This window comes from Streptosporangium sp. NPDC049078 (genome assembly GCF_040648855.1).
Classification (GTDB): domain Bacteria; phylum Actinomycetota; class Actinomycetes; order Streptosporangiales; family Streptosporangiaceae; genus Streptosporangium.
Map to the genome: position 1 here is coordinate 10,212 of NZ_JBEZEL010000002.1, position 57,028 is coordinate 67,239.

Sequence of the window (57,028 nt, forward strand, 5' to 3'; positions counted from 1 at the left end):
ACTCCCCACCACTCTACCCCCCGGGCCCGCCGGGACACCCCGGCGGGCCGAGGGCGTACTCGGCCGATGATCACCGGGTGTGGAGGTCCCCGCCCTGGGTAAGGCGAATGATCTCGACCGGTAAGAGGGGACAGCGATGGCGATCGACTCGTTGGGCATGTGGATCGCGGTCATCGCAGTGGTGGTGGCGCTGCTCACCCTCGACTTCGTGGTGGCGGCACGCCGGCCGCACGTCGTGGGCATGCGCGAGGCGGCCGCCTGGACGATCTTCTACATCGGCGTCGCCATCGCCTTCGGCCTGGTCCTGCTGTGGCTGGCCGGGGCGGGACTCGCGACGGAGTACTTCGCCGGATGGATCGTCGAGAAGAGCCTCTCCGTCGACAACCTCTTCGTCTTCGTCATCATCATGGCGCGGTTCTCGGTGCCCGAGGAACACCAGCAGAAGGTGCTGCTCTTCGGCATCGCCACCGCGCTGGTGCTGCGGGCCATCCTCATCGCGGTCGGCGCGGCGGCCATCTCCCTCTTCTCCTTCACGTTCCTCATCTTCGGCCTGCTCCTGATCTGGACGGCGATCCAGCTCGTACGGCACCGCAACCAGGACCCCGACGTCGAGAACAACCCGCTGATCCGCCACGCGGGCAAGGTGCTGCCGGTCAGCGACGACATGCACGGCGGCAGGCTCGTCGCCCGCGAGAACGGCAGGCGGGTGGTCACGCCGCTGTTCCTGGTCTTCCTCGCCATCGGAAGCACCGACCTGCTGTTCGCCCTCGACTCCATTCCCGCCGTCTTCGGCGTCACCCGGCATCCGCTCATCGTCTTCGCCGCCAACGCCTTCGCGCTGCTGGGGCTGCGTGCCCTGTACTTCCTGATCGAAGGGCTGCTGGAGCGCCTCGTCTACCTGTCGATCGGCCTCGCGGTCATCCTCGGCTTCATCGGCCTCAAGCTCATCCTGTCGTTCCTGCACGAGGACATCTCGAAGTCCTTCCCCGAGGTCCCGACCCCGGTCTCCCTCGGAGTGATCTTCCTGGTGCTGCTCGTCACCGTCGTCGCCAGCCTGCGCAGGGTGCGCGCGCACCCGGAGGAGCGCGCCCACGCGGGCACCCTGCACCGGATGCGCCGCAAGGACAGAACCGGCAAGGGCAGCAAGGACAGCAGGGGCGGCAAGGGCGGTGAGGACAGGACCGACGACTGAGGTCCCGGCCGCGGATCACCGGCCGGACGGACGCGCAGAAAAGCGCCCGGAACCGAGGAGCGCCGGAAAGCACAGCGGAGAAGCTCAGGCCAGACAGCGCAGGGCGGCCCTGAGCCTGCGGTCGAGAGGATGGTCGACGGGGTGGCCGTCCGGCAGGCGCCCGACGGTCGCCGCCACGAACGCCGCGGGCGCCAGTTGCGCGCTCGCGTCGTAGGCGTGCACCCAGATCCCGTCGGCGGTCAGCTCGACCTCGACCTTCGCCCCCTGCTCCGCGAGCGCGAACGCGCCCACCCTCACCCGCCACCAGACCCGCTCGTCCTCCTCGCCCTCCGCCACGGGCGCGCCGACGTCGTCGGCGTGGGTGGCGTACTCCGAGTCGTAGTGGAAGGTCTGCGACCCCACCGGGTACGGCCCCGCGAGGGTCGGCAGCAGGGCGTCACGGCCGAGTTCGCGCATCCGCTCGCGCGTCTCCCCGTTCTCGCGCCGCCACTCCTGGAGCACCTCCTCGACCGGAACGTCACGGCGGCGCTCCACGCACCAGGCGTTGAAGGCGTCGAAGCCGCCCTCCACACCCTCGCTCCCGAGCATCGCGGCGAACCCGTCGACGTCGTCGTCCAGACAGGCGTGGTTGTACAGCTCCTCCCCCGCCAGGTGCCCGAGCACGTCGCGCACCGACCAGCCCGGCAGCCGTGAGGGGCGCAGCCAGCCCTCCGCGTCGAGCCCGGAGAAGAAACGGTCGAGGCGGCGGGCCTCGGTGTCGAATATGTCGAACGGGTTGAGATCCGCCAGCGGATCCTTCGATTCAGCGGTCATACCTCAGCGGTACCCGGAAACGACGGACATCCCCGTGCTCCCTGCACCTGCAGATATTCAAGATCGCGAGGTTTCGCCCGCGCCGGTCTTTCCCGTCGGCGAACCGTCGTCACGGCACCCGGCCGGACAGTGGCGCACCGGTCCGGCAGCCGGTAGCGCCGGAGACCGTCTCACCCGGACACGGGAAGGAGCGGCCGAGGCGATCTCGACCACGTACCGGCGGCCTAGTCCTCGTTCTCGGGGTCGTCATCGTTCTCGTCGTCACTGTCGCCGCCGCGATGACGTGGCCCCGGCTCCCGGCCCTCCTCCTGGAAGGCGAACCCGGATTTGCGCAGGAAGTCGTAGAGCGGTCCGTCGGAGGCGAGCCTGCCCTTCCTGCGCGCCTCGGACAGGTCCCGGCCGAACTTGCGCAGTTCGTCGCGCGCCTTACGCTCATCGCCCTTCCACAGGGCCTCGCCCGCTTTGGTGACCCTCTTACGGATCTCGCGGGCCGTCCTGGGGTCGATCTTCCCCTGGAGCTCCTGTTCGGTGATCGCCCGGTGAAGGATCGGCAGCTGCACCTGCCATCCGGTCCCCGCCGGCGGTGACAGGACCGGATCCGGGGACGGCGCCGCCGCGCTCCGCGAGACGGACGGTGACGGTGTGGGGGTGGGTGACGGCGACGCGGGCGGCGTGGGCTGCTCTGGAGAGGGCGTCTCGGACGGCACTCCGGCCGTGCTCGCCTGCCCGGTCGGCTCCGACGGCGTCAGCGCCCAGACGGTCGCCGCCACCAGCACGGCCACCGCGCCCAGGGCGATCGCGAGGGTCCGCCCGGACAGCCGCCCCCGCGTGAGCGCGGAGATGCCGCCGGGCACGGGCACCGGCCCGGAGACCGGCGGCCCCGGCGTGACCTTCGTCGGCGCGGGTGCCTGCATCGGTGCCTGTGCCGGTATCGGTGTCCCGATGTCGTACGTGGCCGTCGGTGCCGTCGGTGCCGTCGGTGCCGCGGGGACCGGGGAGACCGGGGAGACCGGGGAGACGCTGTCGCGGGCGGCTGACGTGTGGTGGGCCGTCGCGGTGACCTGGCGGATCACCTCTCCCCCGGTCGGCCGCGCGGCGGGATCCTTCTCCAGCAGGGCCATGACCAGCCCCTCAAGCTCCGGCGGGACATCGGGCCGGTACCGTCTGAGCGGATCCGGCCGGTCGCGGACGTGCTGGGAGATCACCTCCGCGTCGGGGCCGACGAACGGGGGCCGTCCGCACAGCAGCTCGTAACAGACGCAGCCGAGCGCGTACAGGTCGGAGGCCGTGTTCCCCGGCGTGCCGAGGATCTGCTCGGGAGACAGGTAGGCGGCCGTGCCGATGACGCTTCCCGCCGAGGTCAGCCGCATCGCGGCCTCGCTCGCGACCCTGGCGGTGCCGAAGTCGACGACCTTGAGCACGCCCCCCGTGCCCAGGTGCAGGTTCGCGGGTTTGACATCGCGGTGCACGACCCCGGCCCGGTGCGCGGCGTCCAGCCCGAGCGCGGCCTGCCTGACCAGGTGGCACGTCTCGGACACGCTCAGCGGTCCCCGCTCGGCCAGCTCGGCGGCGAGATCCCGGCCGGTCAGCGACTCCATCACCAGGTACGGCCGACCCTCGTGCTCGCCCATGTCGAGCACCGTCACCACGTTGGGATGGACGACGCGCGCGGCGGTCCTCGCCTCCCCGGCGAACCTCTCACGCACCGCGGCGTCGGCGACCTGCGGCGACAGGATTTTGATCGCCACCGCCCAGCCGGGGCGCAGGTCGTACCCGCGCCAGACCTCGCCCGTGCCGCCACGGCCGATCAGCTCGTCCAGCCGGTACCGCCCGGCGAGCACGGCCCCCGCCCCCTCCTGAACGCTCACGATCCTCGCCATCGATTCCGAGCCCGACAATTGGCACCCAACTATATGAGGGGACTTCTCCGACTTATGGATCTACGTCCTAAATCCCGCGACGAACCGAGGCTTCTCGTCCCGTCGAATCCCGTCGGCTCGTGGGCGATCCCGGCCTGCGGCGCCCTCCCCCGGAGAAGGGTCTCCGCTGCTCGGCGGCGGCGCGGGACGGGGCCCGTGGCCGGCCTCCGGTGACTCGGGCGGCACCGGAAACGAACCGGAGAACGCGGGAAAACCCGGAAGTCCCGGAGACGGCGTGCGCCTCCGGGACTCCGGCCCGTGTCGCTCAGCCCGCGTTCGCCGGGCCTTCCGCCGCGTTCACCGGACGGTAGGCGAGGGCGACAAGACCGGTGTCGAACGTCGTGCTGTCGACGAGTTCCAGGGTCGCCGTGACGTCCTCCCCCCGGAACAGCCGCTGCCCCTTGCCGAGGATGACCGGCGAGACCAGGAGCCGGTACTCGTCGAGCAGGCCGTTCTCCATGAGCGCGTCGGTGAGCCGGCCACAGCCCCAGATCATGATGTTCCCGCCGGGCCGCTTCTTCAGTTCGGTCACCGTGGGGACGAGGTCGTCGCCGTGGACGATGGTCGAGTTCGCCCACTCGGCCTTCTCCAGGGTCGAGGAGACCACGTACTTCTCGGTGCCGTTCACGTGGTCGGCGTAGGGGTTGCTCATACCGGGCCATGCCTGGGCCATGCCCACGTAGGTGACCCGCCCCAGCAGCAGGGTGTCGCAGCCGAGCGTGAGGTTCAGGGCGTACGCCATCGACTCCTCGTTCGAGTACGGCATGGACCACAGGTGGGGGTTGTCGATGTAGCCGTCGACCGTGGTGTGGGTCATGGCAATGATCTTCCGCATGATTCTCTCCGTGTCGTTCGCGCCGGATGAAGCCCGTTGGAGCCGGGCTGGACGAGGTCGGATGTGAGGACGGTCAGGGGACGTACGGGCTCCTGGCTCGGGCGTCGCGCAGGGCGCGGGCCCACCAGGTCAGCCGGTCGAGCGTGCTCTTCGCCGCGCTGTTGCACTCCGAGCCGGCCTTCGGCCAGGTGCCGTCGGTCGCGAAGAGGTCCCAGTAGCGGGGAAGGATGACGGCGTCGCGGATGGCGACGGCGTGCAGTTCGGTGAAGACCTGACGGAGCTGGTCGACCGCGTGCAGGCCACCGGAGTCCCTGCCGTAGGCGACGAAGGCGACGGGCTTGGCCTGCCACTCCTCGTAGTACCAGTCGATCGCGGTCTTCAGTGGAGCGGGGAAGCTCCGGTTGTACTCGGGGGTGACCACGACGAAGGCGTCGGCGGCGGCGAGCCTCGGCGCCAGAGCGGCCACCTCCACGGGTGCGGGCTCCTCCTGGTCGGTGAGGGTCTGCGGCAGACCGGTCTCGGCCAGGTCGATCAGGTCGACGTCCAGGTCTCCGCGCCTGCGGGCCCGGGAGGTGAACCAGTCCGCCACGGTGGGCCCGAACCGGCCGTCGCGGGTGCTTCCGACGATGACCGCCAGTCGCAGCCTGCCCTCCTCCGGCATCTCCGTACCTCCCTCGTGTCCCGCTCCGTTCGATGTGCCCTCAGCATCTCCGACCCCCTTTACGGAAAAGCTCCCGTCGCTTTACGGCTGATCCGGGGAGCACGGGAATCCGCCGTAGGACGAGTGGTAAAGCGATGAGTGCCCGGGGTTATCGTGGCCTTCATGCGTTTCGGGGTTCTTGGGCCGCTCGCCGTGTGGACGACCGCCGGTGAGCCGGTGGCGATCCCCGGGCTGAAGGTCCGGACCCTGCTCGCCGACCTCCTCGCGCACGAGGGACGCCCGGTGCCCGCCGACCGGCTGGTCGACGACCTGTGGGGCGACGATCCGCCGGGCAACCCGACCGGCGCCCTCTCGGCCAAGGTCTCGCAGCTGCGCAGGGTGCTGGAGGACGCCGAACCCGGCTGCCGGGACCTGGTCGTCCGTCATCCGGCGGGCTACGTGCTGAGGGCCGACACCGACGTGGCCGACTTCCTGCGCCTGCTCGACGAGGCGGCCCTCGCGGGGGATCCACGGGTCAGGGCGGCGCTGCTGGCCGACGCGCTGGCGTCGTGGCGCGGCCCCGCGTTCGCCGACTTCGGCGACGAGCCGTTCGCGCGCCCCGCGATCACGAGGCTGCTGGAACGGTGGCTCACCGCGCAGGAGGAGCACGCGGAGACACGGCTGGAGCTGGGCGAGCACGTCCGGCTCGCGGGAGAGCTCGGCGACCTGCTCGCCGCCCACCCCTTCAGGGAGCGGCTGCGCGCCGCGCACATGCGTGCCCTGTACCGCTCGGGACGGCAGAGCGAGGCGCTGGACAGCTACGAGGAGCTGCGCGTCCTGCTCGCCGACGAGCTGGGCCTGGATCCGGGTGCCGACCTGGTCACCCTGCACCGGGCCGTCCTCACCCAGGACCCGGCGCTCGCCGCGTCCGCCCCTCTCCCCGACAGGCCGGGCACCAATCTCCCCGCGCCGCTCACCGACCTGATCGGCAGAGAGGAGGCCGTCGCCGAGATCCGCACCCTGCTGGAGACGGAACGGCTGGTGACGCTCACCGGTCCCGGCGGCGTGGGCAAGACCCGCCTCGCGATCGAGACCGCCAGACATCTGACCGCCCCGGGTCCTTCCGGCACCGTCGCTCCCGGCCTCGTACGTGACGGGGTGTGGCTGGTCGAACTCGCCGCGCTCGACCGTCCCGGCGACGAGGACGCGGTCCACCGGCTGGCTGAGACGATCATGACGGTGCTGGACGTCCAGGACGCCGCGGGTGGCGCGGGGCCGGTGACCGCCGCCGACCGGCTCACCGAGGCGCTGCGCCCCCGGAGGCTGCTGCTGGTGCTGGACAACTGCGAGCACGTCGTCGATCCGGTCGCCGAGCTGGCCGGATCGCTGCTGCGCGCCGCCCCCGGCCTGCGGATCCTCGCGACCAGCCAGGAGTCGCTCGCCCTGCCCGGCGAGGTGGTCTGGAGCGTCCCACCGCTGGAGGTGCCCGGCCGGGCCTTCGACGACATCCCCGAGCTGGAACGAACCGGGTCCGTGCGGCTGTTCGTGGCACGCGCGTCCGCCGCGGCCAGGGGGTTCACCCTCGACACGGACACCGCTCCGGCGGTCGCGGCGCTGTGCCGCAGGCTGGACGGCATCCCGCTCGCGCTTGAGCTGGCCGCGACGAGGGTCCCCGCCCTCGGCGTGCACGGTCTCGTCGCCCGCCTCGATGACCGGTTCAGGTTGCTGGCCACCGGGCATCGGGGCGTCCCACCGCGCCAGCAGACCCTGACGGCGATGATCGACTGGAGCTGGGAGCTGCTGACCGGAGCCGAGCGCGCCGTCCTGCGCCGCCTCGCCGTACACGCGGACGGCTGCGACCTGGAGGCCGCCGAGGCCGTCTGCGCGGATGACGACGTCCCCGCAGCGGACGTACTCGACCTGGTGGCACGGCTGGTGAACCGGTCGCTGGTGGTGATGGTGGACGGTGCCGACGGGCCGAGATACCGGCTGCTGGAGTCGGTGGCGGCGTACTGCGTCGAGCGCCTCCAGCGGGCCGGGGAGTACGAGCGGGTGCGGTTGCGGCACCTGCGCCACTACACCGACCTGGTCGAACGGGCCGAGCCGCGTCTCTACCGGGCGGACCAGCGGCACTGGCTGCGGCGTCTCGACTCCGACGCCGCGAACCTCCGCGCCGCGCTGAACGCGGCCGTCAGGAACGGCGACGCGGAGGGCGCGCTGCGCCTCGTCGGCGCGATGGGCTGGTACTGGTTCCTGCGCGGCCGGCTGACCGAGGCCCACCGATCCCTGGCGGCGGCGCTCGCCGTCCCCTGCGGATCCCCCGCCGCCTCGTTCGCCGCCCTCCGGGCCAAGGCTCTCACCTGGAAGGCCGTGATCGCGCTCCTCCGAGGTGACGTCGCCGCCGCCGACCGGGAGCGGCTTCGCGGGGCCGCCCTGGAGGCGTACGAGAAGGCGGACGATCCGGGCGGGCGTGCCAGGGCGTGGTGGATCCTCGCCTACGCGGGGGTCGACCTCGGTGACCTGTCCGCCGCCGCGGACCTTCTGGACCGGGCGCTCCCCGCCTTCGAGGCGCTCGGTGACCGCTGGGGAACGGCCGCCGCCCTCGCCCTGCGGGCCAAACTCGCCCACGTACGCGGTGACCTGGACGGGCTCGGACGCGACGGCGAGCACAGCGCGCGGATCTTCGGCGAGCTCGGGGAGCGCTGGGGGCAGTTGGAGTCCGGCGGCTGGCTCGGCGCGCTGGCCGAGATGACCGGCGACCTCGACCGGGCCGAACGGCTGCAGCGTGACGGCATGCGCCTCGCCGAGGAGCTCGGGCTGTGGACGGAGCTCGCCGGGCGGCTGGGCTGGCTGGGCTGGATCGCACTGCAGCGCGGCGACTACGCGCGGGCGGCGGAGTGGAGCGAGAGGTCGCTGCGGCTCACCCTGGAGCAGGGGCACCGGGCCGGGCAGACCTTCGCCCGGATGGGTCTCGCCTTCGCCGCGCGCAGGGACGGCCGCCTCGACGTCGCCGAGACCCACCTGCGCGACGTGCTGGACCACACCCCTCCCGACTCCGGGGAGCCGCCGCCCTACCTTCCGATGATCATGACCGAGCTCGGCTTCGTCGCCGAGGGGCGCGGCGACGCGGCGGCGGCCCTCGACATGCACCTGGTCGCCCTCGATCTGATGGCCAGGTTCGACGGGACCAGGGAGATGACGGTCGCCGTGTACGGCCTGGCCGGTGCGCTCGCCGTCGCCGGACTCCACGACCGGGCCGCCCGGCTCCTGGGCGCGGGCGCCGCGGCCCTCGCGTCCGGCCCCATGCCCCTCACCTCCGTGGAGAGCGGCGACGTCGACCGGATCACCGCGCGGGTCCGTGACGCGCTGGGTGAGGAGCGCTTCGCCGCGGAACGCGAACGCGGCACCGCGCTCACCCCCGAGCAGATCAGGTCCCTCGCCGTCATACCGGAAGGCGCCGCGTCCTCGCCGGCCTGAACCCCCGGGCGGCGAAATCAATCTCGCGATGGATTACGAAGACCGACGGTCCTGGCAGACTGTCCGGCATGAGGAAGAGCACGGAGAACGGGGAGAACAGGGGAGACGGGGGCGACGGAGAGCGGGGGGAAGACGTCTCCGCGCCCCGGCCGCGCCGCAGGGGGCGCCCGCCCAGGGACCGCTCGGCCCCCACCACGCGCGACCGCGTGCTCACCGAGGCGACCGCCCTCTTCGCCAGGCACGGGGCCGACGGCGTCTCCATGCGCGACATCGCCGCCCGGGTCGGGATCGACGTCTCCAGCGTGCACCACCACTTCCCTTCGAAGTCGTCCCTGTACGACGCCTGCTTCGCCCGCGTCTTCGAGCTGGAGCAGGCGACGCTCACGCCGCCGGTGCGCGCCTTCCTCGCCGCCGTGCGCTCGGAACGCCCGGGCGACGTCGTGGACGCGATACACGACCTGGTGGACGCGTTCGTCGACTTCCTCGACGACCACCCCCAGACCACGTTCCTGTGGCTGCGGCGGTGGCTGGACCCCACCCTCCACCTCTCCCTGGACGAGGCGTACTCGCTGCCGATCTACGGGGAGATCGAGCGCGCCCTGCTGGAGGCGGCCACCCGCGGTCTCGTCGTCGAGCCGACGCCGCACATCACCGTGCGCAGCCTGGTCTGGGCGGCCCACGGCCACGTGACCGCCCTGAGCGCCCGCGGCGGCGACGCCGTGACCGCCGATCGCGAGAGGCGCGAGTTCCGCGCCTACGCCCACCGTTTCGTCGACCGGCTCTACGCACCCCCTGGCGCCGGCGGCTCAGACGGTTAATATTCCATCATCCGATGGAATATGGGAGGCGACGGATGAGCGCAGGGGAAGCGACCGCCGACGACATGCCGGGCACGGAGACGACCGTCGGCGGCGAGGCCGGAGCGGCCCCTGGGACGGCCCCTGGGACAGCCACCCGCGAAGGCACCCACGACGTGAGGGTGACCACCGCCCGCGAAGACGCACGCGGCGTGAGGGTGACCGCCGACCACGAAGGCGTCACCGGCCGAGGAGTGACCGCCCTTGACGACGTACCCGGTCAAGGGGTGCCCCCCGGCCGCGACGGCGTCCCCGGCCGGGGGACGACGGCCGTCGTCGGCGGCGGCGCGGCGGGTATAGCGGCGGCGAAGGCCCTCATCGAGGCCGGTCTGCCCGTCCTCGGCATCGAACGCGCCACCTCCCTCGGCGGCCTGTGGCGGCTGGAGGCCGACACCGCGTCCTACGAGGGCCTGCGCCTCAACACGAGCAGGCCGCGCACCGAGTTCTCCGACTTCCCGATGCCCGCCGAGTGGCCCGACTATCCGACCCGCGCCCAGATGCTCGAATACCTGCGCTCGTACGCCGACCGTTTCGGGGTCGGCGAGCGCTTCCGGTTCGGCACGACGCTGGAATCGGCCCGGCGCACCGAGGGCGGCTGGGAGCTGGAGCTGACCGGTCCCGGCGGGCCGTACCGCGAGACGGTGGAGCACCTGGTGGTGGCGAACGGCCACAACCACGAGCCCCGGCTGCCCGAACCGCCCTACCCGGGGACGTTCACCGGCACCGAGTCGCACGCGCACGACTACGTCACCCCCGCCGAGCTGGCGGGCAGGCGTGTGCTCGTCGTGGGCACCGGCAACTCCGCGATGGACATCGCCGCCGAACTGACCGACCACGCGTCCGCCGTGCTGCTGTCGGCGAGACGAGGCGTCTGGGTGCTGCCCAAGCGGCTGCTGGGCCGGCCCTCCGACCAGCTCAACGGCGCCCTCGCGGCCCTCCTGCCCTGGCGGGTGCGGCAGGTGGTCTCCCAGGCGGTGCTCAGGGTCGCCGACAGGAAACCCGCGGGGCCGCGTCTGCCCGCTCCCCGCCAGGGTGTGCTCCAGGACCACCCCACCCTGAGCGACTCCGTTCCCCGCCTGGTCGCGGAGGGAAAGGTGCTCGCGCGCCAGGGCATCGCGCGCCTGGACGGCTCGCGGGTCCATTTCACCGACGGGCAGGTGGACGAGGTCGACCACATCGTCTGGTGCACCGGCTACCGGGCCGTGACCCCGTTCCTCGACACCTCCGCCACCGCCACCGCCACCGCCGCCACCGGCACCGGCACCGGCACGGCGCCCGACCCGGCGAGCACGCTGCTCTACCGCCACGTCTTCCCCATCGGCGACGACTCGATCAGCTACGTCGGGCTGATGCAGTCGACCGGTTCGGCGCTGCCCGTCGTCGAGGCGCAGGGCCGCCTCCTCGCCGCCGTACGCGCAGGAACCCACCGGCTGCCCGACCCCGAGACCGCGCGCAGGATCGCCTCCGCCGAACTCGACGCCGCCCGAGAGCGTTGGGGGCAGCGCAGGCCCCACATGCGGATCGACGTCGACCAGTATCTGCGCGTCATGCGGCGCGAGCTGCGCGCCTCCCCCTCCCGTGCGCTCGCCGGGCGCCGGATCCTGGTCACCGGCGCGGCCGGCACCTTCGGCAGGGCGATGAGCGCACGGTTCACCGCCCAGGGCGCGCACGTGGTCGGCCTGGACATCGCCCGCCCCGACGACTCCGACATCCCGATCATCGCGTGCGACATCACTTCCTCCGAATCCGTCGACGCGGCGGTGGCCGAGGCGGCGGCCCTGCTGGGCGGCATCGACCTGCTGGTCAACAACGCCGGCCGGGGCGGGCCGGCACCGGCCGAACTCGCCCCGGGCGACGAGGTGGAGGCGCAGCTGCGGCTGAACCTGCTCGGTGCCTGGCGGGTGACGGCGGCGGTCATGCCCCACCTGGTGCGTGCGCGCGGGCAGGTGGTCTTCATCGCCTCACGGATGGCGGTCCTGCCCCTGCCGCTGGCGGCGGCGTACGGCGTCTCCAAGCGCGCCCTCGCCGCCTACGCCGACGCGCTCCGGCTGGAGGTCGGCACGCACGTCGACGTGACGACCGTCTACCCGAGCATGGTCCGCAGCCCGATCCACGACAGTACGCGCCAGGCCGGGCTCTCCCTGGACGCGGTGTCCCGGCCGGAGCCCGTCGAGGGCGTGGTCGACGCGATCGTCCGCGCCGTCACCGCCCGCCGCGCCCCGCGCGACGTGGCGACCACCGTCCGGGGACGTGTGGAGATGATGGTCGGCAGGCACGCCCCCTCCCTCGCCGACCGTCTCGTCCGCCGCACCGTCGCCGCCCGCGTGGCGGCCGGTGACTTCGCGAACGCCCCCCTCGCGGCGGGAATGGTGAGCAGGCACCGCGGCTAGCCCCCGTCGCGGCGTACGCCCTCCCGGCCCGGGACATCCTCCGGATGGCCCGGTGACGGGTCCGGTAACCTCCTCGACCTGTTCGAGCACGCCTTGAGGCAGCGCGCGAAACCGAGCCGAGGTCAGGAAAGGGTGGTGCAGACATAGGGCGAGGGCCACTGGGAAACGCCGGGTGGGCGGACGGCCTGGAAGCCGAAGTTCGCACTGGCCCCGGGCGCGAGGGAGCCGTTGTAGCTCAGGTTGCGAGCGGTGACGGTCTGCCCCTTGGTGGTCACGGTCGCACCCCAGGAGCCGATGAGGCTGTGCCCGGCCGGCAGCGTGACGGTGACGGTCCAGTCGTGGATCGTGGAGGGACCGGTGTTGGTCACTCTGACCGGATCGACCGTGTATATGTTGTTCCCCCCGTACAACACGGTGGCTGTGGCCGAGCAGCTTCCGGCGGCGATGATGCCGTAGGAGAAGTTGTTCACCGCCAGGCCGGTCTGGCCGACCCACGGCTCGAAGCCCGCCTGGACGCTGGTGAGATACCACGACCGCTGGACATGGCCGCGACTGATCGCGTCGTCGACGAAGGTACTGACGGCGAAGCCGATCGACGCGGTCGCCGAGGAGCGGACGTAGGAGATCACGTTCCAGCCGACGTTGCCGTACCAGACCTCCCAGCTCGCCCCGGCGAGGCTGACCGTACCCACTCGGGAGCCGATCGGCTGGATCGGCCCCACCCGGTTGAGCCAGATCGTGATCTCCGCACCGGTGTTCTGGCCGTCCGTCCGGGGAGCCGGGTCGAGCCAGATGTCGTAGGACGCGTTGTACACGCCGCCGCTCGGATAGGTCATGTGGACGCTGGTCTGGATGCCGTTGAACCGGCTGTCACTGATCCGCATGGGCAGGCCGCTGCCGGAGGTGCACCGGCCGCGGTGACAACCGGCGAAGATCGACGGGTAGGATCCCGGCGCGCCGTCGGTCGCTCTGTCGTGGCTCGCCTCCGTCACCGAGAAACCGAGGCCCGTGACGTTGACGCACTGCTCGGTGTCGTCGCTCCAGTTGTTGTTCTGGACGTAGTACTTCCCGTTCTGGATGACGGTGGCGCCGTCCTTCTCGCAGATCGTCGTGTCGGCACGCGCCGGAGCGGCGACCGCTCCGGACCCGAGGACCAGGCCGAGGACGGCCAGGACCGTCACGATGACCCGCCTCACTCCACGTTCTCTCGTACGCCTCATGCTGACACCGCTTCCGGTCGCGGATTGGTGGGGAGCGCCCGCATAGTTCGCACCATAGAACTGTTCCTCCCCATCGCAAGCTCCCCCGGCCCGCCGCCACGGTCCCCATGGGGCCACCAGGCCCGATTGGCTCCGGCACGTTCCCCGTCAGGTGAAAGTTCCACCCGCGCTCTCTGCCCACGGCGCGTCCAACCTTCCGGTGGACGTCAGGGGTCGGGCGTCCCGGCGGCTCGAACCCCTCAGCTCGACGGCCTGGCCGAGCCGATCCGCGTGACGTAGAGGTCCCAGAACCGGTCCGGGTCCACCCCCAGCACGGTGCGGCCGTCCGAATCGGAGACGATCTCGGGACGGAGGAAGACCGCCGCGGCCACGGCGTCCCAGACGAACGCCCGATGTCCCGGGTCACCGGCGAAGAGCGGCCCCTGCAGTTCCTTGAAGAGCCTCCTGACCGGGGTCTCCTCGCCCGCGACCACCCGCTCGTAGGTCCGCCCGTCCAAGGTGAGCCGCTGCGCCGCCTCCAGTGTGACGACCAGTTCGCGCCGGAACGGGGCCTCGAACACGACCCGGGACGCCTCGGGGTCGAACCAGCGGTTGAACTCCTCACCCTCGGTGTCGGCTCCCAGATGGACGACCTCCCTGACCAGGGGGACCATGTCGGGGTGCTCCCGTACGGCGCGTGCCAGGTTGGTGGCCGGGCCGAGCGCGAAGACGGTCACCTCGCCGGGGTGGCGCCGCACCTGGTCGGCGATGAAGTCGGAGGCGCTGCCCGCCGCGGGCCGGGTCGTCGCGTAGCCACCGTGCGGTGGAGTCGCCAGCGCGCGGTGGGACGCCGGTCGCGGCCGGTCCAGGGCTCCGTCGTAGTCGTCCCTCGGCTCCGGCGTATTGCTCTCGCCGGTCACCACGGGGATGTCGGCCCTGCCGATGAGCTCCAGCTGGCGCAGCGCGTACGCGGTGCCCTCCTCCGGCCAGGTGTTGCCGCCCACGGTGGTGACCCCGAGCACCTCCACCCCTTCGGCGGCGGCCAGCAGGAACATGGCCTGGGCGTCGTCGTTCAGCTCGCCCATGTCCGCGTCGATGATGATCTTCCCGGTGCCGGGGGGCCCGTCGAGCGGCACCCCCGGCGAGCACGACGCCGTGGCGCACACCGTGGACAGCACCACCAGCGAAAATAGTATTTTCCTTCTCACGCCTCACTTGTCGGGCGTAACACCGCATTCGGTTCGTTCCATGCGGTGAACCGCCGGGGCCGCCGAACACGACAGCCCCCGGATCCCCGGACACGGCGAACCCGTACGGCACCGGACACCACGAAACCGTGAACCGCCGGAGCGGCCGGATGCGACAGAGAAGCATGACACCGTTGAAGGGGCTCCCATGAGCGAGCACGAGAGCTGGACGGACGCTCGACTGCTCGAGGCCGTCGCCGACGGGGACCGCCGGGCCCTGGAGGTCCTCTACGCCCGGCACGCACCCTGGCTCGTCATCCGGCTCACCCGGCGGTGCGCCGATCCGGCGCTGGTGGACGAGGCGCTCCAGGACACCTTCGTGGCCGTCTGGCGCACGGCACGCACCTGGAAGGGCAAGGGAGAGGTGGCCGCGTGGATCTGGGGCATCGGCATCCGCCGCCTGCTGGACCAGCTCCGCCGTCGTCCGGCGGTGCCACTGCCCGCCTACGAGCAGGTCATGGTCTCGGCCGAGGAGCAGGTGCTGCTCGGCATCGAGTACGGCGAGCTCGGCCAGGCGATGGGCCGGCTCTCCCCCGAGCTGCGCGCGGTGGTCCAGGCGACGGTCCTGGACGGCCTGACCACCCGTGAGGCCGGGCGGCTGCTCGGTATCCCCGCCGGGACCGTCAAGACCCGGATGATGCGCGCGAAGGCACTGCTGAGGGAGGAACTGGTATGAGCACCTGGCACATGGACGACGGCCTGGCCGTCAGGTACGCCGACGGGGAGCTGAACCCGACCCTGGCCGCCTCGGTCGAGGCCCACCTGCTGGCCTGCGATCAATGCCGGAGCCTGCTCGCGCCCCAGGTACCGCGCCCTCGGCTGGACCGGGTCTGGGCGGAGGTGGCCGACGCGGTGGACGCGCCCGTACCGGGACCGTTCGAGCGGCTGCTGCGGGCGATCGGTGTCCACGAGCACACGGCCCGCCTGCTGGGCGCCGCCCACTCGCTACGCCTGCCGTGGATCGCGGCCAGCGCCGTGGCGCTCCTGTTCGCCGCGTTGGCCTCGGGAGAGACGACGCGGTGGGGGACGCTCGTCTATCTCACGCTGGCCCCGATCCTGCCGGTCGCCGGGGTCGCCGTGGCCTTCGGCAGGGACGGTGATCCGGCCCACGAGATCGGCCTGGCGGCTCCGTACTCGATGTTCCGGCTGATGCTGATCCGCGCCGCCGCGGTGCTGACGTCCTCGTCGGCGCTGGCGTTGGTGACGGGCCTCGGCCTGCTGGACCACGACTGGACCGCGGCCGCGTGGCTGCTGCCCTCGCTCGCCCTGACCTCGCTGACCCTCGCCCTGTCCAGCCGGTTCGATCCGCGCCACTGCGGGGCCGCCGTGGCGGCGACCTGGCTGGTCGTGGCCGTCTCCGTCAACCTTCGCGAGCCGAGCCTGGCGATGTTCGGCGGCGTCGGCCAGGTGGGCTACCTGGTCGTCACCTTCGTGTCCGTCGCGCTTCTCTTCTTTCGCCGCAGGGAGTTCTCATGATCGAGGCAGTCGGCCTGGTGAAGGCCTACGGCCGCGACCGGGTCCTGGACGGGCTCACCTTCACCGTGGGCAAGGGGGTGACCGGCCTGCTCGGGCCGAACGGCGCGGGCAAGACCACGCTCGTCAGGATGCTGGCGACGGTGCTCGCACCGGACGGGGGCGAGCTGAGACTGCTCGGCCGGAACCCGGCCGGGGACCTGCTGGAGATCCGGCGGCGGCTGGGGTACCTGCCGCAGGAGCCGGGATACCAGCGGGGGTTCACCGTCTTCGAGTTCGTCGACTACGTGGCGATCCTGAAGGAGATGGTGGAGCGGCGGGCACGGCACGACGAGGTGCGCCGGGTGATCGAGGAGGTCGGGCTGACCTCCGTGAGCGGTAAGCGGATCCGGACGCTGTCGGGCGGGATGCGGCGACGGCTGGGCATCGCGCAGGCGCTGCTCGGCGACCCCGAGCTGATCCTGCTGGACGAGCCGACCGTCGGTCTGGACGCCGAACAGCGGCTCCGGTTCCGCGAGCTGATCTCGCACATCGGACAGGACCGCACCGTCGTGCTCTCCACCCACCAGACCGAGGACGTTTCCGCCCTGTGCAACCGGGTGGTCGTGCTCAAGGCGGGACGGTGCGCGTTCGAGGGCACACCCGAGCAGCTCCGGACCCTGGCCGAGGGCAGGGTCTGGCTGTCCACGGAGAAGTCGGGGGTGCTCTCCTGGCGTACCGGTGAAGGACTGTTCCGCAACATCGGGCCCGCTCCCGAGGGGGCCCGGCCGGCCGAACCGACCGTGGAGGACGGCTACCTGCTGCTGCTCGGCGACAAGGCGACGGCGGCGACGGCATGACCTGCGACCACGATCCCCGTCCCCGGCCCGCGGGCCGGGGACGGACGACGGCACGGACACCAGCCCGGGCAGGCGCGCCGCCCCGGGTACGGACACGCGGACCGGCCGTCCGGCCGCGGAAAGGACTGTCATGACAGGCTCGTCGTCGCTCGCCGGCCGGTGGCCCGCCACCACGCGTCACGCGGTGCCCGCGCTGGCCTACGCCGAGCTCCGGCGGCTGCTCCGCCACCCGCTCACCCTGCTCGGGCCCGCGCTGATGACGGCGGGGCTGCTCGGCCACACCTGGGAGTGGCCGCAGGACTCCTTCAGGATGATCACCGCTCAGATGGTGATGATATGGGGCGTACCTGCGTTCTTCGCCGCGAACCTCACCGGTACCGCGGCACACCGGGCGGGCACGGACGAGTTGCTGTCCACCGCCCCGGTCGACCGCGCGCACCGTACGGCCGCCGCCTGCCTGGCCGCCCTCGGACCGTTCGTGCTGGCCTGCCTGTTCCAGGCGGTGCTGCTGCGCCTCTGCCAGATGTTCCAGGTGGACCTGGGACATGCTCCCACGGTGTGGGAGATGGCCGCCGCACCGCTGTGCGTGCTCGGAGCCACGCTCCTGGGGACCGCGACCGCCCGCTGGGCACCCCGGCAGGGCGTGCCGTTCGCGGTCATGTCCGTACTGGTCGGTTTCAACTACATCGTCTATCAGGGCTCCGAGCGTTTCCTCGGCTTCCTCGTGGAGTTCGTGCTGTGGACCTCCCCCATGTGGACGTTCCAGAAGGCCGAGGGGTCGGCGCTCTGGCACGCGGTCTACCTGCTGGCGCTGAGCCTGGGAGCGGCGGCGCTGGCGATGCTGCGCGACTCGGCCCGGCGTGGGTTCTGGCTCGGGATCGGCGCGACGCTGCTCCTGACCGCGGCGCTCTCCGGCATCTGGCAGCTGCCGTGACCGCCGTCACCGATCAGGAGGGCACGCCGACGACCGTGCTGGCCCGTGTCCGTGAAGAGGAGCGCCGCCGACTGTGCCGGGATCTGCACGACGGGCTCGGCCACGCGCTGACCGAGATGGCGATGGTCGTCAACATGGCCAGGATCAGCCTGCGCACCGCCCCCGCCTCGACCGACCGCCTGCTGGCGGAACTGCGCGACGGCATGGACGCGGTCGGCCAGGAGATCAGAGAGCTGGTACACGGCCTGTACCCGCCCGCCCTGGACGCGCTCGGCCTGGCCGGAGCCGTGCGGGCACTGGCGGACAACGGACCCTCAGTGATCGTCGAGACCGAGGGCGACCTGTCCGGCCTGCCCTCGGCCGTCGAGGTGGCCGCGTACCGCATCGCGCAGGAGGCGCTCACCAACGTCCGCCGGCACGCCGGGGCCCGCTCGGCGACGATCTCGCTCCGGCGTGACGACTCCTTCCTCACGGTCCGGGTCCGCGACGACGGGAGCGGGCCGCCCCCGGCTCCCCGTCCGGGGATCGGTCTCGCCTCGATGCGTGAGCGCGCCCGCGAACTCGGCGGAACCTGCGTGATGGGCCCCGCACCGGGCGGCGGCGCACTCGTGAAGGCCGTGCTCCCCCTGTCGACCGCTGTCTCCGCGCCGTGAGGACCTCGGATCGCCGCCCCCGCGGTTCCCCGGATCCGTCACGGGCCCGAGAGGGGGGAACCGGTCTGCAGCCGGTTGCCCGTACGACGCCAGCGGGCGAGTCCGCCGTCCAGCGGGCGTGCCCGGAAGCCGTGGTCGCGCAGCAGCCGCACCGCCTCCGGGGAGACCACGCAGTAGGGGCCGCCGCAGTAGGCCACGATCTCGACGTCCCCGGGCAGCTCGTCGAGACGGTCCCGCAGCTCGGCCAGCGGAACCGAGACCGCCCCCGGCACATGGCCGAGGGCGTGGTCGGCGGCCGAACGGACGTCGACGATCACGATGTCGGGGTCGGTGAGACGTCCGGCGAGTTCCTCGGCGGTCACCGCCTCCAGGACGGCGACCTCGCCGAGGTGTTCGGAGACCGCCTCACGCAGGTCGGCGAGTCTTTCGGCGGCGAAGTCCTGCAGCTCGCCCAGAAACCGGGAGACCCGCTCGTCGGCGAGCCGGTAGTAGATCCGCGTACCGTCCCTGCGGCTCGTCACCAGGTGGGCGGCGCGCAGCTGCTGCAGCTGGGCCGAGGTGTTCTTCAGCGGGATGTCGGCCGCCTCCGACAGCTGCTCGACGGTGCGCTCCCGCTGGTCGAGCACATCGAGCAGCCTGAGCCGGACGGGACTGGCCAGCGTCCTGCCGATCCGCGCCAGCTGCCGGTAGATCGGCTCCTCGCGAAACTCCGTCATGGCCGTCAGACCATGTACTGGTCGTGGCGCAGGTAGACGTCCGTCCACTCCTCGTCGGTGAGCCGGCGCCCGCTGCTCGCGATCTCGGCGAGTTCCTCGAAGTACGCCTCGCGCGGCGCGCCCGGGGCGAAGAGCAGGAGCATCGAGGCCGGTTCGCCGGACTCGTTGCGGAAGCTGTGCACCCCGCCCTCGGGGACGTACAGGAAGTCTCCCGCCGTCGCGTCGGTCCAGGACTTCCCGTCGAACAGCCGCACCGTCCCCGAGAGCACGAAGAAGGACTCGGAGATCGTCCGGTGGAAGTGGGGCGCCGGACCGGAGGGTTTTGGCCCCATGTCCCAGCGGTACAGGCCGAACTGCCCGTTCGTCGAGGCACCGGTGCCCAGATAGCGCACCGTCGTGCCACCGATCACCAGATCCGGCCCCGCGCTCGCCGGCCTGAACACCCCGCTGCTCTCGCCCGCCTCGTCCAGGTAACGAGCTTCCGGATACGACATCGCACTCCCCGTCCTATGAGGAAATATTCTAAAAAACTATAGAACACGGGGATAAAGGAATGAAAGGTGTCACACGAGGCGGGGAGCACCGATGCGAACGGTCCCGCCGACTCCGGTCGGCGGATCACCCGGCGCGACGTCCACCACGGACGCCGGGCGGGTCAGCGGAGAAACAGGTTCAGCACGACCGTGAGGAGGATCGAGAGCAGCACGGAGACGAGGATCATGGTCAGGCAGCCGGCCCAGCCGCCCAGGATCCTGACCTCCGTGTTTCCGATGCGCATGTCCACGCGTTACCCGGTGACGACCTCGGAAAACCGGCCCCCGACGCGGGGCCGTCCGAGGAACGCGCCTCCCGCGTGTCATGCCGACCGGCTCGCCGACACGGATCTGTGCCGTCGCCGACACGCGGCTCCTCCAGTGTGCGCGGGGTGAAGACACCACCGGGAAGAACCTCATGACCCTCGCCTTCGAGACGCGAGGACTCGTCAAACGCTTCGGAAAGACGACCGCGCTCGCCGGGGTCGACCTGGCCGCCCCGCAGGGCACGGTCCTCGGCGTACTCGGGCCGAACGGCGCGGGAAAGACCACCGCCGTGCGCGTGCTGGCCACCCTGCTCAGGCCCGACGAGGGACACGCCACGGTCGGCGGGCTCGACGTCGTACGGCACGCCGCCCGGGTGCGCCGCCTGATCGGCCTGACCGGGCAGTACGCGTCGGTCGACGACGACCTCACCGGCACGGAGAACCTCGTGCTCATCGGGGAACTGCTCGACCTGCGCCGCGGGGAGGCCAAGGCGAGGGCCGCGGAACTGCTGAAGGAGTTCGGGCTCGCCGAGGCGGCGGGGCGGGCGGCCAAGACGTACTCGGGCGGCATGCGTCGCCGCCTCGACCTCGCCGCCGGTCTCGTCGGCCGCCCCTCAGTCGTCTATCTGGACGAGCCGACGACCGGTCTGGACCCGGCCAAACGTGACGACATGTGGAGCGTCATCCGCTCGCTGGCCGCCGACGGGGTCACCGTGCTGCTCACCACGCAGTATCTGGAGGAGGCCGACGCCCTCGCCGACAACATCTCGGTCATCGACCACGGACGGGTCATCGCGAACGGCACCCCGGCCGAACTCAAGCACGTCGTGGGCGGGCAGACGATCCTCGTCCGGCCCGCGGACCCGGCCCGGCTGGCGGACGCCGCCGCGCTCGTCGGCGCTGTGGTCGGCCGCACCCCGGAATCACCGGGCCGAGGCGTGATCACCGTTCCGGTCGAGAGCGACACCGCTTTCACCGAGGTCGTACGGCAGCTCGACCAGGAGCGGATCTCGGTCACCGAGCTCAGCCTCCGGCTGCCCAGCCTGGACGAGGTCTTCTTCACGCTCACCGGACGTCACGCCGAGGAAGAGGAGAACGCGGCATGACCCTCACCGTGGAACGCGCGCAGGCGCCGGCGCCACTCAGGAAGCGGCCCTTCGGGCTGGTACGGCACAGCCTCGCGCTCGGCAGGAGGAGCCTGACCAAGACGCTGCGCACCCCCGAGCAACTGCTCGACGTGACGCTGCAGCCGATCGTCTTCGTGCTGATCTACGTCTATCTGCTCGGCGGGGCGGTGGCCGGCTCCACCCAGGACTACCTGCAGTTCCTGCTTCCCGCCATCCTGGTGCAGACGGTGATGTTCGCCGGGATGGCCACCGGGGTGAACCTCAACACCGACATCGACAAGGGGGTCTTCGACCGGTTCCGCAGCCTGCCGATCGGCCGGTCCGCACCGCTGATCGGCTCGGTGCTCGGCGACCTGGCGCGCTATCTGGTGGCCGTCGTCTCCCTGCTCGCCTGCGGCCTCCTGCTGGGGTTCCGTATCCAGACCGACCCGCTCTCCGCGCTCGCCGCGTGCCTGCTCACCGTCTTCTTCGCGTTCAGCCTGAGCTGGGCGTTCGTCCTGATCGGGATGCTCATGCGCAGTCCGGGCGGGGTGCAGGGGACGGCCTTCCTGGTGCTGTTCCCGCTCACCTTCGGCACGAGCATGATCACACCGAAGGAGACCCTGCCCGGCTGGCTGCAGACCTGGGTGGAGCTCAACCCGGTCGCGCACGCGATGGACGCCTCGCGCGCCCTGATGCTGGGCGGGCCGGCGACGGGCCCGGTGATGTGGACGCTGCTGTCCTCTGTGCTCTTCCTCGCGGTGTTCGCGCCGCTCGCGGTCCGCGCCTACCGCCGCCGTACCTGATCGAGCGCGGCGGCCCGGTCGAGCGCCATGCCCCGCGCGTGGGCGGCGTCGTAGGCGGCGTCGCCCAGCTCGTCCCTGAGCCGCCGGACCAGCCCGGCGATCTCCAGGTTGAACCGGTCGGGGGCGCCGCGGAGCCGCTCGGCGACGCCGAGGGTCTCCGCGGCCCCCGCCAGGTCGCCCTCGTGGGCGCGCAGGGCCGCCGCGGCGACGCCGACGTGGGCCAGGACCGGCATGTCCTTGCCCTCGACCGCCCAGTCCGTCGCCTCGGTGACCCACCGTTCCGCGGCCACGAGGTCACCGCGGTCCACCGCCAGATGCGCCATCGCCCGCAGGATCAGCGCGCGGAACTGCGGGGCGACGAACCCGATCTCCTCGATGCCGGTCGCCGCCGCCTCGTAGTGCCGCTCCGCCACGTCCAGGTCACCCGCACGACGGTCGAGGTCCCCCAGCGCGAGGTGGGCGAACGCGATGTTCCGCTGTGACCAGCGCCTCTCGTCGGGCCGCGTCATCGCCAGGAGTTCGGCGCGTGCCCGGTCCACGTCGCCCTGCTGTGCCCGCGCGCCGGCGAGCGTGATCCGCTGGTGCACGGCGTGGTCGTCGGGGTTGAGCTCCCCCAGCAACCGGATCGCCTCCTCCATCGTCTCGACGGCCTCGTCGAAGTCGCCGAAGACCAGGTGTGCCTCCGCCAGCGAGCTCAGCACCTGGGCGAGCCCCCAGCGGTCTCCCAGCTCGCGGAACCCGGCGGCGGCGGCGAGCAGGTCGCGGCGCCTTCCCACCTGGTCCCCCTCGTTCTCCAGGAGCGCCGACCTGATCATGAAGAGCATCGCGCGGGTCCACGGGTGGGGGTGCGACATCTGCCGCTCGACGGCGGCCACGCCCCGGACGACGTCGTCGGTGAAGATCGCGAAGATGGGATCGATCAGGGCGAGGAACGGGTCCCCGGTGTCGGGGCCGACGGTCTCGGCCAGCGCCCCGAACCGCTCGACGACGTCCTCCACGTTCTCGTGCTCACCGGAGAGCATCCTGTTGATCAGGTGGAAGGCGGTCGCGACCGACCGGCGCTCCGAGGAGACCTCACCGGGAACGTCGAGGGCGAGACGGAGCCGGACCACGGCCTCGGCGTGGTTCTCGCGCATCATCCAGAAGGTGCTCAGCGCGGCGGCCAGCCGCACCGCCGTGTCCGCGTCGCCCGCGTCGGCGGCGAAGTGCAGGGCGGCGAGCAGGTTGTCGTGCTCGGTCTCCAGCACGGCGAGCCAGACCAGCTGCCGCTCCTCGCGCAGAAAGGGCTCGGCCGTCTCGGCGAGGTCCAGGAAGTACGCCGCGTGCGCGGCCCGCACCCGGGCGACCTCCCCGTTCTCCGCGAGCCGTTCCAGCCCGTACTCCCGGATCGTCTCCAGCATGCGGTAGCGCGGCTGCGGCGCCTCGACCACCTGCAGCAGCGACCTGTCCACCAGCGCGCCGAGCAGGTCCAGGGCCGTACCCGGCTCCGCGCACACCCGCTCGGCCGCCTCCACCGAGATCCCGCCGGGAAACACCGCGAGCCGCTCGGCGAACCGGCGTTCTTCACCGAGCAGGTCCCAGCTCCAGTCGACGACCGCGCGCAACGTCCGATGGCGGGGCAGCGCGGTACGGCTACCACCGGTCAGCAGCCGGAACCTGTCGCCGAGACGCTCGGCCACCTGCGGCGCGGTCAGGGAACGCATCCGCGCCGCGGCCAGCTCGATCGCGAGAGGCAACCCGTCCAGCCGCCGGCAGATCTCCACCACGGCCGCGACGTTCTCCTCGGTGACCGCGAAGCCGGGCCGTACGGCGGCGGCCCGCTCGGCGAGCAGCCGCACCGCCGGGCTGGTCACCGCCTGCCGCACCGAGGCGTCCGGCTCGGGCAGCCCGAGCGGGGTGACCGGGCACAGCACCTCGCCGAGTATCCCGAGGGGCTCCCTGCTGGTGGCGAGGATCCGCAGCCCGGGGCAGCGCCCCAGCAGGTCTTCCGCCAGGTGGGCCACGGCCTCGACCAGGTGCTCGCAGTTGTCCAGCACGATCAGGGTCTCGGCGCGCGAGAGCGCCTCGACCAGGCGGCTCGTCGTGTCCCTGGGCACCCCCTGGGGATCGAGCACCCGGGTGCCGAGCGCGCCGAACACCGCCTGGGGCACGTCGGCCGTGTCGGTCACCGCCGCGAGTTCCACCAGCCAGGCACCACCGGGCCACCGCTCGGCGAGCCCTCCGGCGACGGTGGTCGCGAGCCGGGTCTTGCCCGCCCCGCCGGGACCGACCAGCGTGACCAGCCGCCCCTCCGCCAGCGACGCGCCGACCCGCCGCACCTCGTCCGTACGCCCGACGAAGCTGGTCAGCGCGGTCCGCAGGTTGCCCTTCTGCCGGCGGGCGGGCTCCGCCTCGCCCTCCCGGAGCAGCGCGAGGTGGATCTCCCGCAGCTCGGGCCCCGGGTCGGCCCCCAGCTCCTCCGCCAGACGGAGCCTGATCCTCTCGTAGCCGGCCAGCGCCTCGGCCTGACGCCCCTGGGCGTGCAGCGCCCGCAGCAGCAGTCCCTGCAGCCGCTCTCTCAGCGGATGACGGGTCGCCGCCTCGGAGAGCTCGGCCACCAGGTGAGCGTGCCGCCCGGCCGCCAGGTCCGCCTCCGCCCGGTCCTCGATCGCGGCCAGCCGCGCCTCCTCCAGACCGGCCGCGTACGCCGTGGCGAAGGAGGCTCCGGCCGCGTCCGCCAGCGCGGGACCTCGCCAGAGCCCGAGCGCCTCACCGAGCAGGGATCCGGCGGCCTGCGCGTCCCCGCCGTTCAGCGCGCGCCTCCCCGCCCGCGCCAGCCGCTCGAACCGGTGCGCGTCGACGGCCTCAGGTGGCAGGTCGAGCCGGTAACCGCCGCGATCCGACCGCAGCACCGAGGCGTCCGGCAGGCTGCGGCGCAGCCTGGCGACGAGCGACCGTACCGCGTTCGCGCGGTCGGCGGGCTGCTCCTGGGGCCAGAGCGCGTCCGACAGCTCGTCGGCGGTGACGACCCGCCCCGCTCCCAGTGCCAGCCGGATCAGCAGCACGCGGAGCCGGACACCCCCGATCTCGACGCTCTCACCGGCCGCCGTCACCTCCAGCGGACCCAGGATGCCCACACGCATGCGGCCAACTGTGCCACGCCCCGGCACGACACGGCTCCTGCGTTTCCACGACGCCGCGCACGCCCACCGACCCGCACCTTTACTCTCCGTACCATCGAGATCACGATCTGTCGGCGATAATGGCACGATCGACGGCGCGAAGCCGCGAGCCCGGTCCTTTCACGAGCGGGAGGCCGACGGCAACGGGAGTAGGGGGTTCACGGTGCGGACGCATTTCGATCCGGAGGAGACCGAGGAGTTCGAGTCGGCGAAGGACCTGCTGGTCCGTCGCTGTCTCGCCTGGGCGGACGAGCGCGGCACGCGGGCCGACGAGGCGATGCTCGCCGCGGTCCTGGACGCGCGCCACCGCAGCCGTGACGGGCGGCTCGCCTACTGGGACACGCGACAGGTGCGGCGTTTCCTCCTGGAATGGATCCCCAGGCACCTCGCGGCCGAGCGCGAGACCCTCGCCTCCGCGCCGGAGAACCTGCTCACGCTCCTGCGCTACCTCACCGCGTCCGGCCTGCGCGACCCCCGGGGCGCCTCCCTCACCGAACTGGAGGCGGCCGTGGCCGAGGCGGAGGCGGAGTTTCCCGCGGCGCTCGCCGACCCGGCCCGGCAGGGCATCGGGAGGCTCTGGGCGCAGACCGCCCTCGACAACGGCTTCGTCCTCGACGACGAAGAGGACATGGCCCGCTTCCAGCACGACGTCAGCAGCGGCCGGATACAGTTCGACGCCGACGTGGTCGAAGCGCTTCTCCAGGCCGAGTTCGGTGGCGCGGGACCCGACGACGACCGGGCCTTCTCCCAGTGCCCCATCGCCCTCCCCACCGCCGCCGAACTCGCCGCCGACGCCGCGAGAAGCGAGATCGTACGGCAGCTGACCGCCCTGACCGGCTGGGTGGGGAAGGACGGGCGTCCTCTCACCAAGGCCGGAGACCTGCGGGCGGCCGACGCCCGCGAGCTGGCGGAGCTGCTGGACATCGGGGAGCCGGATCAGCGGGCACGCGCGTCCGGCACCCGCGAAGCGACGGAGCCGCCGAACGCGCAGAAGCGCGATCCGGAGGCGCTGCCGGGCACCGGGGAGGGAGATCCGGCGCGGCCGACGGACACCGGGGAGGGGGATCCGGCGCACCTGCCCGGCACCGGGGAACGGGATCAGTGGGCGCGCGGCTCCACGGAGACGCCCCGGTTGGACCTCCTGCTGGCCTGGGCGAAGAAGGCGGGCCTGGTGCGGGTGCTCAAGGGACGCCTGGTCCCGGTGGCCAAGGCCGCCCCGCTGCTGCGCGACCCGGAGGCGCTGTGGCGGCGCGCGTTCGAGGCCGTCTTCGAGCTGGGCGCCGCGATCTGCGCGCCCGCCTCCGGGAGGGTCGGCTTCTCGATGCTCGTCACGGCGTTCGACGAGCTGCTGCCCGACGTGCTGAACACCATGTACAGCCTGCCGGCCCCGATCCCCGTCGCCCGGCTGCAGGAGACCGTGTGGCTCGCCTGCCAGGAATACTTCCTGCTCGACTTCGCGGAGAACGGCTCCCGCCAGGACGTCTGGCGCCGACGGGTCGACGAGGATCTCCTGGTGGTGTTCGACGTCCTCTCCCGCCTCGGTGCCGTCGAGACGAGCCACGGCGTGCCCGACGAGCTGTACTCCAGCGACCTGCGTCCCGGCTTCGTCGAGGGGATCGGCGAGCTCACCCAGGACGACCTGCCGTTGCCGCCCGAGGCGTGCGCCCGGCTCCTGACGCGCCTCGCGGAGCCCGGCCCGCTGGTATGGCTCACGCCGCTGGGCACCCGAGCCGTCCGCGAGCGGCTGCTCGCCGACGGGCGGGACGCCCCGCTGATCGGGGAGCTGGCGGACGCCGAGGCCGGCGAGCTGCTGGGAGTGATCGCCCAGCACTACACCCAGGAGACGGCGGTCGCCGAGCTCGAAGGCTGGCTCGCGGCGCACGGAGGTGACATCGAGCCGCTCCTGGACGCCATCCGCGCCTGTCCCTTCCGCACCCGCGCCTCCGCCATGCTCTCCGCCCTGACCGAGTCGCTCCCCGACGGCCGGTCGATGCGGGCGAGACTCCGGCACGACCCGGCGCTGGGATCCCTCGTCCTCACCGCCCTCCTGGAGGAGGGAGAGCTGGGCCCCGAGGATCTCACCGCCCGCGAGCACTCGCTGCTCCTCGCCGAGGGGATGGTCATCCTGCTGGAGCTGGGCGGTCCCGAGGCCATCGTGGAGCAGCTCCGCGAGTCGGCGGGCAGGGACGCGCCGGAGTTCGTCGCGGAGGTGCTGGATTCCGGGCATCCCGCGCGGGAGGCGCTGGAGGAGCTGCGCGTGCTGGTGTACGAACCGATGCTGGCCAGGAGCGCCCGGCTACGGCTCGTGCCCAGCCCGGCGCCCGGCTCACGGGGCCGTCCCAACGGCCGCGGCGGGAAACGCCGACGCTGACGTCTCCGCCGCCGCCACCGGTGACGGCCGGTCGCCGGAGGTCATGACCGGCCGTGCGTCCCTGACGGGGTCGCGACATGCGACCGGGGCCGGAGAGCCGCGCCTCCGCTGTGGAGCACCGTGTTCAGGGGATCGGCGCCACCGCTTCGGGGGCATCGCCCCTTCCACAACGCCAGAATTACGAAAATTAGGACTATCGCCGACAAAACATGATCGATAGCCTCCTTCGACACTTTGTGTGTCAGAAGGAGATATATCCGTGCAAGTACCTCGTGCCCTCATGCCGGCGATCCTCACCTCCGGATCGATCGGCATGGTCGGCGTCGCCCCCGCGGCGGCGGACCCCACCCCCGCGTCCTCCACCGCGGCGGTCGAGGACGAGCTCCTCGGCAAGCTCACGGCCATCCCCGGGCTGACCGTGGTCTCGGAGACCCGGCCGACCGGCTACCGGTTCTCCGTCGGTCGCGCGTCGGAGTCCCTCCCCCACGACGACATGCTCCCCACCCGCGGAAAGCGCTGACCCCCCATGCGTATCACCAGGCCACTCACCGCCCTCGCGGCCGTCTCGATGACCGCCGCCCTGCTCACCGTGCCCGCCGTACCCGCCGGCGCCACCTCCGACGGCGCCGTCGGCAGTGCCACCGTGGTGCCGCTCCAGGTCACCGGAGCCCCGGCCAAACGGTTCAACCTGATCATCATGGGTGACGGCTACACCGCGGGCGAGCAGTCCACGTTCGCCGCCGACACCGACCAGCAGCTCAACGTGATGTGGTCCATCGAGCCGTACAAGTCCTACCGCAACTACTTCAACGTCTACCGGGTGGACATCGTCTCCGGCGAGTCCGGCATCGGCTGCGACCCCGACCTGTCCGCGGGGAGGAAGAACACCCCGCTGAGCATGGCCTTCTGGGGCGGCTGCAACCCCTCCAGCGTCCAGCGGCTGATCACCATGAGCAACTCGGCCGCCAACACCTACGCCAACCTGGTGGCCGGGACCAGCAGCGCCAACCGGCAGATCCTGGCCCTGGGCAACAGCGGCACCTACGGCGGGGCGGGCGGCGCCTACGCCACCTCCTCCGGCCACAACTCGATGTCGGCCCTCATCGCGCCGCACGAGATCGGCCACTCGCTGGGCGGCCTGCAGGACGAGTACACCTACTACACGCGCGGCGTGGAGGGCGGCGCCTACACCGGAGCCGAACCCAGCTCCGCGCACCACACCCTGCTCACCGAGCAGCAGATCGCCGACCAGCGCAGGAAGTGGTGGCGCTGGCTGGGCGAACCCAGCGAGGCCGGCGGCACCATCGGCCGCCACGAGGGCGGCCTGTACTTCGGCACAGGGGTCTGGCGGCCCAGCGAGCACTCCATCATGAGGACGCTCGGCTACTACTACGACCAGGTCAGCCGCGAGATCATGACCCAGAGGATCTCCGCCAAGACCGGCCTCATCCAGGACGGCACGCCGGCCACGTCGCCGGTCGGCGCCGACCGGGTGCTCTGGGTGGAGCCGCTGCACCCCAACAGCCACTCGCTGACCACCGTCTGGAGCGTCAACGGCACCGACCTGGCGGGCGATCGCACCACCCTCGACCTCCGCACGCTGAACCTGCCGGCCGGCACCCACACGGTCAAGGCGACCGTCACCGACCCGACCGACTTCGTACGAGACCCGGCCATCCGCTCCGGCGCCCTCACCGCCACCCGCACCTGGACCGTGGACACCACCGTGACCACCGTCCCCGCCGAGGTCGGCCCCGGCCTGCTCTCCTCCACGCCCACCAACCAGGCGGTCGGCCACGACGAGGTCGTCTACGTCGAGACCACCCACCCCGACGACAACGTCCCGACCGTCACCTGGACGCTGGACGGCAGGCGGCTCGACGACAACGACGGGGACCTGGACCTGGGAGAGCTCACGCTCACCCCCGGCAACCACACCCTCACCGCCACCTCCGGCGGCGACAGCCGAACCTGGACCGTCGACAACACGCCGCCCACCACCGGCTACCGGCTCTCCGAACCCCTGGTCTCCTCCGGTGACACCTACGTCTACAACGGCCCCTTCACCATGAGGCTCACCGGCGACGACGACCAGGACGGGTACGTCGTCAGCGAGTCCCGGGTGGACGGCGACGGCTGGTTCAACTACTTCGGCTGGCCGACCTCCGCCGACCTGCCGTGGACGTTCAGCGAGAGCGGCACCGTCATCGACAGCCTCACCTTCGGCAAGCTGCCCCGGGGCAGGCACACCGTCGAGTACCGCTCGATCGACCCCAGCGGCAACCACGGCACGGCCGAGAACTTCACGGTCACCACCCTCGCGCCGCCGCCCGCCTGCACCACCACGGTCACCGGCACCAGGAACGGGACGCTCCCCGTCCGCTCCGGCGTCACCTGCCTGAACGACGCCCGGATCAACGGCGGGGTGACCGTCTCGGCGGGCGCGTCCCTGGTGGTGACCGGCGGCACGATCAACGGAGCGGTCACCGCGACCGGCGCCGCCGAGGTGCACCTGCTCAAGGCACAGGTCAACGGCGCGGTCTCGATCTCCGGCACCACCGGCCGGCTGATCATCGCCGGTGCCGAGCTCAGGGGCGCGGCGGTGCTGAACGGCAACACCACCGCCGACGCGCTCGTGATGGCGGGCAGCAGCGTCCGCGGCGCGCTGGCCTGCACCGGCAACACGCCCGCGCCGTCCAACGCCGGGGTGGCCAACCAGATCACCGGCAGCGGCCAGTGCGCCGGCCTCGTCGACCCCCGCCCCAACCCCCGCGGCAAGACCTACGAGGCCGTGGTCTCCAGCACCATCCCCGAGAGGGGCATGTACGAGCACAACCACAACTGATCCACTCGACCGGCGGGGCGGCCCCACCAACGGGCCGAACGGGGCGGCCAAGTCGCCCCGACCCCACAACCGACACGTGTGAACGGTGGGACGTCCCCACAGGGGCGTCCCGCCTCCGTGTTCTCAGAGACCGTCCCGACCGCACGACCGGACACCGTCCACGGTCACCCCAGGCACCCCAGGCACCACCCCAGGCACCCGGGGCACTCCCGAAGTCTCGCTCACGTTCACCGCAGCACGAGCGCGCCGTCCGGTTCGAGGTCGACGCGTGACCCGAAGTTCCGGCCGACCCGGTCGAGAACCCCCCGCAGCCATTCGGAGTCCTCCTCCGAGGCGTGCTGGAGCCGCATCCGGCGGGCCCGCAGGGGCACCATCCGCAGACCGGTCAGGTGGCCCGAACCGGGCTCCACCGACGCGAAGTACAGCAGCCGCAGATCGTCCCGGTACTCCTCGTAGCCGGGGATGCCCTCGTAGTCGTCGACGAGGTCACCGCAGCCGTACAGGACGAGCCGATCCCGGTAGACCTCGACGGGCCGGGGGTGGTGCGAAGAGTGCCCGTGCACCACGTCGACCCCGCCGTCGACCAGCCGGTGCGCGAAGCGCGTCTGCTTCCGAGGGACGTGGTAGCCCCAGTTGGAACCCCAGTGGATGGAGACCACCGCGACGTCACCGGGACGCCTGGCCCGCCGTACCCGGTCGGCCAGCTCGGCCGCGGCGGCCTCCGACAGCTCGGGCACGAAATCGACCCCGGCCCGGTCCGGCGCCGCCGCCCATTCCGGCGGGACACCGCTGGACTCCGTCCCGCAGGCGAAGACCAGGACCCGCCCTCCCCCCGCCACGGGGACGACCGCCGGTCGCCTCGCCTCGCCCACCTCCCGGCCGGCCCCCACCGACCGCAGCCCCGCCCCGGCGAGGACGTCGAGCGTCTCCTCCAGCCCTCGTCGGCCGAAGTCCATGACGTGATTGTTCGCCAGCACGCAGGCATCGGGCCGGGCGACCGCCAGGCAGGGAAGGTTGGCCGGACTCATCCGGTAGTTCACGGCCTTCCCCGCCGCGAAGTCGTCGCTCCGGGTGACGCTCGTCTCCAGGTTCACCACCCGGACCTCCGGCGCGGCCTCCGCCAGCACCCGCAGGGCATCCCCCCACGGCCAGGAGAAGCCGACCGGCCAGGGAATCCGGCCGTTCGCCGCCTCCGCGAGATCAACGTAGGTCATGGCGTCCTGGACATGCTCCTCCCGCAGCGTCGGGTCACCCGGATGAGGAAGGATCTGATCGACGCCGCGGCCGAGCATGACGTCCCCACAGAGGAACAACGTCACCGGATCGGTACGCACACCTCCAGGCTAGGCGGCCCGCGTCCGCCGGTCACGGCGTACCGCCGACTCGCACACCGTTCCGGCGGAAAAGGACGGCCGGGACGTGCCAGGCCCCGCACCCGGCTCACGGGGCCGCCCCAGCGGCCGCGGCGGGAAACGCGGACACCGACAAAGGCCCGCATGCGGATCACGTCACCGCCGGACCCAGCGGAAGCGTGTACTCGATCGAACGACGTTCGATCCCGAACCCGGCGCGGGTGTAGATGCCGAAGGCCCCGGTCGGATTGTCGGCGTCCACCCCCAGCCCGGCCTTGTCGTACCCCTGCGCGCGGAAGGCGTGCAGGGCGTGCGCGAGCAGCGCGCTCGCCACCCCGCGGCCCCGCCACTCACGCAGGGTGCCGATGATCTGAATCCATGCCTCGCGGACCCCGGTCGCCTCGGTGTCGGCGTCGAAACAGTGGGTGAGCAGGATGCCCACGCTCTCCCCCGATGCGTCCAGCGCGACGAAGGACCCCTCCGCCCGGAACGCCCGCACCCCGACGATGGTGCGGCGCCAGGACTCCGGGGTGTGCCGAACGCTCCCCCAGTGGTCGACGAACGAGCGGTTACGCACCTCCCTGACGGCATCCTCAAGATCGTCCCGATAGGTGGCGATTGTGAGCCCGTCCGGCGGCGAGACCTTCGGCGGCTCGGCGCCCAGGTCGAGGGTCATCCCGTAGAACCACCGGACCGGCGTCATCCCCGCCCTCGCGACCAGCGCGAGCAGGCCCTCGTTGCGGCTGTCCACCTGGACGTGGAGTTCGAGCGGCCTCCCGGGAAAACGGCGCTCGTGCAGCACCGGGGTGTTGCCGATCGCCCACTCCAGCAGGTGTCCTCCCAGCCCACGGCGCCGACACTCCGGACGCACCCCACCCCACAGGTGCATCCGATGGACCGGCTCGGCCGAGGCCCGGACCATCGTCACCCCGTACCCGACCAGCCGGCCGGACTCCCACGCCCCCAGCGTGCCCTCGGCGGGATCGAGCCGCGGATCGGCGAGAAGCTCGGCGAGGTCGTCCTCGGACTCCCTCCCCCCGACCTGATCGACCTCGTCGATCGCCGCCAGCAACTCCGCCCACGCCCCGACGTCGCCCTTGGACAGCGGAGCCCACTCGAAGGTCATGGCCACCGAGCGTAGAAGCAGGCCACTTTCTCCGGCCACCCGTTTTCCTTCCGTTTCCCGTCGCCGAGTGCCGTCCTCCACACCCGGGATTCTCCGGATGAGGGCGGCCGGCGTGACGGGTGCAGATGGGGCGGCGTCTCAGCGTGAAATCACCCAGGCGGGTGTCCATGTCTCGGCGGTGTCGTGGCCGGCTGTGGTGGCGGCGAAGTGGGCGCGGAGCGCGGCCAGTGCCGGGTGGGGGTTGATGTGGTGCCACAGGAGGGAGTGCGGGTAGACGGGCGTCGGGTCGGTTACCGGGATACGGCGCAGGCCGTGGCCGGTGGGCCAGACCAGGCGGGTGTGTTCGCCCATGAAGGTGGCCAGGGCCGGGGTGTCGGCGATGGTGTCGAGAAGCGCGTCGGAGCCGAAGTTGGGGCCGGTCGCCTCGATGGTGAGGCCGAACTCGGCGACAAGGTCGTCGTAGTAGGCGGCCCACTCGGTCCCGGGGACGATGCCGGGCATCCAGATCCGGTGCCCGGCGAGCTGGGCGACGGTCACCGACCGGGCGTCGGCCAGCGCGTGGGCGGGCCCGGTGAGGAGCTGGAGCGGCTCGTCGAGCACCCGGACGGACTCGATGCCCGCGGGGAGAGGCCGGCCGGGCATGGCGACGGCGCGGAAGGACGCGTCGATCGCCTCGGCGGCGAGGGCGGCGACGGCCGCCTCGACATCGGACAGCGTCACCACGTCGAGCTCGATGTCGGGGTGCGCGCGGTGGAAGTCGCGCATCAGACCCGACGGCGCGGTGCGCGAGGCGATCACATCCACGCGCAGCGGACGGCTGCCGGGGCGTACGGAGGCGACCGCGCGCTCGGTGACGCGCAGCAGCTCCCGGGCGTGGGGCAGGAACGCCTGCCCGTCGATGGTGAGCCGGGCTCCGCGCGCGGTGCGGGTGAACAGCCGCACCGCGAGGTCCTTCTCCAGCCCGGCGACGCGCTTGGAGACGGCCTGCTGGGTGATCGACAGATCCGCGGCGGCGTCCTGGAACCGGCCGGTGTCCACGACGGCGACGAACGTGCGCACGGCATCGAAATCCAACACCCGCCTGACCATATCCAACAACCGGCTGTTGTGCGGTTCCGGCCAGACAGTTGTTTGACCTGCCCTCCTGCTCCCCGCTTTGATCCCACGAGTCAACAGATGGTTGCCCTCAGGAGATGGCGAGGCGCGCGGTGGGAAGGTCGCCCGGTCGGCGGTTCGGATGGTTCTGGGCCGCGTACGCGGCGAGCACGTTCGGTACGTGGCTCGCGTTCGACGCGTTCGCCCTGATCGCGATTCTCGCCCTGGACGCGGGGCCCGCCGAGGTGTCGGCGCTGGCCGCGGCGGGACTCGCGGTCGGGGCGGTGGTCGCGGTGCCGCTCGGGCCGTGGGTGGAGTTCCGGCGCAAACGGCCGGTGATGATCGCGATGGACCTGATCCGGTTCGCGGCGCTGATGAGCGTTCCCGCCGCCTACCTGCTCGACCGGCTGAGCCTCGCCCAGCTCCTGGTCGTGGCGGTCGTCGTCGGTGCCGCCGACATCGCCTTCACCGCCGCGAGCGGAGCGTGTCTGAAGGCGCTCGTCCGCCCCGAGGACCTGCTCGTCGCGAACGGCCGGCTGGAGGCCACGACCTGGACCGCCACCGCGCTCGGGCCACCGCTCGGTACCGCCGCGATCGGACTGGTGGGCCCGGTGGCGAGCGTCGCGGCCAACGCGGTCAGCTTCCTGCTGTCGGCCGCCGGGATCCGCGCCATCGGCGGACGGGAGCCACGCCCCGCGCGAACCGCCACCTCCTCCCGCCCCGGAGCCGGCGACCTGCTGGAGGGCTGGCGGCACATCCTCGCCGCCCCGGCGCTGCGCCCGCTGTTCTTCAACACCGTCCTGGTCAACGGCCTGATCATGGCGGCCTCACCGCTGCTCGCCGTCCTCATGCTCGGCGACCTCGCCTTCACCCCCTGGCAGTACGGCCTCGCCTTCGGCGTCCCCTGCGTCGGCGGCCTCATCGGCTCGCGACTGGCCCGCCCACTCCTCGCCCGGTTCGGACACCACAGGGTCATGCTCACCGCCGGGACGCTGCGCGCGTGCTGGCCGCTGGGACTGGCCTTCGTCCACCCCGGCCCCACCGGGCTCCTCCTCGTCATCACCGTCGAACTCGGACTGATCACCTGCATGGGCGTGTTCAACCCGGTCTTCGCCACCTACCGGCTCCAGCAGCTCCCGCCGGACCGGATCGCCCGCACCCTGGCCGCCTGGTCGATCACGAGTAAGGCCACCATCGCGACCATGACCGGCGCATGGGGCCTGCTGGCCGGCCTCACCGGCCCCCGCACCGCGATCGCGATCGCCGGACTCCTCCTCCTGACGACCTCGCTCCTGCTGCCCAGAAACGACCGCACACCCCACCCCAACGACACCGGCCGGACTCCCCAGAAAAGGCGGACACTCGCATGAGCACCATCCCCGCGCTCGACCCCGCACGCACCGCCCTGCTCGTCATGGACTATCAGCGCTGCTCCCGGAGAGCGAGAGCGAAGCCCTGCTGGGACGCATGGAAAAGGCCATCGCCGCCGTTCGTACCGGCGGCAACCTCCGCCGGAGGAGGGCCGGATAGGGTGCCGTTGTGGATCTGGACGTCATCCGGCGCGGCATCGACGCGCTCCGCGAGTACGACACGGACCTCGACCTCTTCGGCGCCCGCGAGCACCGCTACCGGTTCGAACCACCGCTCGACGAGGCCACACTGGAGGACGTCGAGACGCGGATCGGGGTCCGCTTCCCCGCCGACTACCGCGCGTTCCTGACCCGGCTCGGCAACGGCGGCGCCGGCCCGTACTACGGGGTGCACGGGGTGCGGCCGGACGCCTCCTGGACGCGGTTGGGCCCGTTCCCCTTCACGAAGGAATGGGAGCCGCCCACGGACGACGAAGGCTACGACGAGGCCATGGAGGCCGCCTTCGAGGGACTGCTGCCGGTCTCCGAGCACGGCTGCGGCTACCGCTCCCACCTCGTCGTCAACGGCCCCGCGGCGGGCCAGGTCTGGGGCGACTGGACATGCGTCGGCGAGGCACTCGCCCCGCAGGCCGAGTCGTTCGGCGCGTGGTACCACGGCTGGCTGGAGGCTTCACTGCGCGAGGTGCTGAGCGAGCGGATCGAGGCCACCGTACGCGACGAGACCGGCTGGAACGTCGACCGGCGGTTGCTCGGCCTCCTCCCGCCACCGCTCGTCGGCGGTGACGAGAAGCCGGAGGTGCAGGTCCCGCGACTGGTCCGCCGTGCCTACCTCGCCCTCTACGAACGCCGCACCGACGACGCCCGCGACCTCCTCGCCCAGGCCCGCGCGGTCGGCGCCGAGGGCGACCACGAAGCGGCGCGCCTCGCGCTCGCGCGGGCCGTGCTCCTGCGCGAGGAAGGCAGGATCACCGACGCCCTGACCACCGTGGAACACGCGATCCCGCGAAACGGCTGGTGGTACGACAGGTCGTGGCTGCACCGCCTGCGCGTCGAGCTGCTGCTGACGCAGAATCGGCTGGACGACGCGCACGCGGCGACCGAGGAGCACATCGCCCGCTGTCCCAACGACGACTTCGGCTACGTACGCCGCGCCCTCCTTCGGGTGCTGACCGACTCCCCCTCGGCCGCCGAGGAGGTCCTGCGCGCCGATGCCCCACTCGGAAGGGGAGTCCGATCGGCGGGCCACCCCCGTCCCGCCGACCGCACCCCCGTCGCGCTACGGCTCCGTGCCCGGCGCCTGGCCTGGGAGTGCCGCCGCTGGGGACACGCCGCTGACGCCCCCCGCTTCGACGCGATCGCCGCTCACTGACCGAGCGACTGAAGACTTGACCCGGCCATGCGCCCCCGGCGCGGAGCCGAACTGTGCCAGGCCGTCGCGTGAGCCTGCCGTCTCGGTGATGTTCGTCAGTGGAACCGATGGCGATGATCTGCCTCAGGCTCGAATCGCCGTCACCGATAGTGACGATCTACAAGGCGACGACGTCTGCGACAATCACCACCCCTCAATCACTCTTCGCTTTCGAATGACGACTCACTGAAATGTCGTAGCGGCCCGGCACACTGACGTCCGACACGGGAGGTGGAGCCATGGCACGGGGCCTGGGCAGGAACACGGTCCGGCAGACGCTCGGGCTCAGCGTCTGGGAGATCGAGCTCGCGGCCACGACAGGCCTGCTCCGGCGCCTTCCCGACCGGACTTTCGACCCCGTCTCCGTCAGGGCGGCCGAAGCCGACATCGAGCACTTCCGGCAACTACTCGCCGCGGAGCGCCGCTGCACCGTCACCGAGGCATCGGCCAGGCTCGGTGTCTCGTCCGACCGCTTCAAACGGATCATCGCCGCTACCGGTCTGGCACCGGTGGCCACCGAGGAGATCAGGAAGTACGGCCGGATCCTCACCGTCCGCTACTACCGCGCCGCCGACGTGGACGCTCTGGCCGACCACGTCCACGCGGACACCGAGCTACGCGCCGCCGCGCGAGCGGTCTCCCGTTCCGATGCCGCGAGAAAGGCCGCCCAGACCCGCAAGCTGAACCTCGAACGCGCCGTCGCGGCCCGCGCGGAGCTAGAGACGATCAAACCCGCCTTCGACGCGGACTGCGTGCGGGTCCTCCTGTGGACCGCTGCGCTGATGACCGTCGCCGACATCTGGCCAGGACCGCTCAGCCCCATTCGTCGTATGACGGACTCCCGCATCCCACCGCTCACCGAGATCCTGCGCGATGCCCGCCTCTCTCGCACCGACCTGGAGGCGATGCTCGCCGAATTCACCCCGAGATCAGCGGAGCTCGTACCCCTCCTGGTCTCTCCCAAGGACGCGGAACGGGAGCTGGGCGTGCCCGTTGAGATGATCCCGGCCGAGCTGCCCCGCTTCGGCGACCACCTGCTCGCTTCCCTCCTCCGCGAGGCGGTCTCCTCACCCCCTCCCTGGCTGCTGCGGGCGCGGGCGGAGGTGGAGTTGCGACGAGCCGTCCAGGCGGAGGAGCAGCATGCCGCCGAAGAAGCCTCCCGGCAGCGCCGCGCCGAGCAGGCCGCCGTCGACCAGGCCGCCCGAGTGGCCTCCCGGCTGTCCGACGAGTCCGTGGCCGAACTGTTCGGCATACCCGCCGACGTGCTCCGGCGGCTCCGCCCGGCCGGCGGCCGTTGGACGGCCGACCACGTCGCGAGGCTGCTCAGGAAAACCCCGCCGTGGCTGCGAGACGAGTCCGCCGCCCGAGCGGAGGCCGACCGCCGTCATCACCGCGAGGCCGACCGCCGCCGTCACCGCGCCGAACGGAAAGCCGCCCGGCGGCTCTCCTGGCGCGTTCTCTGGGCCGAGGCGCTCGGTGTCTCCCTCGACCGGGTCCCCGGTTCGGTCGGCCGCCCCACCCGCGCGGCGATCGAAGCCGCCAGACGAGAGCCGCCCCGCTGGGCGCGCGAGACACCACCCGACTGAAACCTCCGTTCTCATGAGCCGCCGTAGCCTCCCGAAGCGATCGAGAACCATCGCCGAACCCGGCTCCATGGTCGGAAGTCGGCTGCCCCGAGTCCACCGGGGCCGTGCACTCCGGATCCTGGGTCGTCGAACCCGAACACCACGAACGAACCTGCCTGGAGACCTACCTCTTCCTCACCGGACGCATGAGCGGCCGGTTCATCGACCACCAGTGGCTCGCCGAGGACAGAACCCTCTACACCATCCCGCTCAGCGGGTAACGACGCTCTCGCCGATGCCGCACATCGACATCAGGGTTCAACTCGACGGTTCTGTGCCAAGCGGGTATCTGCCCTTTCACGGCGAGGACTGGAAAACGATCATGCGTCGGCGGGCCGGTGAAGATGACTCTTCTTGTGGCTTTTGCCGGCCGATGCTCGGGTCAGCTCTCCGGGTGCACCATGAGAAGGACGGCGCGATTGTGCACGGCGTGACCTAGGTACAGGTGCGAGCGAGCGGCATCGAACCGGATCGAATCGCCTTCGGCCAGATCGGTGGGGGAATCGGCGGGGCCGATGGTGACGCGTCCGTGGGTGAGAACGAGGCATTCCTCGACACCGGGCAGGTGAGCCTCGGAGTGCTGGGTGCTCCGCCCGATGGCGATGTCGTAGACCTCCACGGTGCCGCGCAGCCTGATGCGGTGGAGAAGGCGCGCGCTGACCGCGTCGCCCTCGACCTGCGGCCGCCTGTCACCGGCGCGTACCACCTCGACCGCCGAGGCGGGCGTTTCCAGCAACTCGCCGAGGGATGCCTTCAGCTCGGTGGCCAAGGCCCACAGGGTGCTCAGGGTCGGGTTGCCCTGGCCCTGTTCGATGCCGTGCAGCGTGGTCTTGCTGATGCCGCTGGCGGACGCCAGGTCGGCCAGCGACATCCCGGCCGCCGTGCGCAGCCGGTGCACGTTCTGCCCAACCACGTGCGTAAGATCCATGCGTATCAGCTTAGTGGTATGTCTGTACCAGTAAAGTGGTCGAACTCGGAGGCGACATGACGGTGACGCGGCTGCGTGACATCCCGGGTATCGGTGTGGACACCGTTGGTGACGCGGCCGACGCCGCAGGCGACCCGGAGTTCTTGCGACTGGAGAATCTCGACACCGACCTGCGTCCGCCCGCCGTTGCCATCGCCGCCACGCATGCCGCCGTCGACGACGACGCGGCCAACAGCTATCTGCCGTTCCAGGGGCATCGCTCCCTTCGTACGGCTGCCGCGGCGCACGTCGGGCGCATCTCAGGGCGCCGCTATGACGCCGACACCGAGTGCGTCAGCGTGGCCGGCGGGCTCAACGGCATCCTCAACACGCTGCTCGCAACCGTGGAACCCGGGCAGGAGGTCGTGCTGTGTGACCCCATCTACGCCGGCCTGGTCAATCGGATCCGGCTCGCCGGCGGCATCCCCCGCTTCGTCCCCGCACAGCCCACCGCGGACGGCTGGACCATCGACGCCGAACGACTCGCCGACGCCGTCGGCCCCAACACGGCGGCGGTCCTGATGATGGGACCGGCGATGCCGACCGGCCTCGTCCTGGACGACCACCACTGGTCCGCCCTCGCTGACGCCTGCGAACGCCACAACGCTTGGTTGATCTACGACGCGGCCATGGAACGGATCCGCTTCGACGGCCGCCCGCCCAGCCACCCGGCGGCCCACGAGGGCCTGGTACAGCGCACCATCACCGTCGGTTCGGCCTCCAAGGAACTGCGGCTCATCGGCTGGCGCGTCGGGTGGGTCGTCGGCCCCGCCCCCATCATGGCCGACATCCGCCTCGTCGGCTTGACCAACGTCGTCTGCCAGGTCGGCCTGGCCCAGGAAGCCGTGGCCGCCGCACTGGACGCACCCGACGCCGACGCCGATGTCGCCGCCGCCACCGCCGAATGGCAACGGCGCTGCGAGACGGTCCTGGACCAGCTCGCCGCCTACCCTGCCATCCGGCCGCACGGCGGCTGGTCACTCCTCATCGACACCAGACCCCTGGAGCTGACCGCCCTCGAACTGTCCCAGCGCCTGTTCGACCGGGCGAAGATCGCAGCCACCCCCATGGACGGCTGGGGCCCCAGCGGGGGGCACTACCTGCGGCTCGTGTTCGCCAACGAACCCGTCGAACGCCTCACCGACCTCGGCGATCGATTCCGCCGGGCCCTCCGATGACAGGCCGGAAGGCGCCCCCGCAAACGGAGCACGGCCCGTCCCGCCACGGAGGCGGGACGGGCCGTGCGGTGGTCAGGGCCGTTACGGAGTGGCCTTGTCGGGGCGCTCGGAGATGCGGATGGCGTTGACGATGGGGTCACCGATCCGCTTGGCGAACCGTAGGTTGAGCTGGCCGTCGGTGACCTTCACCGTGTACTGCCGGGTGACGGCGGTGTAGGTGCCGGACTCCAGGGCCAGGTCCAGCGCGGGGATCGCGAGCTCGCCCTCGACGATGACGTCGAAGACGCGCTTGCCCGGGGCGGTGTTCCGGGTGTCGGCGAAGCCCAGTTCGACGGTGTAGGTGCCGTTGGGCACCTGGTCGAACCGGTACTCCAGCATCGCCTCGCGGGCACTCTTGAACAGTGTCTGCTCGGTGGTGCCCGTGATCGTCTTATTGGCCGTGCTCGTCTTCGTGCCGCTGCCGACATAGCCGTAGCCGCCGGTGGCGTGCTTCCGGTCGGCGCTCCAGCGGTCCCCGGCGGCGTCGACGACGTCCTTGGTCCCGCCCACCTCGACGGCGACCTGGAGCTTGGGCACCACAACCACCACGGTGATCTCCAGCTGCGGGTTACGGCCGCTCGCCGAGCGCACCAGCAGCTTGCCGGTGCGGACGGTGCCCGGCTGGACCCCCGAACTGGAGGCGGTGACCTTCAACGTCGCCGCCTGGCCCGAGCCGAGCTGTCCTGCGGCGGGCGTCACGGCCAGCCAGCCCTGGGCGGGATCGGTCACCACGGTGTAGGCCGTGGCGCCCCCCAGATTGGTCAGCTCGACCGTGCCGGTCCTGGTGGCCCCGGCCGGCATCACCAGGGTCAGCTCGCCGACCGAGGCCGTCACCTGGCCGGTGGCCAGGGCCGTGTCGACCCGGGTCAGGGCTCCGGAGGTGACGGTGACCTCCTGGGTGAAGGTCCCGTAGTTCTCCTTGGAGACCTCGACCGGGTAGTCCCCCACCAGGACCTGCCCGAGGAACGTGCCGTCGGCCCCGGTGGTGAAGGTCGCCACATCGCCCACCTTCACCGTCGCACCCGCCAGCGGCTTGCCGTCGTTGGCGTCGGTGACGGTGCCGGCCAGCATCCCGTGCCGGCTCGCGACGAAGGTCAGGCTCTGACCGTCGGCGAGGGCGGCGCTGTTCGTGGAGTACTGCAGCGCGTCGGTGCCACTGGCGTTCTCAATGCCCACCGTGGCACTGTTCCCGGCGGCCCGCTCGCTGCTGATCCCCTTGTAGCGGAACCCGATGGAACCGTCCTCGCCGAGCAGCGCCGAGAACGAGATGCGCAGGCCTGCGTCGGAGTAGAACCGGGCGTCGCGCCATTCGATGACGAAGGTGCGCTTCGGCGCGGTCCCGACGGTGGCGGTGTAGACCCCGGCCTGGGCGTCCAGCACCAGGTCGTCCCAGTAGGGGTAGATCGCCGCGTTGGGCGCCGCGGTGGAGGGCAGCGATCCGTTGCTCGCCGCGGTGCTGCTGGCCGCGAAGCTCAGGAGCCCGTTGCTGCTGATCCAGCCGGCCGTCTGGCCGGCGCCGTAGAAGGGGAAGGTGAACGGCAGCGTGATCGGCTGGGCCACGTCGTCGCCGGTGATCGTCTGCTTGACGGTGCCCGCGACGTACGCCTCGCTCCCGCTGGTGCAGGTGTAGCCGAAGGAGTCGGTGCGGCGCGGCAGTTCGATGTTCTTGGTCAGGTCGCCGTTCAGCGTGATCGCCACGGTGAGGCCGCTCGCGCACCGGGAGAGCGGAGTGGTCTTGAGCTCGTAGCCACCGTTCGGCAGCGTGAGCTCGTACCGCCCCGCGGCGTCGGTGACCGCGCTGACCGGGGTGCCCACCGCGACGACGGTGGCGCCCACCTCGGGGGCTCCCCCGGCGGTGACCGTTCCGGACACCGTACCCAGGGGCTGCTGTGTCAGCGCCACGTCCTTGGTGGTCGTCTGGTCGGCCACGACGGTGGCCGTCGCGGTGGCGTCGCCGTACCCGAACTTCTTGACGGTGATCTGGTAGTCGCCCTCCAGCAGGCGGGGCAGTGTGTACGTCCCGTCCTGCGCGGTGGTGACCGTACGGCTCAGCGGCCCGGTGACGGTGAGGGTCGCCGAGGCCACCGGTGAGTCGCCGGCGGTGACGGTGCCCCGCAGCGCGCCGAGCGCCCCGGCGGGAGCGGCCTGGACCGCCGCGAACGTGTCGAGCCGGCCCTCCCCCCAGATGTTGTTGTCCTCGGCGGTGCCGCCGCACCGCGTGTCGTTGACGTCGATCGCGGTCCGGTCGAGCAGTTCCCGGGTGGAGGCGATGTCGCCCTGCAGGGCGGGAGAGGCCGACCACATCAGCGCCACGGTGGCCGCCACGTGCGGGCTGGCCATCGAGGTGCCGGAGAAGGCGCCGTATCCGCCGGGTACGGACGAGCGCACGTTGACGCCGGGCGCGGCGAGGTTGGGCTTGATCTCGCCGTTCTCGCCGGTGCCCCGGGTGGAGAAGCTCGCGATGGCGTTGCCGACGTCGAACGCGCCGGCGCTGTAGCTGGAGCCGTACTGTCCGGGCGAGCCGCTGGAGTTGCATCCCGCGCCGGTGACGTTGCCGTTGGAGAAGGCGGGGAAGATGCCCGCCGCGACCCACGCCTCGACGACCTCCTTGTACCAGGGGTCGAATCCGGCGCCGCCCCAGGAGTTGTTGACGATGTCGGGTGCGAGGTCGGGGCGCGGGTTGGCGCCGTTCAGGTCGGTGGGCGCGAGCACCCACTGCCCGGCGGCCAGCAGCGAGGCGTCGGAGCAGTTGTTGGTCTCACAGCCCTTGGCGGCGATCCACTTCGCACCGGGAGCGACGCCGATGGTGTTGGCGGCCTCACTCCCGACCATGGTCCCCATGGTGTGGGTGCCGTGGTCGTTGTTGTCGCACGGCGCGTCGCTCGGGCATACCCCCGCCGGGTCGAACCAGTTGTAGTCGTGGTCGACGCCGCCGTCGGCCCTCTTGCCGCGATACTGGGCGGCCAGCGCGGGATGGTCGAACTGCACACCACTGTCGATGTTGGCCACGACGATGCCCTCGCCGCGGGTGTCCAGCTCGCTCCAGACCCTGGGTGCGTTGACCCGGTCGATGTTCCACTCGACCGCGTCGACCTTCGCCACGTCCCTGCCCGGCAGCGGCTCGGGCAGTTTGACGACGCGGCCGGGCTCGATCCGCTCCACTTCGGGCAGGTCGGCGATCTCCGCGGCCAGTTTGGCGTCGCCGGTCACCTGGACGGCGTTGGCGATCCAGAACGGGGTGAAGTCGGCGTGCTGGGCGGTGAGGAGCTTACGCAGGCCCGCTTGCGACCTCGCGGCGAGGTCGGTCTTGGCCTGGAATACCTGCTTGGCCTTTTCGATCTTGGTCTTCGCCCGACGAGCGGCACTGAGGTCCGCGTTGCTCTTCAGACGTACCCAGAAGGTGGCCTTGTCGTCCGCGGAAAGGTCCGCCAGGACCGACTCCTCGATCTTCTGGGGTACGGGCGCGGCCTGGGCCGCCCCCTGAGGGAGCATGAGCGTAAGGGCGACGACGGTCCCGGTCAGGACCGTCCGCCAGTGCCGGGGGGTGTTTGACACACGATCTCCTTCACGCCGGGCGGGGTTGTCCCGCCGGGGAAAGTGACATGGCATGTGCATGATCTTTACAGACCATGTCAAGAATCGTGAATGGATCTTGTTGTTTTTTCAAGTACTTGACACGTTAAAAAGGGGATATGTCAGAAGAATTAGTGCGGGAAGCCGGTGCCCGCCTACCGGGAGGCCACCTGGCCGGGGAGAACGTCGAGACGACCCGCCGGGAGCAGCTCCGCGAGCTGCTCGGCCTCGACGCGGACGGGCCGGCGCTCCCGGCCCTGACGGCTACCGCGGCTCCCCCCTCCAGCACCTCGCCTGTCTCCGCTGAGATCAGTAGGCCGACTCGGCGGCACTCTCAGCCAAGGTGGAGCCGTTCGACAAAGGCACCCCGCTCGGCTCGCTTGGCCTCGGCGACCTTCTCGATGTCCGACCATTCGCGCCCGTGCACCGTGGCGATGGCCCGTAGCACTTCGAGCACGTCGGCGATCTCCTCCGCCACCTCGGCCGCCGGAGCCTCGCGCAGCTCCGCCGCCTCCTCGAACAGCTTCTCCAGCAGGGCCGCCCGGTAGTCGGCGTCCCCGAGCACGGTCACCACCGGTTCCCTGCCGTGTGCGCGAATGATCTCCGGGATCCGGTCCCGCACGAGTTTCCCCACCTCAGAGCACCCCTTCGCGCACGTACGGCTCCCTCGGAAAGCCCAGAGACTACCCGGCCTTCTCCGTCGTGCGCACCCGCCCACCCGAGCTGTGAAAATAGCCTGTATTTCTGCAAATCACACCAAGGGTGACGGTGCATGGATTTATCCCATTGGGAACAGAGCCCACGCTCCTCATGGCGCATGGCCGTACTGATAGGGGCGAACAGTCGCACCTACAAATTCGCCCTCGGCTTCGCGCTCCTGGAGGCCGCCGCCGAAGGCCGGTCGGAGATCCTGCTCCGGGACCTGGCGGTGCCGTACGCGATGGAGTTGGTACAGCACCTCGGCCAGGCCCCGCAGGGACCTGAGAAGGGCGCACGGGGAGAGAAGGACTTCCTCTCGGTGGCCGAGCGAGAAGCCGCGGAGTCGCTCAGACTCGGGAGTCCCACCGAAGAACTACTGGCGGCGGCCATCAAGTCCATGCCCGAGATGGTGATGCAGAAGTTCCACAACCTGCGTGGCGAAGGAGCGGAGATACCGCATCGCTTCTACGAGGTGACCGGCCGCTCCCACGAACGGGTCGTCCGGTTGAGCAAGGAACTGCGCGACATCGCCCAGTCGGAGCAGGCCCCGACCCTGCGGGGCGAGTTGTCAGCCCGCTGGAGCATCGTGGAGACGTCCTTCGCCACCGGGATCGGTCAGAGCCTGGTCAAAGAGGGTGTCGTCGTGGACCTGACCACCCTGCAGATCACCGACCGGCAGCGCCGCCGATCGGTCGCCGGCGTCGCGGACGCGGTCATCGGCTTCCAACGCGGCCTCTGCCTGATCTGCGCGTACCCCATCGCGTTGGGCATCGACGACATCGCCGTCGACCACGTGTTCCCCTTCTCGTTCAAGAGGCTCCTTCCCTCCGGCGGCAGAGGGACGGTACCTGACCTGGACGCGATCTGGAACCTGGCTCCCACCCACGCGGGGTGCAACGGCCGCAAGAGCAACCGAACCCCTACGGAACAGGAGATGTTCAGACTCGCGCAGCGGAACGCGGCCATCATGCAGTCACCTCACCCACTCAGAAAGACCTTGGAGCTGACCTTGAAGCGCAGCGGATACAAAACCCCCGAGCCAGGCGAGTGGTTCACGTTCATTCGGCAGGTACGCGACCTTTTTTGACGCACTACCTTCCGTGGAGCCGGGACCGGCGGTGTGAGTCCTGGTCATCGCCGCCGGTCCCGGGAATCAGGAGGGCAGGTGGTGGTCAGGGAAGGCTGGGGCCCACGGTTGCGTGGGAAGGTGGGCACCGGCCTTCGGGGACGGTCCGTCGTCCTGCACGGGGGAACTCGGACGCGGACCGGTCTTGGTGGGCAGCGCGAACCCGACGGCCTTGCCGGGAGTACCGGTGGCACGCATCCGGGTCACGTACGCCCGGCAGCGGCCCTTGGACAGGGCATGCACCAGTAGCAGCCCCCGGCCGCACTCGGCGAGCAGGCCCAGATCGGGTTCCTCGCCACAGGCGTTCAGCCGATCGAGGACGGCGAGGATACCGTCAAGGTCTCGGTCCGCGTCGATGACCTCGCACCAGGACGGCTCACCGTCCACGAAGACGACCCGCAGCTCGAAGGGCTGCCAGCCGTGTTCCTCCGCGTTGGCGGCCAGTTCGGCGACGGCGCTCTCGGCATCGCTGAGTTCCTCGCCGTCGAAACCCGCGTCCTGGAGCACCTGCCTGACGACGGCTCGGGCCCTGCGGGCCGCGGAGCCCGGCGGCAGGGTCTTCACCAGCACGCGGTAGTCGTGGAGCCTGGTCGAGGGGGCCACGCCGTACCTCCCGGGTCTCGTCGACGGGTCGATACCGCCCCGCCTTTCCGTCACCCAGTGGACCAGTAGCGCAACGCAGAGTGACAATGTTTGCGATGTGAAGGTCGTGAACCTCCCGGCCACCCCGTGAAGGTCGTGAAGGTTCACCGTTCTGATCCACAGGGTCATTCACACCACGTAGTCATCGGGCTACCGTTCGCCTGAGACAGGGAGGCCCGGATGACGCACACGCCCACGGCGCTGGCCGAGATCCTGCAACGCGCTGAGATGAACCCGCGCCAGCTCGCCGCCGCGATCAACTCCTGGCTGCAAGGACGTGGCCTCGGCAACCGACGCATCGATCCCACCGCCCCCTACGCCTGGGTTCGGCACGGCTACAAGCCCTACGACCCCATCCCCTCGGTGGCGGCCATCGTGCTCTCCGAACACCTCGGCCACACGATCCGGGTCGAGCAGCTCTGGCCGTCCCGGCAGCCCTCACCTCTGCCCGCCGTCTCCACTCTCGGCCCCTCGGCGAACGTCGAGGACATCCTCCAGTCGCTCAACGACCTGACGAGTCTCAGCACCGGGAAACACACCGATGTCGCCGCCGCCTCCGGCCCCGACCTCGCCGCCGCCGTACTCGACGGCCTGCACGCGACCGTGTCACAGCCCCACCGGAACGCGGGTCGCGACCGGGTCCTGCCGTCCCAGGTACGACTGATCGGCGCGCACGTCGAAGCACTGCGCAAGCTCGACGACCAGCACGGCGGCGGTGCGCTCAGCCTGCGCTACATCACCAGTGAGCTGCGCAATGTCCTGGATCTGGTCCAGTGCGCCGATTACGAGCCCGCAGTCGGGCAGCAGCTCCTGACCATCGTCGCCGACCTCGCCCAACTCGTCGGCTGGGTCCACTTCGACGCCCAACGCCCCGGCGCCGCCGAACGCTATCTCCTGCTCAGCGAACGTGTCGCCCGAGGGCTGGGCGAGCTGGGCCGGGCCGCGAACGCCATCGGCATGCTTGCCTACATCTCCGCCTTCGCCGGCCACGGCCAGGAAGCCGTCCACATCGCCTCGTCGGCCGAACGCTACTGTCCGGCCGACGCCGTCACGCGAGCCCGGATCACCGGCCGCATCGCCACCGCCGCAGCCGCCGCCGGAGACCTCTCCGCATTCCGCCGAGCTTCAGAGAAGGCCAGGGAGCTGCTGGATTCAGCCGACATCGCCCCGACCTACCTCTATTACCTGGAGCCCGAGCAACTGACCGCCGAGACCGGACAGGCCCTCGTCGTCCTGGGTGAGCAGATGACCGTCTACCGCGAACCCCTGCTCAACGAGGCCATCGGCCTGCTCGCCCCGATCTCCATAGTCGGTGCCCGACCCGACTACCCGCGCTCCGCGCTCCTGCACTGCACCTTCCTCACCCACGCTCACCTACTGCGCGGCGACGTGGAAGCGGCGGTCGACGCGGGCCAGGCCGCGCTCACCCGACTCGACGAGGTCCAGTCGATCCGCGCGTTCACCTACCTGCGTCGCCTGCGCCCGGCCTTCGCCCGCCGCAGCCGCTCCCCGGCGGTCGCGTCATTTCTCCCCCGGCTCGACACCGCACTGGCCCAGGCATGATCGCCACCCGCTTCCTCATCCGGCCCCGTCCCTACGATCACCCTGACTCCACCCACCTGGTCCGCGCACTCTTCGACGACCAGCAACAGCGTTACGGCTACGCCGACCCCTTCGAAGCCGACCCCGCCTCCTACGCCCCGCCCCACGGCCTGTTCCTCGTCGGCTATCTCAACACCGTCCCGGTGACCTGCGGCGGCTACCGCACCTTCGACGAAAACACCCGCACCATCGAGATCAAGAAGATGTACACCGTCCCACGCCTACGCGGCCTCGGCCTGGGCGAACGCATCCTGACCGCCCTCGAACACCACGCCGCACGGAACGGGGCACAGCACTCCATCCTGGAAACCGGCGTACGCAACACCGCAGCTCTCGCCCTCTACACCGGCATCGGCTACCAACCCGCCGCCCGCTACGTCAACGGCCGCGACCCCGCCATCAACCGAGCATTCACCAAAACACTCACGAGCCCCACCCTCTGATCGGTCCAGCTTCCACCAGCGCGTTATTCAGTAGCGCCAGCCCGCCAGGGCACGGCCGGTGAGGTTGGCGCCCGTACGAATCTCGCGAAGACGCCGCCCGAGAGCTTCGGCGGCCTGCCGGGCGGGGCTAGGTTGGCGTGTACTCACTGTGGGGGATCGCGAGTTTCCAGACGGTCTCAAAAGCGCTCTTGCACAGCGCTATGTCGCCCGGATCGGTGGACGCCACCTTCGCTTCTCCCAGGCCGTTGCCGGCGTAGTGGAGAAACACCACCAGGCGATCGTCAAACAGGTAGAAGTCGTTGCCCGGTAAAGGGACCGACGAGACCAGACGTCGCGGAACCCAGCGGATGTCCTCGCCGGCTTCGACCATCGGATGAGCGATGCTGTACGACCAGCGCTGATAGTCACTCAGCGGCTCCGAAACGATACGTGCCCTTCGTATCGTCTTGCCGGTTTTCACGTGTTCGCGCAGTGTGGAGCACCAGCCCTGTAACCACTCCAGGTCATCCGGTTCTCCGGCCGCCCACTTGGCCATATAGGGCAACTCCACCGCGGTGCCGTAGGCATCCCGCATCTCCAGATGGACAGCGCTGCGCTCGAAGCCGGCCAACAGTTCCTCGAACGCGTCGTCAGAGATGTTCATGAGCCTTCCGAGGCGAGGAAACAAAGCATTCGATGGAGGGTCTCACAGGCAACCGCGCCCAGAGATGTCCGCCCGAGCGAGGGCTTTCAGGTCAGCGGCATTCCCTGCCCCAGCAACCGAAAGCGTTACGACCTTTTCCCTGAACACCCCCTATCGCTTTTTCTGTCTATATATTCCAATATGCGCCAACCACCTCACTTTTTGAAGTTTTGACGCAATTCAGACCTTAACTCCTACTAGCAAATCCATATTGGCTACACCCACCAAAGCGGAATCTCTGAGCCGGAGAGCAATTGCACTTCAAACCATGTAGGTTCGTTCACCATCGATAGCCAAACGCAGGCAAAGGTGCACGCGTGCAGGACAGACAGAGGTCAAAGTGGCAGCTCTATACCACAGCTTCTGGATCCGATGTGGTCAGCAAGGAGATCCGCGAGGTCTTGCAGGGCAGGCCGCCGAGGCTGGAGCTAGGGAACCTCATGCAGCGCATCGAGGACGGCAGGACACTTCGACGCGATACCAAGCACCTGGGCAAAGGGCTACACGAGGCTCGGCTCACCCATGAGACGAACGAGTACCGCCTGTACTACGCCGTCAACCCCCAGGGAGAGCATCTCCTCCTCGGTCTCAAGTTCCACATGAAGGGAGGCTCTGGAGCTCAAGACCGAGCCGTGGAAGTCGCTCGAGATCGGCTAGCCGAGTGGCAGAGCAGGATATAAGGTGAACCCGATATGAGGAGGTCATGATGGATCAGCACATCGCCGATCTGCTGGGCATCGATCTGGACGACCCTGCCGTGCGCCGGGAGAGTGCTGCCATTGAGCGTGACATGCAGCTGATCGAAGCTCTTGTTGCGACGCGTAAGCAGCTCGGCCTCTCTCAGGCGGATGTGGCGAGCCGCATGGGGCGCACCCAGCCGTCCGTTTCCGACTTCGAGCGCGTCGGGGGAGATCCACACCTTTCCACGATTCGCCGGTACGCCCTTGCCATCGGAGCCGAAGTACGCCACACGGTCTGTGTGACCACCACCAAGGAACCCGCGACCCAGGCACCCTCCTCACTCATAGTTCGTATGAAGGGCACTGGAGAAGGAACACAGACGACAGCGGCACAAAGCAGCACAGCAGGCGTCATGGCCGTCAATCTTATTCGAAGGAGCGCATAGTGCAGGCGTTCCTTCTCCTATGCGACTCCGCTCAATCCGACCCGGCCACCGGAAAAATTCATATGCTTGGCGCAGGATGGTCGGTAACCGGCCCCGTTGTTCCGGCTATGACGATTGCTGTCTTCCTACGGCTGTCCTGGGACGAAGCAGGCTCGCCGCGCGAATTCAACCTTTACCTGGTCGATGAGGACGGCGAATCAGTTACGACATCGTCCCCGGAAGGGGGCAGGCCGATTCAGTTCGGCGGAAGTGTCGGATTGGACAAGACGGCACAGGTGGAAGTCGATGAAATCCTACAGAAGACGGGCCTGCAGACCAGCTTCACAGTGAGTGTGCCGCCTCCCCCTTTGAGTCCAGGCCGACATTACAAATGGATCTTCACCGTGAACGACGAAGAGCTGTCCAGCATTCCTTTCAGCGTACGACCTCTTCCAGAGGACTGACATCGCCTCCCTCGTAGGCCCCGACTTTGGCTCCACCACGCCCCCGCCCTATCGAAGCCGGAAACGTCCAGGACCTACTGGCCCAGATGAACGACGCGTACGGCCAAGGGAGCAAAGGTCCCAGCCAGGAAGGGCCGAAGCGACGGCACCACGCTTTCCCCGGGAACGCTGGCGCTGACGTGGAAGCGGCCCCTCATCCAGGGCCGATAAGTTTCTGGGATCCAGTCCTCGGGGTCGCAAATCCGACACGAGATCCGGAGTTCTTCCTCGGTGGGAGTCTTGCCGCTGCGCTCCGAACGGCTGACCTTGCTGTAGTGCCGGCCCGCTTCGGCCGCCAAGGCACGGCCGGTGAGGTTGGCGCCCGTACGAATCTCGCGAAGACGCCGCCCGAGAGCTTCGGCGGCCTGCCTGGCGGGGCTGAGTGAGCCCCGCCCGGAAGTTCGTCGGGGGTCAGTAGTTGAGGTAGAGATCGCAGGCGCGGTCGAGGGCTTCTTGGGCGGTGCCGACGGGTAGCCCGGTCGGCACGCCCCTGCGACCCTGGTGAATTTCCAGGCGCACGACATGGCTGGAAGCCGCCTCACGCTCGGACTCCTGCACGGCCGTCAACGTACCGTCTAAAACGCATTGACCGGTAGCATGCAAACGTCTAAATTAATGCTCAACAGGGAATTTCCACGATATGACATGAAAAAGCTACCTTCATCATCTCGAACGATGGTGAACAAGCCGAGGAGACCGCGTGCAAGAACGCTTCGGAAGCAGGTCGGCGATCGTCGCACTGACCGCTCTGACCCTGGCCGTGTTCATCTACGTGACCACCGAGTCGCTGCCCATCGGCCTGCTCTCCCTGATCGCCCAGGATCTCGGCACCAGCCCGTCAGCGGTCGGGCTCCTGGTCACCGGATACGGCCTGATCATCGTGCTGGTGTCCCTGCCGCTCACGCGACTGACTCGCCGGCTGCCCCGGCGGCGACTGCTGTGCGTTTTGTTGGGCATCTTCGTCGTGGCGACCTGCCTGTCGGCCATGGCGGGGAACTACTGGCTGCTCATGGGCGCCCGGATGGTGACAGCGTTGAGCCAGGCGTTGTTCTGGGCCATCGTGACGCCCGCCGCCGCCGGCCTCTTCCGGGCCGAGGTGCGCGGCCGGGCCCTGTCCATCCTGTACGCCGGCGCCTCCAGCGCCGCGCTGACCGGCATCCCGGCCGGCACGTGGCTCGGCCAGCAGACCAACTGGCGGGTGGCGTTCCTCGCGCTCAGCGGCCTGGCCCTGCTCGTCCTCGCCACGATCGCGGCCGTCCTGCCCGACACGCCCGCCGGGCAGGGCGCGGCGGACCGGGGCAGCGCGCCCGACCGCGGCCGGTACCTGTCGATCGTGGCCACCACGGCGGTCGCGGTCACCGGCGCGTTCACGGCGTTCACCTACATCAGCCCGTTCCTGAGCGACGTCAGTGGCTTCACCGAGTCATCGATCGGCCCGCTTCTGCTGGTACGCGGGATCGCGGGCCTGACCGGAGTGCTCATGGTGGGCTACCTCGTCGACCGCCATGGCTGGAGCACCATGACAGGGCTCATAGGCCTGCAGACGTTGGCGCTCGCCGGGCAGTACGCGTTCGGCGCCTCCCCGGTCGGGGCCGTCGTCGCGATATCCCTGTCCGGCTTCGCTCTCGCGGGCCTGACCGCCGTACTGGGATCGCGGGTGCTCGTGTACGCGCCGGGCGAGTCGGTCATGGCGAGCGCCGCTACCTCCATGGCGTTCAATGTGGGCATCACCGCGGGCGCGTTCCTCGGCAGCGTGCTCCTGCCCGGTCCGGGTGTGCGCAGCACGGCACTGGCCGGGGCGCTGCTCAGCCTGGCGGCGTTCGCCATCGTTCTGGCCGAGCCGTTCCTGTCCAGCCGACGGAAGGGCGCACCGGCCATGGCCGCCGCCCCCCTGCCCGAGGGCGCCCGGGTCACGTGATCCGATACTCAACGCACCACACCGTGCAACCTTCTTTCCCGTCTTGAGCGGTAGCATCAAGGTTATGACAATCGACGTGGAACACCTTCCCCTGGTCGGCGGGCACCCCGCGCTCGATCTGGTCAACACGCTCGAACGAGGGGTACCGCTCGACGGCGGGCCGCCTCACGACTATCTGTCCGACGCCCCCGCATTGCTGCGCTGGGCGGCCAGGGCAGGCCTGATCAGCGACGCGGAGTGCGATCGGGCCGACCAGGCGTGGCACGACGATCCCGCGTCGGCGCAGGCGGGGCTGGCCACCGTACGGGACATGCGAGAAGGGCTGCACCTCGTGATGCTCGCAACGATCCGGCCCGCCGACGGCGGGCCGGTGGACGACGCGGGCGAGGGGGATCCGATCGCGGCCGGGGCCGCCCTGGTCGTGCTGCACGAGCGATGGGCCGGGGCGGCGGCCAGAGCCGCGCTGGTGCTCGACAGAGGCGACCCGCCGCAGGTGCGGCTCACCTACGGCACGATACCCGCCATGCTCATACCCGACCGGGTCGCCGAGGCCGCACTCGACGTCCTGCGGACGGCCGACCTGCCCCGGGTACGCCGCTGCCCCATCCGCGAGGGCGGCTGCGGATGGCTGTTCCTCGACCAGAGCCGCAACGGCTCACGCCGCTGGTGCCGCATGGCCGACTGCGGCAACACGGCCAAGGCCCGGCGGCTCACCGAGCGTCGCCGCGCCGCCCGGGGCGGCCCCCCGTAGGACTCGTACGCGATCAACGGTCGACGCCGCCCCCAGGCAATGGGTCACCTCGCCGCTCGCGCCCGGCTGGAATGTTATCGGCGGCTCGGTGCGACCCTGCCTACCGATGGCGTCCCCGCCCTCGCCCCGCCGGGAAAAATCTCGGCTCAGCTCTGCTTGGCGATGTTCTGCCGGTGGTAGTCGAGGTGATCCTGGCTGATCTCGTGGTTCTGGACGACTCGGAGACGGCCGAGCGAGGCGCCGGACACCGTGTCCGTCGTCGTGAGGTCCGCCTGGATGGTGATCATCCCTCGGTCCAGCAGGACGTGGTGGTTAGGGCAGAGGCAGAGCAGGTTGCCGGGCTCGTCGGGGCCGTTGTGCGGCTTTCCGAGCGGGCGGATATGGGCTCCCTCCGCGTAGAAGCCCCGGTGGAGGGCGAGACGGTCGCCGCAGATCTGGCAGTGGAAGTCGTGCGCGCCCTTGATCTGCTCGGAGAGCAGGGAGTCGCGGATGATGCGCTCCACGATCATCTCGCGACGACTGGCCGGAGAGGACACCGCGTCCAGTCCGACCCGCGCGAGAAGCCTGTTGTGGTCGACGCCGTGGAAGTACGCGCCAAGCAGCCTCACGACGATCTGGGCACGAACGTCCTCCCGATCGGTGACGATCTCGTACGCCCATGGCAGCAGGCCGCTGTCCGGCTCTTGTTCTTTCATCCACTGCTGCGCGTGCCGGCCACTGGCAGGCGGTATGTCGGCGCGGCCGGGCAGTTCCCAGAGACCGTGGTGGTAAAGCCACAACACGGGGAACTCAGGGTTGGGCCGGTCCTCTTCAAGACCGAACTCCTCGATGAGCCGCCCGAGTTCGCGGTAGGTGCTCTCCCACCGCCTCAGGCGTGGCTTGCCCTGGGCCGCGCGGCCGATCGCCCAGAGCAGGGTCAATGGCTGATGTCGTTTCCTCGCACCAGATGTGGGAGAAACAGCGGGCTTGAGCGAGTCGACCTTCTGTAAGAGGTCTTCGACGGAGGACACCTCGGCAGCCTGCCCCGGTTTCGTCACTTCAAAGCCCAGTCCACCGAGCACCCGAGCAACGGTTGCGTTCCCCCCGGAGAACTCGCCGGGACGCAGGGGCCTGCCGCTGACTCCTCGGTACGCGACTCCGGCGATCGCCTTGGAGTCGTACCGCTTGCCGTCATACACGAGGAAGTAATCGAGGGCGGGCCGGTAGCCGTACTCCTTGAGAAAGGCGTCGCGGCCCAGCTTGTCGCATTCGTCGATGGCGGCGAGCACCATCTCCCGCCGAAGGTCGGAAAGCGCCACCCCACAAGCTTATGCGGGCGTCGCCGGAAGCGCCGCCGATTTCAGGCGAAAGCGGACTTAAGGTCGGCTGAGTGTCGACCGAAACTCTTTGCGGCAGCAGTGACTTTCTGAAATCATCTGCACACCGTGGGCGACAGAGTTTAATCTTTACTTGTGATGGTCAAAGTAAAGGTTATGGATCACGGCAAGCGGACGCGTGCCAGGCGTACGAGACCGGCACGCATCTCCAGCAAAAACCAAGTGACCCTGCCTGCGGCAGTCCTACGCACGCTGGGCCTTCACCCGGGAGACCTCGTGGACATCGCCGAAGAGGGTGGGCAGATCGTCATCCGGCGACACCACAGCCGCCTCGACGGGGTGATCGGCGTGATCCCGGGTTTCACCGAAGCCGTGGACGTCGAAGCGAGCCGCGAGAGCTGGAGGTGACAAGTGCCGACCGTGATGCTCGACACCAACGTCATCGTCGGTCTGCTCGATCCCGACGACGCGCTGCATGGCCATGCCCGTGACGCCGTTCACCGCTGGGAGAGTGAGGCGGCCTCGTTCACCATCTCCGTGATCACCTGGAGCGAACTGCGAGTGGGGGCGGTCCGCAAGGGCGTCGCGGCCGAGAAGATGCTTGCGGCATTCCGCTCAGCCGTTATCGACCGGATCGTCGAGGTGGACGAGACGACGGCCGAGAGCGCGGCCCTGCTCCGGGCCGCGGATCTGACAATCCGTGTCCCGGACGCCCTCATCATCGCGACCGCCCGTACGGTGGGGGCCGATGCTCTGCTTACCGCGGACCGAAAATTCCCAGGCATCGCCCCGGACCTTGTCGAATTGCTCCGGCCCGGTTGATACGGCAAACCGTTCACCGTGCCCGATCACGCGAATCACGCTGGTCCGCGGGCTTGCGGCGTCGTACACAACGATGCCCAGCACCTGCCGCGCCCAGGTCACCAGCCGCCCGGAAAAGCCCTGATCGAGGTCCCCCCTTCCCTCGGACACTTGACCTGAGGTCACCCCTGATCGAATGCGAGCCCTAATAGCTAGGCGCGTGCTGAGGGCAGGCCGTAGCGGCTGACGGCCAGATACGTCTCCGGCGTCGCCGCTTCGAGGAGCCCCTCGTCGCTTTCCAAGTCGAGTTCTGGCTCCTGAGAACGGCCCAGCAGATCGCTCCAGTCGCTTGTCACTCCCCGCTCGTAGACGCTGCGGAGCAGGGGGCGCAGTCGAGGGCGGGCTTCCTCCTGCCGATCGCGGAAGATCCGCCGCTGGGTGAGTCGCCGTTCTTCCTGAGCGTCGTCGCTGAGTTCCTGGTTATCGGCCGGCTGGTCCTCGGCGCGCAGCCCCGGGGTGCGCTGAGCGATGGCGAGGTCTTCCTCGCGGAGGCGTTTGCAGGCGGCGAACAGCTTCCGGGACATACCGAGGTGAACCTCGGTTCCAGGGATTCGGCAGGTGAGGAAGTCGTCGAGGCCCATAGAACGGGTACGGGCGCGCAAGGTGTGCCGCTCGGTGCGGGACGCTTCTCTGCGGGCTTCGGCCCGCATGGCGAGGGTGAGGTCGTCGCCTTCCAGGGGCGTGGTCAGCCCTAAGCGCCGATGACGGGACGCGCGCTCGGCGGGAACGGGCACGGTGCGCAGTTGCGAGGTGGGAGCAGAGCTCAGCGCCAGATAGGCGAGCATTTGGGCGCGAGCCGCGCCGATGAGCGCGTCGTCGCTGTAGCCGAGACGATCTTCGAGATTGCCTGGTCCGACCGCTGGCTCGTCGATGCCGAATCCGGCTGGGGTGAGCGGCGGCTGTCCAGGGTGCAGGTCGTGGTCGATGGTAAGGAAGAGGTCGTCTTCGGGCCGCACGGACGCTCCGACCAGGACGGTGCGGTGAGCGTACGAGCTGAGAACTTTACTGCCGGCAGCCAGTTGCGCCCACCCCTTGCGGAGCGTACTGAGACCCACGTTGCCCCCCTTGGCCTCGATCAGCCAGTACAGGTTCTCTGCCTGGTGCTCCCCCCATAGGTCGGGCAGCTTCTGCTGCGGATCCTTGAACATTTCGAGCAGGGCGGGGATCGGGCCACCAAGTTCGAGGTGCTCGGTCTGACCGAGGCCCAGCAGTGAGCGACAGGCCCACTCTGTCATCGTCATACCCAGCCGGTAGGCGGCTGCGTTCTTCGCGCTGCGCTCGGTGCCGTACGCGTACACCGGGTTCAGGGTAAGGCGCCGGCCCTTGGTGCCTCGTACGGGGTACTGAGGCACGACGGGGTGCGCGCCAAGATAGG

General features: G+C 70.4%; 51 protein-coding genes (1 of these 51 running past the window's edge). 29 read left to right on the top strand and 22 right to left on the bottom strand.

Going from position 1 to position 57,028, the window contains the following annotated elements:
• Positions 1-136: 136 nt before the first annotated feature.
• Entirely contained in the window at positions 137-1,192 is a 1,056-nt protein-coding gene (locus AB0B90_RS02925) for a TerC family protein (RefSeq protein ID WP_350944274.1), read from the top strand.
• Positions 1,193-1,276: 84 nt separating this feature from the next.
• Here the strand turns inward: AB0B90_RS02925 and AB0B90_RS02930 are convergent, their stop codons facing one another.
• From AB0B90_RS02930 to AB0B90_RS02945, 4 genes are all read right to left on the bottom strand, one after another.
• Positions 1,277-2,005: a maleylpyruvate isomerase family mycothiol-dependent enzyme gene (locus tag AB0B90_RS02930; RefSeq protein ID WP_362920406.1), complete on the bottom strand. Its 729-nt coding sequence runs from the start codon at positions 2,003-2,005 to the stop codon at positions 1,277-1,279.
• Positions 2,006-2,229: 224 nt separating this feature from the next.
• Positions 2,230-3,873 (bottom strand): serine/threonine-protein kinase, encoded by a 1,644-nt coding sequence (locus AB0B90_RS02935; RefSeq protein ID WP_362920408.1) that lies wholly within the window; start codon positions 3,871-3,873, stop codon positions 2,230-2,232.
• A gap of 316 nt (positions 3,874-4,189) precedes the next feature.
• Complete coding sequence (locus tag AB0B90_RS02940) at positions 4,190-4,759, bottom strand: dihydrofolate reductase family protein (RefSeq protein WP_350944279.1); 570 nt, start codon at positions 4,757-4,759, stop codon at positions 4,190-4,192.
• A gap of 73 nt (positions 4,760-4,832) precedes the next feature.
• Positions 4,833-5,420 (bottom strand): NAD(P)H-dependent oxidoreductase, encoded by a 588-nt coding sequence (locus AB0B90_RS02945; RefSeq protein WP_350944280.1) that lies wholly within the window; start codon positions 5,418-5,420, stop codon positions 4,833-4,835.
• A 162-nt stretch (positions 5,421-5,582) separates the two neighbouring features.
• Here AB0B90_RS02945 and AB0B90_RS02950 point away from each other — a divergent pair, with 162 nt between their 5' ends.
• From AB0B90_RS02950 to AB0B90_RS02960, 3 genes are all read left to right on the top strand, one after another.
• Positions 5,583-8,876, top strand: a complete 3,294-nt coding sequence (locus tag AB0B90_RS02950) for a BTAD domain-containing putative transcriptional regulator (RefSeq protein WP_362920410.1) — start codon at positions 5,583-5,585, stop codon at positions 8,874-8,876.
• Between the two features lie 68 nt (positions 8,877-8,944).
• Complete coding sequence (locus AB0B90_RS02955; RefSeq protein ID WP_362920412.1) at positions 8,945-9,694, top strand: TetR/AcrR family transcriptional regulator; 750 nt, start codon at positions 8,945-8,947, stop codon at positions 9,692-9,694.
• Positions 9,695-9,729: 35 nt separating this feature from the next.
• Positions 9,730-12,123, top strand: coding sequence for an SDR family NAD(P)-dependent oxidoreductase (locus tag AB0B90_RS02960; protein WP_362920414.1), 2,394 nt, complete (start codon positions 9,730-9,732; stop codon positions 12,121-12,123).
• A 122-nt stretch (positions 12,124-12,245) separates the two neighbouring features.
• Here the strand turns inward: AB0B90_RS02960 and AB0B90_RS02965 are convergent, their stop codons facing one another.
• Together AB0B90_RS02965 and AB0B90_RS02970 are read right to left on the bottom strand one after the other, a co-directional pair.
• Positions 12,246-13,304, bottom strand: coding sequence for a cellulose binding domain-containing protein (locus AB0B90_RS02965; RefSeq protein ID WP_362920417.1), 1,059 nt, complete (start codon positions 13,302-13,304; stop codon positions 12,246-12,248).
• Positions 13,305-13,582: 278 nt separating this feature from the next.
• Positions 13,583-14,503, bottom strand: coding sequence for a nucleoside hydrolase (locus tag AB0B90_RS02970; RefSeq protein WP_362920419.1), 921 nt, complete (start codon positions 14,501-14,503; stop codon positions 13,583-13,585).
• Positions 14,504-14,717: 214 nt separating this feature from the next.
• Here AB0B90_RS02970 and AB0B90_RS02975 point away from each other — a divergent pair, with 214 nt between their 5' ends.
• The 5 genes from AB0B90_RS02975 (at position 14,718) to AB0B90_RS02995 (ending at position 18,468) form a co-directional block, all read left to right on the top strand.
• Entirely contained in the window at positions 14,718-15,245 is a 528-nt protein-coding gene (locus AB0B90_RS02975; RefSeq protein ID WP_350944289.1) for an RNA polymerase sigma factor, read from the top strand.
• Positions 15,242-16,045 carry a zf-HC2 domain-containing protein gene (locus AB0B90_RS02980; RefSeq protein WP_362920421.1) on the top strand — a complete coding sequence of 268 codons (804 nt, stop codon included), beginning with the start codon at positions 15,242-15,244 and terminating at the stop codon, positions 16,043-16,045. The genes AB0B90_RS02975 and AB0B90_RS02980 overlap by 4 nt, the downstream gene beginning before the upstream one ends.
• A complete protein-coding gene (locus AB0B90_RS02985; RefSeq protein ID WP_350944293.1) occupies positions 16,042-16,881 on the top strand; it encodes an ABC transporter ATP-binding protein in 840 nt (279 codons plus the stop codon). The genes AB0B90_RS02980 and AB0B90_RS02985 overlap by 4 nt, the downstream gene beginning before the upstream one ends.
• Before the next feature lie 130 nt (positions 16,882-17,011).
• Positions 17,012-17,815, top strand: a complete 804-nt coding sequence (locus tag AB0B90_RS02990) for a hypothetical protein (RefSeq protein ID WP_350944295.1) — start codon at positions 17,012-17,014, stop codon at positions 17,813-17,815.
• On the top strand, positions 17,812-18,468 hold the full coding sequence (locus AB0B90_RS02995) for a sensor histidine kinase (protein ID WP_362920423.1): 657 nt from the start codon (positions 17,812-17,814) through the stop codon (positions 18,466-18,468). Before AB0B90_RS02990 ends, AB0B90_RS02995 begins: the two co-directional genes overlap by 4 nt.
• A gap of 38 nt (positions 18,469-18,506) precedes the next feature.
• On the opposite strand, the gene AB0B90_RS03000 is transcribed toward AB0B90_RS02995, so the two are convergent.
• From AB0B90_RS03000 to AB0B90_RS03010, 3 genes are all read right to left on the bottom strand, one after another.
• Positions 18,507-19,184 carry a metalloregulator ArsR/SmtB family transcription factor gene (locus AB0B90_RS03000; RefSeq protein WP_362920425.1) on the bottom strand — a complete coding sequence of 226 codons (678 nt, stop codon included), beginning with the start codon at positions 19,182-19,184 and terminating at the stop codon, positions 18,507-18,509.
• Between the two features lie 5 nt (positions 19,185-19,189).
• Positions 19,190-19,678 carry a cupin domain-containing protein gene (locus AB0B90_RS03005; protein ID WP_350944300.1) on the bottom strand — a complete coding sequence of 163 codons (489 nt, stop codon included), beginning with the start codon at positions 19,676-19,678 and terminating at the stop codon, positions 19,190-19,192.
• A 161-nt stretch (positions 19,679-19,839) separates the two neighbouring features.
• Positions 19,840-19,962: a hypothetical protein gene (locus AB0B90_RS03010; RefSeq protein ID WP_350944302.1), complete on the bottom strand. Its 123-nt coding sequence runs from the start codon at positions 19,960-19,962 to the stop codon at positions 19,840-19,842.
• Positions 19,963-20,135: 173 nt separating this feature from the next.
• Here AB0B90_RS03010 and AB0B90_RS03015 point away from each other — a divergent pair, with 173 nt between their 5' ends.
• Positions 20,136-21,089 (top strand): ATP-binding cassette domain-containing protein, encoded by a 954-nt coding sequence (locus AB0B90_RS03015; protein ID WP_362920427.1) that lies wholly within the window; start codon positions 20,136-20,138, stop codon positions 21,087-21,089.
• Complete coding sequence (locus AB0B90_RS03020) at positions 21,086-21,895, top strand: ABC transporter permease (RefSeq protein WP_350944305.1); 810 nt, start codon at positions 21,086-21,088, stop codon at positions 21,893-21,895. The genes AB0B90_RS03015 and AB0B90_RS03020 overlap by 4 nt, the downstream gene beginning before the upstream one ends.
• Here AB0B90_RS03020 and AB0B90_RS03025 read toward each other — a convergent pair.
• Positions 21,877-25,017, bottom strand: a complete 3,141-nt coding sequence (locus AB0B90_RS03025) for a BTAD domain-containing putative transcriptional regulator (RefSeq protein WP_362920429.1) — start codon at positions 25,015-25,017, stop codon at positions 21,877-21,879. The two genes, AB0B90_RS03020 and AB0B90_RS03025, sit on opposite strands and share 19 nt — an antisense overlap.
• Before the next feature lie 202 nt (positions 25,018-25,219).
• Between AB0B90_RS03025 and AB0B90_RS03030 the strand changes: the two genes are divergently transcribed.
• The 3 genes from AB0B90_RS03030 (at position 25,220) to AB0B90_RS03040 (ending at position 30,272) form a co-directional block, all read left to right on the top strand.
• Complete coding sequence (locus AB0B90_RS03030; protein WP_362920431.1) at positions 25,220-27,427, top strand: hypothetical protein; 2,208 nt, start codon at positions 25,220-25,222, stop codon at positions 27,425-27,427.
• A 259-nt stretch (positions 27,428-27,686) separates the two neighbouring features.
• Entirely contained in the window at positions 27,687-27,947 is a 261-nt protein-coding gene (locus AB0B90_RS03035; RefSeq protein WP_350944309.1) for a hypothetical protein, read from the top strand.
• Positions 27,948-27,953: 6 nt separating this feature from the next.
• On the top strand, positions 27,954-30,272 hold the full coding sequence (locus tag AB0B90_RS03040; RefSeq protein ID WP_350944310.1) for a M64 family metallopeptidase: 2,319 nt from the start codon (positions 27,954-27,956) through the stop codon (positions 30,270-30,272).
• A gap of 227 nt (positions 30,273-30,499) precedes the next feature.
• Here AB0B90_RS03040 and AB0B90_RS03045 read toward each other — a convergent pair whose 3' ends face one another.
• The 3 genes from AB0B90_RS03045 to AB0B90_RS03055 all read right to left on the bottom strand — a co-directional run bounded on the left by AB0B90_RS03045 (position 30,500) and on the right by AB0B90_RS03055 (position 33,827).
• Positions 30,500-31,606, bottom strand: a complete 1,107-nt coding sequence (locus AB0B90_RS03045; RefSeq protein WP_362920434.1) for a CapA family protein — start codon at positions 31,604-31,606, stop codon at positions 30,500-30,502.
• 169 nt (positions 31,607-31,775) lie between these two features.
• On the bottom strand, positions 31,776-32,750 hold the full coding sequence (locus tag AB0B90_RS03050; protein ID WP_362920436.1) for a GNAT family N-acetyltransferase: 975 nt from the start codon (positions 32,748-32,750) through the stop codon (positions 31,776-31,778).
• 138 nt (positions 32,751-32,888) lie between these two features.
• The gene (locus AB0B90_RS03055) at positions 32,889-33,827 is read right to left on the bottom strand and encodes a LysR family transcriptional regulator (RefSeq protein ID WP_350944314.1); all 939 of its coding nucleotides are present in this window, start codon (positions 33,825-33,827) and stop codon (positions 32,889-32,891) included.
• A 116-nt stretch (positions 33,828-33,943) separates the two neighbouring features.
• Between AB0B90_RS03055 and AB0B90_RS03060 the strand changes: the two genes are divergently transcribed.
• The 4 genes from AB0B90_RS03060 to AB0B90_RS03075 all read left to right on the top strand — a co-directional run bounded on the left by AB0B90_RS03060 (position 33,944) and on the right by AB0B90_RS03075 (position 38,469).
• Entirely contained in the window at positions 33,944-35,215 is a 1,272-nt protein-coding gene (locus tag AB0B90_RS03060; protein ID WP_362920438.1) for an MFS transporter, read from the top strand.
• A gap of 169 nt (positions 35,216-35,384) precedes the next feature.
• Positions 35,385-36,584: an SMI1/KNR4 family protein gene (locus AB0B90_RS03065; protein WP_362920440.1), complete on the top strand. Its 1,200-nt coding sequence runs from the start codon at positions 35,385-35,387 to the stop codon at positions 36,582-36,584.
• Between the two features lie 278 nt (positions 36,585-36,862).
• Complete coding sequence (locus tag AB0B90_RS03070) at positions 36,863-38,209, top strand: hypothetical protein (protein ID WP_362920442.1); 1,347 nt, start codon at positions 36,863-36,865, stop codon at positions 38,207-38,209.
• Between the two features lie 104 nt (positions 38,210-38,313).
• The gene (locus AB0B90_RS03075; protein WP_350944321.1) at positions 38,314-38,469 is read left to right on the top strand and encodes a hypothetical protein; all 156 of its coding nucleotides are present in this window, start codon (positions 38,314-38,316) and stop codon (positions 38,467-38,469) included.
• 161 nt (positions 38,470-38,630) lie between these two features.
• Here the strand turns inward: AB0B90_RS03075 and AB0B90_RS03080 are convergent, their stop codons facing one another.
• Complete coding sequence (locus AB0B90_RS03080; RefSeq protein WP_350944322.1) at positions 38,631-39,176, bottom strand: XRE family transcriptional regulator; 546 nt, start codon at positions 39,174-39,176, stop codon at positions 38,631-38,633.
• A 56-nt stretch (positions 39,177-39,232) separates the two neighbouring features.
• Here AB0B90_RS03080 and AB0B90_RS03085 point away from each other — a divergent pair, with 56 nt between their 5' ends.
• On the top strand, positions 39,233-40,393 hold the full coding sequence (locus AB0B90_RS03085; protein ID WP_362920445.1) for a pyridoxal phosphate-dependent aminotransferase: 1,161 nt from the start codon (positions 39,233-39,235) through the stop codon (positions 40,391-40,393).
• 81 nt (positions 40,394-40,474) lie between these two features.
• Here the strand turns inward: AB0B90_RS03085 and AB0B90_RS03090 are convergent, their stop codons facing one another.
• Together AB0B90_RS03090 and AB0B90_RS03095 are read right to left on the bottom strand one after the other, a co-directional pair.
• The gene (locus AB0B90_RS03090; protein ID WP_362920447.1) at positions 40,475-43,987 is read right to left on the bottom strand and encodes a S8 family serine peptidase; all 3,513 of its coding nucleotides are present in this window, start codon (positions 43,985-43,987) and stop codon (positions 40,475-40,477) included.
• 352 nt (positions 43,988-44,339) lie between these two features.
• Entirely contained in the window at positions 44,340-44,627 is a 288-nt protein-coding gene (locus AB0B90_RS03095; protein WP_350944327.1) for a nucleoside triphosphate pyrophosphohydrolase, read from the bottom strand.
• Between the two features lie 195 nt (positions 44,628-44,822).
• Between AB0B90_RS03095 and AB0B90_RS03100 the strand changes: the two genes are divergently transcribed.
• Complete coding sequence (locus tag AB0B90_RS03100) at positions 44,823-45,791, top strand: hypothetical protein (protein ID WP_362920449.1); 969 nt, start codon at positions 44,823-44,825, stop codon at positions 45,789-45,791.
• A gap of 66 nt (positions 45,792-45,857) precedes the next feature.
• On the opposite strand, the gene AB0B90_RS03105 is transcribed toward AB0B90_RS03100, so the two are convergent.
• Positions 45,858-46,433 (bottom strand): ATP-binding protein, encoded by a 576-nt coding sequence (locus AB0B90_RS03105; protein WP_350944329.1) that lies wholly within the window; start codon positions 46,431-46,433, stop codon positions 45,858-45,860.
• Positions 46,434-46,652: 219 nt separating this feature from the next.
• Between AB0B90_RS03105 and AB0B90_RS03110 the strand changes: the two genes are divergently transcribed.
• Both AB0B90_RS03110 and AB0B90_RS03115 read left to right on the top strand, forming a co-directional pair.
• The gene (locus AB0B90_RS03110; RefSeq protein ID WP_362920452.1) at positions 46,653-48,035 is read left to right on the top strand and encodes a hypothetical protein; all 1,383 of its coding nucleotides are present in this window, start codon (positions 46,653-46,655) and stop codon (positions 48,033-48,035) included.
• Positions 48,032-48,517, top strand: coding sequence for a GNAT family N-acetyltransferase (locus AB0B90_RS03115; protein ID WP_362920454.1), 486 nt, complete (start codon positions 48,032-48,034; stop codon positions 48,515-48,517). The genes AB0B90_RS03110 and AB0B90_RS03115 overlap by 4 nt, the downstream gene beginning before the upstream one ends.
• Before the next feature lie 127 nt (positions 48,518-48,644).
• Here AB0B90_RS03115 and AB0B90_RS03120 read toward each other — a convergent pair whose 3' ends face one another.
• Positions 48,645-49,160, bottom strand: coding sequence for a DUF6879 family protein (locus tag AB0B90_RS03120; protein ID WP_362920456.1), 516 nt, complete (start codon positions 49,158-49,160; stop codon positions 48,645-48,647).
• Positions 49,161-49,516: 356 nt separating this feature from the next.
• Here AB0B90_RS03120 and AB0B90_RS03125 point away from each other — a divergent pair, with 356 nt between their 5' ends.
• From AB0B90_RS03125 to AB0B90_RS03135, 3 genes are read left to right on the top strand one after another with little or no spacing between them, the layout of a single operon-like run.
• Positions 49,517-49,879: a hypothetical protein gene (locus AB0B90_RS03125; RefSeq protein ID WP_350944333.1), complete on the top strand. Its 363-nt coding sequence runs from the start codon at positions 49,517-49,519 to the stop codon at positions 49,877-49,879.
• A 26-nt stretch (positions 49,880-49,905) separates the two neighbouring features.
• Complete coding sequence (locus tag AB0B90_RS03130; RefSeq protein ID WP_350944334.1) at positions 49,906-50,325, top strand: helix-turn-helix transcriptional regulator; 420 nt, start codon at positions 49,906-49,908, stop codon at positions 50,323-50,325.
• Positions 50,325-50,768, top strand: a complete 444-nt coding sequence (locus AB0B90_RS03135) for a hypothetical protein (RefSeq protein ID WP_362920458.1) — start codon at positions 50,325-50,327, stop codon at positions 50,766-50,768. Before AB0B90_RS03130 ends, AB0B90_RS03135 begins: the two co-directional genes overlap by 1 nt.
• A 74-nt stretch (positions 50,769-50,842) precedes the next feature.
• On the opposite strand, the gene AB0B90_RS03140 is transcribed toward AB0B90_RS03135, so the two are convergent.
• Together AB0B90_RS03140 and AB0B90_RS03145 are read right to left on the bottom strand one after the other, a co-directional pair.
• Positions 50,843-51,238, bottom strand: coding sequence for a helix-turn-helix transcriptional regulator (locus tag AB0B90_RS03140; RefSeq protein WP_362920868.1), 396 nt, complete (start codon positions 51,236-51,238; stop codon positions 50,843-50,845).
• Entirely contained in the window at positions 51,219-51,365 is a 147-nt protein-coding gene (locus AB0B90_RS03145; protein ID WP_362920880.1) for a hypothetical protein, read from the bottom strand. The genes AB0B90_RS03140 and AB0B90_RS03145 overlap by 20 nt, the downstream gene beginning before the upstream one ends.
• A 142-nt stretch (positions 51,366-51,507) precedes the next feature.
• On the opposite strand from AB0B90_RS03145, the gene AB0B90_RS03150 reads away from it, so the two are divergent.
• Positions 51,508-52,725 (top strand): MFS transporter, encoded by a 1,218-nt coding sequence (locus AB0B90_RS03150; RefSeq protein ID WP_362920460.1) that lies wholly within the window; start codon positions 51,508-51,510, stop codon positions 52,723-52,725.
• A gap of 64 nt (positions 52,726-52,789) precedes the next feature.
• Entirely contained in the window at positions 52,790-53,476 is a 687-nt protein-coding gene (locus tag AB0B90_RS03155) for a CGNR zinc finger domain-containing protein (protein ID WP_362920462.1), read from the top strand.
• Between the two features lie 146 nt (positions 53,477-53,622).
• On the opposite strand, the gene AB0B90_RS03160 is transcribed toward AB0B90_RS03155, so the two are convergent.
• Positions 53,623-54,747 carry an HNH endonuclease gene (locus AB0B90_RS03160; RefSeq protein ID WP_362920464.1) on the bottom strand — a complete coding sequence of 375 codons (1,125 nt, stop codon included), beginning with the start codon at positions 54,745-54,747 and terminating at the stop codon, positions 53,623-53,625.
• Positions 54,748-54,948: 201 nt separating this feature from the next.
• On the opposite strand from AB0B90_RS03160, the gene AB0B90_RS03165 reads away from it, so the two are divergent.
• Both AB0B90_RS03165 and AB0B90_RS03170 read left to right on the top strand, forming a co-directional pair.
• Complete coding sequence (locus AB0B90_RS03165) at positions 54,949-55,200, top strand: AbrB/MazE/SpoVT family DNA-binding domain-containing protein (protein ID WP_362920466.1); 252 nt, start codon at positions 54,949-54,951, stop codon at positions 55,198-55,200.
• 3 nt (positions 55,201-55,203) lie between these two features.
• Positions 55,204-55,614 carry a PIN domain-containing protein gene (locus AB0B90_RS03170; protein WP_362920468.1) on the top strand — a complete coding sequence of 137 codons (411 nt, stop codon included), beginning with the start codon at positions 55,204-55,206 and terminating at the stop codon, positions 55,612-55,614.
• Positions 55,615-55,805: 191 nt separating this feature from the next.
• On the opposite strand, the gene AB0B90_RS03175 is transcribed toward AB0B90_RS03170, so the two are convergent.
• Positions 55,806-57,028, bottom strand: partial view of a hypothetical protein gene (locus AB0B90_RS03175; RefSeq protein ID WP_362920470.1) — the 3' portion only. It continues 589 nt past the right edge of the window; only the last 1,223 of its 1,812 coding nucleotides appear in the window; its start codon lies off the right edge, out of view; it ends in the stop codon at positions 55,806-55,808.

Excerpts from the sequence above, each read along its gene's own strand:
- AB0B90_RS02925 (WP_350944274.1), top strand. The coding sequence starts at position 137 with ATGGCGATCGACTCGTTGGGCATGTGGATCGCGGTCATCGCAGTGGTG.
- AB0B90_RS02930 (WP_362920406.1), bottom strand. The coding sequence starts at position 2,005 with ATGACCGCTGAATCGAAGGATCCGCTGGCGGATCTCAACCCGTTCGAC.
- AB0B90_RS02940 (WP_350944279.1), bottom strand. The coding sequence starts at position 4,759 with ATGCGGAAGATCATTGCCATGACCCACACCACGGTCGACGGCTACATC.
- AB0B90_RS02945 (WP_350944280.1), bottom strand. The coding sequence starts at position 5,420 with ATGCCGGAGGAGGGCAGGCTGCGACTGGCGGTCATCGTCGGAAGCACC.
- AB0B90_RS02950 (WP_362920410.1), top strand. The coding sequence starts at position 5,583 with ATGCGTTTCGGGGTTCTTGGGCCGCTCGCCGTGTGGACGACCGCCGGT.
- AB0B90_RS02955 (WP_362920412.1), top strand. The coding sequence starts at position 8,945 with ATGAGGAAGAGCACGGAGAACGGGGAGAACAGGGGAGACGGGGGCGAC.
- AB0B90_RS02960 (WP_362920414.1), top strand. The coding sequence starts at position 9,730 with ATGAGCGCAGGGGAAGCGACCGCCGACGACATGCCGGGCACGGAGACG.
- AB0B90_RS02975 (WP_350944289.1), top strand. The coding sequence starts at position 14,718 with ATGAGCGAGCACGAGAGCTGGACGGACGCTCGACTGCTCGAGGCCGTC.
- AB0B90_RS02980 (WP_362920421.1), top strand. The coding sequence starts at position 15,242 with ATGAGCACCTGGCACATGGACGACGGCCTGGCCGTCAGGTACGCCGAC.
- AB0B90_RS02985 (WP_350944293.1), top strand. The coding sequence starts at position 16,042 with ATGATCGAGGCAGTCGGCCTGGTGAAGGCCTACGGCCGCGACCGGGTC.
- AB0B90_RS02990 (WP_350944295.1), top strand. The coding sequence starts at position 17,012 with ATGACAGGCTCGTCGTCGCTCGCCGGCCGGTGGCCCGCCACCACGCGT.
- AB0B90_RS03000 (WP_362920425.1), bottom strand. The coding sequence starts at position 19,184 with ATGACGGAGTTTCGCGAGGAGCCGATCTACCGGCAGCTGGCGCGGATC.
- AB0B90_RS03005 (WP_350944300.1), bottom strand. The coding sequence starts at position 19,678 with ATGTCGTATCCGGAAGCTCGTTACCTGGACGAGGCGGGCGAGAGCAGC.
- AB0B90_RS03010 (WP_350944302.1), bottom strand. The coding sequence starts at position 19,962 with ATGCGCATCGGAAACACGGAGGTCAGGATCCTGGGCGGCTGGGCCGGC.
- AB0B90_RS03015 (WP_362920427.1), top strand. The coding sequence starts at position 20,136 with ATGACCCTCGCCTTCGAGACGCGAGGACTCGTCAAACGCTTCGGAAAG.
- AB0B90_RS03020 (WP_350944305.1), top strand. The coding sequence starts at position 21,086 with ATGACCCTCACCGTGGAACGCGCGCAGGCGCCGGCGCCACTCAGGAAG.
- AB0B90_RS03025 (WP_362920429.1), bottom strand. The coding sequence starts at position 25,017 with ATGCGTGTGGGCATCCTGGGTCCGCTGGAGGTGACGGCGGCCGGTGAG.
- AB0B90_RS03040 (WP_350944310.1), top strand. The coding sequence starts at position 27,954 with ATGCGTATCACCAGGCCACTCACCGCCCTCGCGGCCGTCTCGATGACC.
- AB0B90_RS03050 (WP_362920436.1), bottom strand. The coding sequence starts at position 32,750 with ATGACCTTCGAGTGGGCTCCGCTGTCCAAGGGCGACGTCGGGGCGTGG.
- AB0B90_RS03060 (WP_362920438.1), top strand. The coding sequence starts at position 33,944 with ATGGCGAGGCGCGCGGTGGGAAGGTCGCCCGGTCGGCGGTTCGGATGG.
- AB0B90_RS03070 (WP_362920442.1), top strand. The coding sequence starts at position 36,863 with ATGGCACGGGGCCTGGGCAGGAACACGGTCCGGCAGACGCTCGGGCTC.
- AB0B90_RS03080 (WP_350944322.1), bottom strand. The coding sequence starts at position 39,176 with ATGGATCTTACGCACGTGGTTGGGCAGAACGTGCACCGGCTGCGCACG.
- AB0B90_RS03085 (WP_362920445.1), top strand. The coding sequence starts at position 39,233 with ATGACGGTGACGCGGCTGCGTGACATCCCGGGTATCGGTGTGGACACC.
- AB0B90_RS03100 (WP_362920449.1), top strand. The coding sequence starts at position 44,823 with ATGGCCGTACTGATAGGGGCGAACAGTCGCACCTACAAATTCGCCCTC.
- AB0B90_RS03110 (WP_362920452.1), top strand. The coding sequence starts at position 46,653 with ATGACGCACACGCCCACGGCGCTGGCCGAGATCCTGCAACGCGCTGAG.
- AB0B90_RS03115 (WP_362920454.1), top strand. The coding sequence starts at position 48,032 with ATGATCGCCACCCGCTTCCTCATCCGGCCCCGTCCCTACGATCACCCT.
- AB0B90_RS03120 (WP_362920456.1), bottom strand. The coding sequence starts at position 49,160 with ATGAACATCTCTGACGACGCGTTCGAGGAACTGTTGGCCGGCTTCGAG.
- AB0B90_RS03130 (WP_350944334.1), top strand. The coding sequence starts at position 49,906 with ATGGATCAGCACATCGCCGATCTGCTGGGCATCGATCTGGACGACCCT.
- AB0B90_RS03155 (WP_362920462.1), top strand. The coding sequence starts at position 52,790 with ATGACAATCGACGTGGAACACCTTCCCCTGGTCGGCGGGCACCCCGCG.
- AB0B90_RS03160 (WP_362920464.1), bottom strand. The coding sequence starts at position 54,747 with ATGGTGCTCGCCGCCATCGACGAATGCGACAAGCTGGGCCGCGACGCC.
- AB0B90_RS03165 (WP_362920466.1), top strand. The coding sequence starts at position 54,949 with ATGGATCACGGCAAGCGGACGCGTGCCAGGCGTACGAGACCGGCACGC.